The organism is Nonomuraea sp. NPDC050783, assembly GCF_040802095.1.
GTDB lineage: Bacteria > Actinomycetota > Actinomycetes > Streptosporangiales > Streptosporangiaceae > Nonomuraea.
Map to the genome: position 1 here is coordinate 355,925 of NZ_JBFAHK010000006.1, position 55,858 is coordinate 411,782.

A 55,858-nucleotide genomic window follows, 5' to 3' on the forward strand; every position below is an offset into this window, starting at 1 on the left:
TGGACGCGGGCCGGGCGTCCTGCCATCCGCCGGACGCGAGCCTGGCGCCCCGCCACCCGTCAGGCGACGGCCCGGCCCCCTGCCGCCCGCGGGAACCAGGAGCGGCACCCCTGCGACCACCGCCAGCAGCAGCACCGCCGGCGGCACCTGCGCCGGCGCGAACGGCGCCGCGCCGCCCGCGACGGCCGCCGTCACCGCCAGGACCAGCAGCAGACCGGTCCGCACCAGCGTGCGGGGGCCGACCCGGTCGGCCGAGCCGCCGAAGCAGCCGCACGGCACGTCCAGCCCGCGCCCGAGCGCCGTGCCCATCGCGGCCAGGAACGCCGCGAACAGCGCCGCCGCCAGCACCCCACCGGACGTCCGGGTCGAGGGGACGGAGAGCAGCCCGGCCGCGGCCACCTCGGCCGCGACCACCCCCCAGGTGGCCGGCACGGCCAGCCGGGGCGGCAGGAGCCGGTAACCGGCGACATCGGCGGCGAAGGCCCGCACGTCCCGCGCCTTCCCGGCCGCCGCCACCAGCAGCACCACAACCACCACCAGGTACGCCGCCCCGGCCAGGGCACTCATCGCGCGATCGCCTCCCGCGCCCGCTCGGCCGCCGTCCGTCGGGAGGGAGTGGGCGGGGTGGCGTTCCCGGCCGTTGTGTTCACGGTGTGATCGCCTCCTGTGCTCGCTTTCTGGTCATCGTCCGTTGGGAGGGGGTGGGTGGGGTGGCGTTCCCGGCCGTTGTGTTCACGGTGTGATCGCCTCCTGTGCGCGCCTTCTGGCCGCGGTCCGTTGGGGGGCGTTCCCGGTCGTCGTGCTCACCGCACGGCCGCCTCTCCCGCGCGCGCCTCTTGGTCGCCGTCCGTTGGGGCGGGGGGCGGGGCGTCGGGGTGGGGGCGGTAGGCGGCGGCCTGGAGGGTGTACAGCTCGGCGTACAGGCCGGCGTGGGCCATCAGCTCGGCGTGGCCGCCCTCCTCCACCACCCGCCCCTCCCGCAGGACGTAGATCCGGTCGGCGTAGCGGACGCTGGCCAGCCGGTGGGTGATCAGGACGATGGCGCGCCCGTCCGCGTGCCGCCGGATGCGTTCGAAGAGGGCGTGCTCGGCGCGGGCGTCCAGCGCCGAGGTGGGCTCGTCGAAGATGACCAGCTCGGCGTCTCGGTAGAAGCCCCGCGCCACCGCGACCCGCTGCCACTGCCCGCCCGACAGGTCGTGCCCGCCCCGGAAGCGGCGATCCAGCAGCGCGTCGTAACCGCCGGGCAGCGCGGCGACCACCTCGTCGGCCCCCGCCGCCGCCGTGGCCGCGGCCAGCCGCTCCTCCTCCAGGGGGCGGCCCATGAGGATGTTCTCGCGGACGGTCAGCGGCCAGCGCGTGTGGTCCTGGGCGATCACCGAGACGAGCCGGCGCAGGTCCAGGCCGTCCAGGTCGTGGCCGTCCCACCGGATAGTGCCCGACTGCGGCCGGTACAGGCCCGCCAGCAGCTTGGCCAGGGTGGTCTTGCCGGAGCCGTTCTCGCCGACGAGCGCGATGACCTCGCCGCGGCCGACCGTGACGCTGACCTCGCGCAACGCGGGCCGCGCCGCTCCGGGGTAGGTGAAGGTGACCCGGTCGGCGGCCAGCCGGGTGAGCGTGCCCGGCGCGGGGGCGCCGCCTCCGGTGAGGGGCGGGGCCGGGACGCGGGTCTCGGCCAGCTCGCGGAAGCCCAGGTAGTCGCCGAAGTAGAGCCCGGCCTCGTAGAGGCGGTTGAGCGTCTGGACCAGCGCGGCCAGCGACGACTGCCCGGCCCTGATCGCGAGCACGGCGGTCCCGGCGATCGCGAGCGGGATGACCCCGGCCGCCAGCAGCGCGGCCAGCGCGCCGTAGACGGCGAGCGTGGCCACGCCGGTCAGCAGGTCGCCGCCGGCCTTGACCGTGGTGCGCCGGCGCGCCACGTCGAGCTGGACGTCCTGCTCCAGGTCGGCGACCTTGGCGTACTCGCCGAGCAGGAACTCGCGCAGCCCGAACGCCCGTACCTCGGCGGCGGGCTGCCGCTCGGCCATGAGGTCCGAGAGCATGAACTTGCGCCGCCGCGCCGCCGACAGCCGGTGGAAGGCCTGGTAGCCGAGGCGCGCGGCGCGGACCGCCGCCCAGCCCGCGGGCACGGCCGTGACCAGCAGCAGCGGCATGAGCAGCGGGTGGAGCAGCCCCAGCGCGGCCGTCGCCGACAACACGCCGACCGCGCCGGTCAGGGCCGCGATCGTGGCCTCCACCACCGTCGCCGTGTCGGGCACGCCGCTGTCGCGAGCCCGGCGCATGGCGTTGTGGAAGTCCTCGTCGTCGAAGGCGGCCAGCTCGACCCGCGTGGTCAGCTCGAACAGCCGGGTCTCGGCCAGCCGTTCGACCTGGGGCGTGAGCCGGGCCTGCGCCCAGCCGGCGGCGGCGAGCAGCGCGCCGCGCAACCCGGTGGCCAGGGCGACGAGGGCCAGGGACGGCAGCGCCGCGCGTACCCGGTCCGGCGTGGGCCCGCCGGCGAACAGCGAGCCCAGCACGTCGGAGGTGGCCACCAGCCCGTACACGGTGAACACGCCGGCCAGGACGTTGCCGGCCAGGGCGATCGCGGTGTCGCGGGCGCTCGCCTGCCAGGCCAGGCGCAGCGCGGCGGCCACCAGGAAGGGCAGCCGGCGGGCGATCCTGCCGATGCTCGCCGTCAGCAGCTCCTCGTCGTGGCTCTGCCAGTACGCGACTGCGAGGCCCGACCGATCGGGGAGCGGGGGACGGGAAAGCGTGCGACGCCGGATATTCCAAAACCTCATGTCGCATGCGATGAACGGCGAATCACTCCGCCAATCTAGGACGGCGTTGCCGACCTGTAAAGGTCCGCCGCAAAGGTGATTATCCGGCTGCGGAGCTTGTTCTCGCTCAGTTATGGAAGCCTTGGTCAAGTATGCGAATAATGCCGCTGTTTGGCCGTGACTCTACATTTGAGTCGCGGTCAGGACGGAGGTGACGGCGCCGACCTGGCGTCGGGAGCCGACGTCCCCGACCCCGCGCAACGGCCGTCACCACGGCCAAGGAAGGAGTCATCATGTCCGTGCTCGCTCTGGAGCCCCGCGACGCAGGCGTCCTGGACCTGGAGAATCTCGACGTCGACTTCGACGGCGAGCTGACCGCTCTCCTGCACGGCCCCCAGGCTCGCGTCAACACCTGCAAGCGCACGATGTGCAGCAGCTTCCCCTGCTGCCCTTCCATCGTCTGACAGAACGCTGACCGCGTGCGGTTCCGCGAATGGCGTGGAACCGCGCGTTTCGCCTGCGCGCAGGAAAGAGCCGGGGAAACAGGGGTACGGAAATGACGCTCGCCGGTGAGGTGCCGGAAATTCTCGCGGAATTCGCCGCCACGCACAGCCGTGACCTTTACCAGGACGAAACGTGGATAAGCGTGCACGATCCGGCGGGAGAAATGCCGGCGCAGGGATGGAAGATCCATGTGTCGGCCCGCCCGGGAACGCTGAACGAGACCCTTGACCGCGCCCTGCCGGTGCTGCTGGCCCACGGATGCGACTTCAAGGTCGTCCGCTCGGCCGAGCTGCTGCGGCAGCTCAACTCCGGCGACCTCGACGCGGGCGCCGTGGGCAAGGCGATCACCGCCTACCCGGCGCGGGAGCGCGTCGTCGCGCTCGGGCACGACCTGGCCACCGCGCTCGCGGGGCTGTCCGCGCCGCGCATCGTCAGCGACCGCCGCGTACGCCCCGACGCGCCGGTCTACTACCGCTACGCCCCCTTCCTGCCCCAGTACCGGGTGGACGACAACGGCGACTTCGAGCTCGTCGTCGTGGGCCCGGACGGCGAGCGGCTGCCGGGCGCGGCCGGGCCCGAGTTCTCCTGCCCGCCCTGGGCCGCCGATCCCTTCCGGCCGCCCGCCGGGGAGCCCGCCGCCGCGCCCGGCGGGGAACCCCCGGGCGGGGAGGACGCCCCGAGGCCCGCGCGGCTCATCGGGAACCGGTACCAGGTCACCTCCGGCGTCGTACGCGGCCCGCGCGGCAACGTCTACCGCGCCACCGACCCTGGGGGCCGTCCCGTCATCGTCAAGGAGGCCCGCGCGTACGTCGGCGAGAACCCCGAGGGCTGGGACCTGCGCATGTACCTGCGCAACGAGCTGCGCGTGCTGCGCGCCCTGCGCGGGGTGCCCGGCGTGCCCAGGCCGCTCGACCACTTCCGGCACGGCGAGGACGAGTTCCTCGTCATGACGGACGCGGGCAGCCTCGACCTCAACCGCTACGTCGGCGAGATCGGCCTGTTCACCGAGGGTGCGTCCGCCGAGGGTGCGTCCCCCGAGGGCACGGGCGGCGAGGGCACGGGCGGCGAGGGCACGGGCGGCGAGGGCACGGGCGGCGGGCGGGACCTCTCCGGCCTCCCCCACCGCCCCCGCGCCCCGGGGCGCGCGGCACGGCACGACCGCCCGCCGCCCGGCGGCGCCCGCGATCCGCGGCACCGGTGACCTGCTGTCCCGCGTCCTGGATCACACCGCGCGCGACTGCGCCCGCTTCGCCGAGAGCCTGATGGACGTCCCCGACGACGCCCGCCGCTCCGCCCCGCCCGTCACCAACGTCTACGCCGGCTCGGCCGGCCTCGGCATGGAGCTGCTGCTGCACCCCGAGACGAAGGCGACCGCCGCCGACCTGGCCCGCTGGACCGCCCGCGTGCTGCCGCCCGTGCCCCTCCCGCCCGGCCTGTACTTCGGCCGCACCGGCACGTCGCTGTTCCTGGCCGCCGCCCGGCTCGCCGCCGTCCCCGAGCTGGACCGCCCGGGCCCCGTCGCGCTGGACGGCGACCAGCGCGCCGACCAGGCGCACGGCGTGGCCGGCATCGGCACCGGCCACCTGGCGCTGGCCGCGATCGACCCCGACCCCGGCCACCTGGCCGTCGCCGCGGAGTGCGCCAGGCGGCTGATCGCCGGCGAGGTCACCGCCTCCGAGGACGCCGTGGCGCCCGCCCAGCCGGGCACCGGCGTCGCCGTGGACACCGCCTACGCCCACGGCGAGGCGGGCTGCGCCGACTTCCTGCTCGCCTACCACGAGGCCACCGGCGACCCCGGGGCGGGGGAGGCGGCCCGCGAGCGCCTCGCCGCGCTGGCCGTCGCGGCCGAGGCGCTGCTGGCCGAGCTGGCCGGCCCGGACGCCCGCCCGATGGGCGCGTCCTGGTGCCAGGGCATGTCGGGGATGGCGAGCACGCTCGCGCACGCCGCCCGCGCCTACGACGACCACCGCTACCTCGACCTGGCCGAGCGCGGCGCGCGGGCCTGCCTCGCCCTGGCGCCGCAGGCGTGGGTGGTCTCGCAGTGCTGCGGCCTGGCGGGCATCGGCGAGGCCCTGGCGGACCTCGCCCTGGTGACCGGCGACGCCGCGTACTGGCGGGGCGCCGAGGAGGTCGCCGAGCTCATGCTGCTGCGCAGCGGCGGCGACCCCGCCGCTCCCGTCTTCCCCGGCAACGACCTGGACAAGCCCGGTCACACCTGGGGGACGGGCGTGGCGGGCGTGCTGTCGTTCCTGCGCCGCCTCGACCGCCGGACCGGTCCACGCCTGTGGACGGCGGCCGGCCCGCCGGCCACCTGACGAGGCTTGTGATCTACAATGTAAAGGCGTCGGGCGATGACAGCAACATGCGGCGCAGTGGCACCAACATGCGGCAAGGAGGCCCCGGCGGCGCTGGAAGCCATGGGCGGCGACCCGGGCAACGGGCTCGGCGGCGAGTCCGGCAGCTCCGGCGACGGGCCCGGCGGTGCCCCGGCCCCTGGCCGCCGCGTCATCACCTTCGCCTGAGCCCGGTCGCCGGTCGCCGGTCACCGGTCACCGGTCACCGGCCCCAGCCCCAGCCCCGTGCCGCGGTCAGATGCGGGTCAGGCGCGGGTCAGGCCGAGCACCGCCCAGGACTCGCCCGGGGCCAGCCCGGCCAGCTCGCGCCCGCACTCCGCGAGCACCTCAGGCCCTGAGGTGATGTGCGCGGCGCCGGCGTGCGCGTCCCGGAACAGCCGCTGGACCGGCCCGTCGCGCACCGCCGCCGTCCCGGCGGCGGCGTGGCAGAAGCGGGCGGTCTCGGTGAGCGTCGAGGTGATGTGGTTGAGCGCGAGGCGGACCATCGTCTCCTGCCGCACGTCGAGGCGGCGGCCCGCCTCCAGGGTGTGCTCGGCCTCCGCCCAGGTCTGCCGCACCAGGGCGGCGGCGGCGCGGTAGCCGGCCTCGGCGCGGGCGAACCCGGCGTGGAAGGCGTCGCTGCCGGCCAGCCGGCCCGGGCGCCCGCCGGGCGACGCCGCGGCCGCGTGGCGGGCCAGCTCGTCCAGCAGGCGGCGGCCGACGCCGAGCGCCCAGCCGCTGTGGCAGATCAGCGCCTGGTCGAGCAGGCCGAGCCGGTAGAGCGCGCCGCCGCGCAGCGGCTCGTCCAGGGTGAAGAGGTGCGTGTACGACTCCGGCACGAAGGCGCCCTCGATGGCGTAGTCCACGCTGCCGGTCGCGCGCAGCCCCAGGACGTCCCAGTTGCCGAGCAGCTTGGCGTCCTCGACGGGCGTGATGCAGATGCGGGCCTCGCCGGTGCCCTCGACGGCGCCGAGGCTGTGGGCGTACTGGGCGTGCAGCAGGCCGGAGGCGAAGCCCCACCGGCCGCTGAGGCGGAACCCGCCGTCCTCGGGGACCGCGGTGCCCGCCCGGGTGCCCTGGCCGGCGATCAGCGGCGCGCGGGGGTCGGCGAAGATCCGGTCCACGGCGTCGTCGCCCAGGTATGCGCCGCCGGTGCCGTTGGCGAGGGTGGTGGCCATGACGACCCAGCCGGTCGAGGGGTCGGCGTAGGAGAGCTCGGCGAGGACGGCGAGCAGCTCCGTGGGGGCCGACTCCGCGCCGCCCAGCGGCACGGGGATCCAGAGGGTGAAGATCCCGGCCTCGTGCAGGGCGTCCAGCACGGGGCCGGTGAGCCGGCTGGACGCCTCGGCGGCGGCCGCCTCGCGCTCGATCAGGGGGCGCAGCTCGCGGGCCCGCTCCAGCAGGGCGGGGCCGGCGCGGTGCAGCCGCGGTGTGTCGCTCATGTCCGGACGCTCCCGTTCGTGATGGCCGGCGTGGGGCAGGCGGGCCTCGGACTCAGGACGGTGCTGGTGGGAGACGGCTCAGGGAGGCGGTTGCGCCGGGGGCCGGTCGCCGGTGGCGCCCGCCAGGAGCGCCGTGCCCAGCGGGGTGCGGGTGTGCACGACCGCGGTGCCGTCGCGGCGGGTGTCGATCAGCCCGGCCTCGCGCAGGACGGTGGCGTGGCGGCTGGCCGTCGCGGGGGAGACGCGCAGCATGCGGGCGAGCTGGGTGGTGGTCGTGCCGTGGTCGAGGGCGTGCAGCACGGCGGAGCGGTTCGCGCCCATGAGCGCGGTCAGGTCGGTACGCCGGGCCGCCGCGGGCCGCCACCGGTGCCGCTGCTCGATCGGGTAGATCAACACCGGCGGCAGCCGGGGGTCGGCCAGCGACAGCGGCGCGCGCTGGCAGAAGTAGGACGGCACCAGCCGCAGGCCGCGCCCGCCCAGCACCAGGTCGTGGTCCACCGCGTAGCCGGTCTCCAGGACGGGGGGCCTCCAGCGGATCGGCGGCGCCATCCCGGCGAGCAGCCCTTCGACCCCGCCGCCGAGCAGGTCCCTGGCGCGGCACTCGCGGTCGGCGGCGAAGGCGGCGGCGACGGCCTGCTGGAACGGGGCGACCGCGGCGGCGTGGTAGTCGCGCAGGGCGCCGGCCAGCCCGCAGAGCGCGCCGGGGTCGCCTTCGGCGAGGGGCCGGGCCCAGCCGGGCAGCGGCCGGTGCCGGGAGAGCCGTTCCAGCTCGGCGGCCAGCCGCCGCTTCGGCGTGCCGAGCAGCGCCTCCAGCCCGTGGTCGAGGCCGCGCCGTCCCTCGTACGGGGTGAGGAAGTCGGGGAAGTACGGCCCGGCGGGGGCCAGCACGTCCAGCAGCAGGGCGCCCTGCCGCATGCGGGCCGTCCTGGCGGGCTCGGCGTGCAGCCCGGCGAACCAGTGCCGGAAGCTGAGCGGGCGCATCCGGTCCCGGAGGCGGAAGCGGGTGAAGATGACCTCCCACAGGGGGTCGGGCTGGTCGGCGAGGGTGACGCGTGCCAGGTCGTCGGCGGTGAAATGGATCCTTAAGGTACCCATTCAGTCCCTTATGGCCTTGACTGCCCCTGTCCTCCCGTACGACACCACGCAGGTCCCCGGCCGTCAACCCGAAATGCGGCTTTTGTCGTGTTTGCGGCTAGATGTAAAGGCTCTTCCGGCCGGCCCCTCCGCCGGACACCATCGATCGCGACGGAAGGGAGACGGCACCCCGTGAAGATCGCGCGCTCCGCCCGCCGCCTGGCGACCGCCCTGGCCGCCGCGTGCGGGCTGGTCCTGGCCCTGACGCCCCCGGCCACCGCCGGGCCCGCCCCCGCCACGATCGAGCCGCTGCCCGTGCGCGCGGTCGCGCCGATGGGCGCCACGGCCGCGGCGCGGACGGCCGAGGCCCGCGCCGGCAGGCCCCGCCCGGCCGCGCCCGCCATCGCGCGCCGGGCGGACCGGTCCGCGCCGTCGGCCGCCCGCCGCTTCCACGAGCTGCAGCTCAACCTCTGCAACAGCGGTCACGCGGGCTGCTACGCCGGGGGACAGGCCGTCTACGAGGGCGGCGACCTGATCTACTACCTGGCTCCCGACCTGGTGACGCTCAACGAGATCTGCGCCGGCGACCTGCCGGCATACCTGCAGCCGTCACTCGCCGAGGCGTGGCCGGACGACTGGACCTACTCCGTCTTCTACCCGGCCGTGAACAAGCAGTCCGGCGACCCGGTGACCTGCACGAACGGCGACAGCTTCGGCAACGCCGTCCTCGGCCGGGTGCCGGTGGCGCTGTGGCAGGGCGTCAACGGCTGGGCCGGCGAGTACGCGGCCCAGGACGCCACCAACGAGAAGCGCACCTTCGCCTGCGCGTACGCGATCGGCGACCACCTGTCGTGCGCCACCCACCTGAGCTCCTCCAGCGAGCCAGTCGCGCTGGCGCAGTGCCGGGCGCTGATGTTCAGCGCGGTGCCGGCCATCAGGTCGGCGGAGGGCATCTCGGGCAGGACCGTCGTCGGCGGCGACTTCAACCTGGAGTACGACACCTCGGACCCGGAGAACGCGCAGAACTGCGTACCGGCCGGCAACGTCCGCAAGGGCGACGGGGACGTGCAGCACGTGATTTTCACCGGTGACTTCGCGTTCGCCGGCACCGACACGTACGGCCTGACCTACACCGACCACGACGGCTTCCTGGTGCGCCTGACCAAGCCGTGACGCCGGGGGACGGCCCCCCTTCCCGGGGGTGTGCGTGAGCCCGGGGCATACTCGGCCGCATGCCCCGGGCTCCGCTCAGATCCGGCTCTCGGCCACCGGGACCGGGGCCGGCGACAGCGCGGCGGCCACCCCGCCCGGCGCGCCGTCGTCGGGCACGGAGGTCACAGAGGCCACGGGAGCCACAGCAGCCACGGAATCCACGGAAGCCGCGGAATCCAGGGAAGCCGCGGAAGGTACGGGAGTCTCCGGCGCCGCCGGGGACGCCGCGTGCCGCCCGTGCCGCGGCAGGACGTGATGGAGGGCCCGCCGCCCGATGCGGCGCGGGCGGGTGATCCTGGACCGGCGCGTCCGGTGGGACGGTCGCCGGTGCTGGGCACGGGGAGTGCTCGCGGGGGAGCCGGGGAGTCCCGCGTCCGTGGAGGCCGAAGCGCCGGCCCCGGTGGGGACGGGCTCGGTGGGGACGGGCTCGGCGGCGGCGAGCCCGGCGGGGACGAGCCCGGCGGGGACGGGCTCGGCCGGAGCGGGCTCCGCGGGGACGGGTTCGACGGGGACGGGTTGAGGGATGCGCGGGCCGGATGCCGGGGAGGAGGAGGGCAGCAGCGTCTCCTCCAGTACCTGCATGAGCATCAGGCCGACCAGGGCCATGATCGGGATGGCCAATGCCACGACGAGGATGATCTTCACCTCCCACGGGCCGTCGTGTCGCCGCCCGTCCTGCCGGCCGGGCGTCCTGCGGCCACTACCTCGCACGATCCCGGTTAAACCGTCTTCTTTCCGGCCCTTTTCCGAGGGCCGTCACCTCCGGCGTTTCGGCCGCCGTCATGGGGAAGTGAGGGACTCGTTCCACGACGAGGAAGGGGACCCCCGGCATGGCCGACCGCAATGACGTGATCTCGGTGCTGATGACCGACCACCGCGAGGTCGAGGAGATGTTCGTCGAACTCGAGGGCATGAAGGGCGCCATCGGCGAGCGGCCCAAGCTGCTGGCCGAGAAGGTGGTCATCGAGCTCGTCCGCCACTCCGTCGCCGAGGAGGAGCACCTGTATCCGGCCGTGCGCCGGCACGTGCCCGGCGGCGACAAGACGGCCGACCACGAGCTCGCCGAGCACGCCGAGGCCGAGCGGACGATGAAGGACCTGGAGAAGCTGGAGCCCGGGGACGCCGAGTTCTGGCCCACTCTGGAGCGGCTGATGAGCGAGATCCGCCACCACATCCGCGAGGAGGAGGACGACCTGTTCCCGCGGCTGCGGGAGGCGTGCACGCAGGAGGACCTGGAGGAGCTGGGCGCCAAGATCGAGCGGGCCAAGAAGACGGCGCCGACGCGCCCCCACCCCGCCGCGCCCGACACCCCGCCCGGCAACAAGCTGCTCGCGCCCGGCACCGGCCTGGTGGACCGCATCCGCGACGCCCTGACCGGCCGCGGCCGGCCCTGACCGGCTCCGCCGGCCGGCCGTCCACGCCGGCCGGAGCCAGGTGGACGGCGGCGTGGTCGTCCCGGAAGGCCACGTCGCCCGGCTCCTGACCCATACCCCGCCGCTTTGCCGGACCATGCCCCGGTACGGGCTGGATGCTGGTTTTCCGCACATCGGAGCCCGGGAACGGGACGGCTTGCGGCCCCCGACCGCGGCTCACGGACGGCGACCCACAGGCTGCGGCCCAGGGACGAGGCGGAGGCGGAGGCGGACCATGCCGAGCAAGGAGCAGGTGCTGCGGCTGCTGGCAGAGGGCCAGGGCTACGAGGAGGCGGCCCGGCGGCTGGGCATCCCGCCCGGGCGGGCGTACCTCATCGCGACCGGCGTCCCGGCCGACGGCAGCGAGACCGTCGTCGGACCGCGGCGGCGGGACCGGCCGGGCCTGCTGCCCACGCACCCGCAGCACCTGGTCAACCCGCGCACGGTCAGCCCGACCGGCCGCGAGGACGTGCGCGCCTGGGTTCGCGAGCGGGCGCGCGGCGAGCGCGCGGCGGCGGGGAAGGACCGGCGGTCGTGAGGCTGCGCTCGTGGCCGCTGCTGCGGCAGCTCACCGGCCCTGACCGGTCAGGGCGGGGCACGGCGGTGAGGTCCGCGCGCACCGACGGCCTGTCGGCCCGCACCGCCGACGCCGACCGCGTGGTCAAGTCGGTGTGCCCGTACTGCGCGGTGGGCTGCGCGCAGAACGTGTACGTCAAGGACGAGCGGGTCGTCCACGTCGAGGGCGACCCGGACTCCCCGATCAGCCGGGGCCGGCTGTGCCCCAAGGGCGCCGCCACGCTCCAGCTCACCACCGGCCCCAGCCGCCTGCACAAGGTCCTCTACCGGCCGCCGCACGCCGCCGACTGGCAGGAGCTGGACCTCGCCACCGCCATGGAGATGATCGCGGACCGGGTGATCGACACCCGCCGGGCGACCTGGGAGTGGGAGAACGACGGCCGGCGCACCGCCCGCACCATGGGCATCGCCAGCCTGGGCGGCGCCACGCTGGACAACGAGGAGAACTACCTCATCAAGAAGCTGCTGACGGCGCTCGGCGTGGTGCAGATCGAGAACCAGGCGCGGGTGTGCCACAGCTCCACCGTGGTCGGCCTCGGCACGTCGTTCGGGCGGGGCGGCGCCACCACGTTCCTGCAGGACCTGCAGCACTCCGACTGCATCGTCATCCAGGGCTCGAACTTCGCCGAGGCGCACCCGGTGGGCTTCCAGTGGGTGATGGAGGCCAAGGCGCGCGGCGCGGTGGTCATCCACGTCGATCCGCGCTTCACCCGCACCAGCGCGCTGGCCGACCTGCACGTGCCGATCCGCGCCGGCTCCGACGTGGCCTTCCTCGGCGGGATCGTCAACCACGTCCTGGAGAACGAGCTGTACTTCCGCGAGTTCGTCGTCAACTACACCAACGCCGCCACGCTGATCAGCGAGGACTACCGCGACACCGAGGACCTCGGCGGCCTGTTCTCCGGCTTCGACCCCGCGAAACGGCACTACAGCGACGACACCTGGCAGTACGCCGGCACGTCCGTCGTGGCCGCGGCCGGCGACCGCGACGGGGACCCGTCCCAGCGGGTGTCCGGCCGCTCCGAGACGCGCGGCGCGATGGCCCAGTCGATGGAGGGCACCCCGCAGCGCGACGAGACGCTGACCGATCCGCGCTGCGTGCTGCAGATCCTCAGGCGCCACTACGCCCGCTACACGCCGGAGCTGGTCGAGCGGACCTGCGGCGTCCCCCCGGACCTGTTCGCCGAGGTCTGCCGCCACCTGACCGAGAACTCCGGGCCCGAGCGCACCGCCGAGTTCGTCTACGCCGTCGGCTGGACCCAGCACAGCGACGGCTCCCAGTTCATCCGCACGGCCTGCATCCTGCAACTGCTGCTCGGCAACATGGGCCGCCCCGGCGGCGGCATCCAGGCGCTGCGCGGCCACGCCAGCATCCAGGGCTCCAGCGACATCCCGACCCTGTTCAACCTGCTGCCCGGCTACATCCCGATGCCGCACGCCAACCAGCACCGCACACTCGACGGCTTCTTGGGCACCGACGCGCCGCACAAGGGCTACTGGGCCGACATGCCCGCCTACCTGATCAGCCTGCTCAAGGCGTGGTGGGGCGCGGAGGCCGACGCCGGCAACGACTACCGCTTCGACTGGCTGCCCCGGCTCACCGGCAGCCACAGCACCTACGACACCGTCCTGGCCCAGCTCGACGGCACCTGCAAGGGCTACTTCCTGCTCGGCGAGAACCCGGCGGTCGGCTCGGCCAACGCCAAGATGCAGCGCCTGGGCATGGCCAACCTGGAGTGGCTGGTGGTGCGCGACTTCAACCTCATCGAGAGCGCGACCTGGTGGAAGGACGGCCCGGAGATCGAGACCGGCGAGCTGCGTACCGAGGACATCGGCACCGAGGTGTTCTTCCTGCCCGCCGCCGCCCACACCGAGAAGAGCGGCAGCTTCACCAACACCAACCGCATGCTCCAGTGGCACCACGCGGCCGTCGAGCCGGCCGGCGAGGCCCGCAGCGAGCTGTGGTTCATGTACCACCTGGGCCGGATCATCCGCGAGCGGCTGGCCGGCTCCACCGACCCGATGGACGCGCCCCTGCTCGGCCTCACCTGGGACTACCCGCTCGAAGGCGCCCACGACGAGCCGGTCGCCGAGGCCGTCCTCGCCGAGATCAACGGCTGGGACGAGCACGGCGAGCCGCTGCCGGGCTACGCCGCGCTCAGGGCGGACGGCTCCACCTCGTGCGGCTGCTGGATCTACTGCGGCGTCTACAAGGACGGCGTCAACCAGGCCGCCCGCCGCAAGCCCGCCGAGGAGCAGAACTGGATCGCCGCCGAGTGGGCCTGGGCCTGGCCCGACAACCGGCGGCTGATGTACAACCGGGCCTCGGCGCGTCCCGACGGCCGGCCGTGGAGCGAGCGCAAGAAGCTCGTCTGGTGGGACCCGGCCCAGGGCCGCTGGACCGGCTACGACGTGCCGGACTTCGAGGCGACCAAGGCGCCCGGCTACCGCCCGGCCGAGGGTGCGACCGGCGCCGACGCGCTGTCCGGCATCGACCCGTTCATCATGCAGGCCGACGGCAAGGGCTGGCTGTTCGCGCCCGCCGGGGTGATCGACGGGCCGCTGCCCACCCACTACGAGCCGCAGGACTCGCCGGTCCGGAATCCGCTCCACCCGCACCAGCAGCGCAGCCCGGCCCGGCTGCTCTACCCGCACGAGCACAACCGCGCCAACCCCAGCGGCGACGAGCCGGGCGCCGAGCTCTACCCGTACGTGGTGACCACCTACCGGCTGACCGAGCACTTCACCGCCGGCGGCATGAGCCGTACCGTGCCCTACCTGGCCGAGCTGCAGCCGGAGATGTTCTGCGAGGTCTCGCCCGAGCTGGCCGCCGAGCGCGGGTTGAGGCACGGCGACTGGGCCACGGTCATCACCGCCCGCAACGCCATCGAGGCCCGCGTGCTGGTGACCAGGCGGATCGCGCCGCTGCACCTCGACGGCAAGGTGGTGGAGCAGATCGGGCTGCCGTTCCACTGGGGGCCCAACGGCATGAGCCCGGGCGACGCCGCCAACGAGCTGTCGTCGATCACCCTCGACCCGAACTCCCACATCCAGGAGGTCAAGGCGTTCTCGGCCGACATCCGGCCCGGCCGCCGGCCGCGCGGGCCCGCCCTGCCCGCCCTCGTCCGCGACCGGCAGCGCCGCGCGGGCGTCACCGACGACACCGGCATGGAGGCATGAACATGACGCTCAGCGGCACGGCTCCCGGCGGCACGGCTTCCGGCGGCTCGGCTTCCGGCGGTACGGCCTTCGACCCGGCCACCGCCTCCGGCTACACCGACCATCCCGAGCGGATGGGCTTCTTCACCGACACCAGCATCTGCATCGGCTGCAAGGCGTGCGAGGTGGCCTGCAAGGAGTGGAACGCCGTCCCCGAGGACGGGCTGGACTTCACCGGCATGTCCTACGACAACACCAAGAGCCTGAGCGCCGACACCTGGCGGCACGTGGCCTTCATCGAGCAGCCGCGCCCGCTCGGCCACCAGGAGCCCGGCCTCGGCATGGACTTCCGCTGGCTGATGGCCTCCGACGTGTGCAAGCACTGCACCCACGCGGCCTGCCTGGACGTGTGCCCGACCGGCTCGCTGTTCCGCACCGAGTACGGGACCGTCGTCGTGCAGGACGACGTGTGCAACGGGTGCGGCTACTGCGTGCCGGCCTGCCCGTACGGGGTGATCGGCAAGCGGGAGAGCACCGGCGTCGCCGCCAAGTGCACCCTGTGCTACGACCGGCTCGGCGTCGGCCAGGAGCCGGCCTGCGCCAAGAGCTGCCCGACGGACTCCATCCAGTTCGGCGAGCTGACGGAGCTGCGCGAGCGCGCCGCGCGGCGGCTGGAGCAGGCGCGCGCCGCCGGCCTGGACTCCGCCCGCCTGTACGGCCACGACCCGGACGACGGCGTCGGCGGCACGGGCGCGTTCTTCCTGCTGCTGGACGAGCCCGAGGTCTACGGGCTGCCACCGGACCCGGTGGTGACGACGAGGGACCTGCCGTCGATGTGGCGGCGGGCGGGCGCCGCGGCCGTCGTGCTGCTGGCCGGGATCGCCGTGGCGACGTGGGGGAGCCGGACGTGAACAAGCACCGGACCAAGGGGCGCCGGCCGGCCGGGCGCCCGGCCGCCGGGGACGGCACGCCGTCCAGGACGGACGTCCGCATGGACGAGGACCCCGGGCTGCCTGCCGAGCGCGAGGCCACGGTGGGCTCGGCCGGCGGGCGCGCCCGGCACGCCGGGCAGCCGGGCGGGCGGCAGGGCGGGCAGCCGGGCGGGCAGCCAGGCGGGCGGGCGGCCGGGTCGCCGGGGGAGCCGGAGGCCGAGTCCCGCTCCTACTACGGGCTGCCGGTGCTCAACGAGCCCACCTGGAAGGACCACGACATCGCCGGCTACCTGTTCCTCGGCGGCCTGGCCGGCGCCTCCTCCATCCTGGCCGCGGCCGCGGACCTGACCGGCCGGCCGCACCTGGCCAGGGCCGGCAAGGCGGGTGCGCTGTGCGCGCTGGGCGGCTCGCTCTACGCGCTCATCCACGACCTGGGCAGGCCGGCCCGCTTCCTCAACATGCTGCGCGTGTTCAAGGTCACCTCGCCGATGAGCGTCGGCACCTGGATCCTCAGCGCGTACGGCCCGCAGGCCGGGCTGGCCGCCGCGACCGCCGTCACCGGCCGGTTCCCGCGCCTGGGCCGGGCCGCGTCCGCCGGGGCGGGGCTCGCCGGGGCCGCCGTCGCCACGTACACGGCGGTGCTCGTCTCCGACACCGCCGTGCCGTTCTGGCACGACGGGCACCGGGAGCTGCCGCTGCTGTTCGCCGGGTCGGCGATGGCCTCGGCCGGCGGGCTCGGCATGTTCGCCGCGCCGGTGGCCGAGGCGGGGCCGGCCCGCAACGCGGCCCTGCTGGGCACCGCGCTGGAGGTGGCCGCCGCCCAACGCATGGAGCGCCGCCTCGGTGTCGTCGCCGAGCCGCTCAGGCAGGGCAAGGGGCGGCTGGCCCGGCTCGGCGAGGGGCTGTCGGTCGCCGGGGCGCTGCTCGGCGCGACGGCGGGCCGCCGCAGCCGGGCCGCGGCCGTGGCCGCCGGTGCCGCGCTGCTGGCCGGCTCGGCCTGCACCCGGTTCGGGATCTTCCACGCCGGCCTGACCTCGGCCAGGGACCCCAGGTACACGGTGGAGCCGCAGCGTGCCCGCCTGGAGCGGGACCGGCGGGCCTGATCGCGCCTGACCGGGCCGGGCGCGGGCAGGAACAGCCGGTATGGACGCCGTCACCCTCATCGCCGTCGCCGCTCTCCTCGCCGGCATCCTGATCGCGCTCACGCAGAAGGTGTGGCCCGTCGCGCTGCTCTGCTTCGGCCTGCTGTTCTCCGTCCTCGCCGACGCCGGGCTCATCGTGGGCTGAACCCGTCCCGGAGGCGGGCACCGGGCACGGCCCCCGCGCCCCGGGCACGGCCCCCGTGCCTCGGGCGGCCGGTCGCCCTACCGGCGCCCGCGCCCGGGACGGCGTTCCCGGCGGGCGAGCGTGCGCCGGGCCAGGTGGAAGACGATCACGGCCAGCAGGAACCACTCCATCGGCTTGGCCAGCAGCCGCCAGGGCCGGCCGGGCGGCGGGTGGGCGGCGTGCGCGCCGTGGCGGGCGGCCGGCTCGCTCGGGTGCTCGGCATCGCTCATCGGGCCCGTCCCTCCCTCGTGGCACGCCCGGCGCGAACGCCCGTCCGCCCGCTGCCGCCCGCCTGCCTGTTTCCGCAGGTTAAGCCGACAATCCGGGCTTCGATCCGCCGCCACGCCAGCGACATGCGGAAACTTGCCGCCGCCCGCCGGGGGCGAGATCCCGGCCCGCGCGGACGCGGGCCGCCGGGAGGGGGTTCGGCGCGCGTTCAGGGTGGGGTGGCGGGAGAAGGGTCCTGGGCACGTTCAGGCGCGGGCCGCCGGGAGAGGGTCCCTGGGCGCGCTCGGGCGCGGGTGGCCGGGAGGGGAGCCCGGGCGCGTTCAGGCGCGGGTGGCCGTCCTGGACGCTTTCGTGCCGGCCATCAGTGCCGTGGCGGCGGCGACGTCCTCGGCGCAGGGGAAGTGCTTGTCGAGCCCCGTCACGAGCAGCAGCCGCGCCACCCGCGGGCGCAGCCCGCTGAGCACGAGCCGCCCGCCCGCCGCCTGCACCGTGCTGGAGGCCCGGATCAGCGCGTTCAGCCCCGAGGAGTCGCAGAACTCCACTCCCCGCAGGTCGACCACGACGAGCGGCGGCCGGACGTGCGAGATCGCCTCCGTCAGGCCGCGGCGGAACTCCTCGGCCGAGGCCATGTCCAGCTCGCCGGTCGCGCTGAGCACGGCGACGCCGTGGCGTTCGGCGACGATCCAGGAGAATTCGGATTCGCCCGCGTCCGCGTAGTTCATGACGCTCCTCCGTCTCTCGCCGTCGCCGACCGGCTTCACAGGGTATGTGGCAGTGATACCCATCTTTGCACAGTGCAATAAGGTCATCAGGGACATTTACTGTCGAGTTGCTACGACTTCGTCCGCGCCAGCTCGCTCAGCGCCTGCTCCAGCGTCGCCCGCAGCTCGACCCCGTCCGGTGGCGGCACCGGCTCGGGCCAGCCCACCACGATCAGCAGCCCGCCGGCCTCGCGGGCGTGCCGCCCGGCGCCCGTCACGACGAGCCCGACGTCGGGATCGAGGTCGCCGGCCCTGGTCGCGTCCAGGACCAGGAGCGGGATGCTGCGCCGGACCAGCGCCGTGGCCAGCTCCCGCCGCAGGACGCTCACGCCCGGCCCGCTCAGCGGGCCGACCAGGTCGAGGACGACGGCGGTGCCGCACAACCACTGCCGCACCCGCGAGAGGGCTTTCCCGTCGGCGGTGGGATCGGGTGTCATCTCGTGGTCCTTCGCCAGGCATGCCGCAACGATGCCGACCAGACTTCCCGGCGCACCCGCGGCCTACGCTAGCAGATCATTGCCTGGTGCAAGAGTCTGCTCCGGCCCGGCGGCGCCGCGACCACAATACGCGGCGGGCCGGCGCGGCGGCGGACAGCGCGGCCGCGGCGCCCAGCAGCGCGAGCCCGGCCGGCACCAGCGTCGCCCCCCACGGCCAGGCGCTGCCGCTCAGCCGCACGTCCCGCACCGGGTACTCCAGGGTCTTCGCCGTCCACCGGGCGGTCCGCACGTCATAGGTACGCGCCACGTCCAGCACCACCGCGTCGAACGGGAACCCCTCGCGGGCGTGCAGGTACTCCGGCCGCAACCCCCCGGTGGCCGCCGAGGGCGCGGTGCCCAGCACGTGCCGCCGCGCCGCGTCCAGGCCCGGCACCACCAGCCGGTCCAGGCCGCCCGCCGCGGCCGTGAGGCTCGCCCGCGGCACGAACGTCAGCCCGTGCCGCGACCGGACCGGCCCGTCGCCGACGGCCACCGTCCGCCCGATCATCGACTCCTCGGTGTAGGAGATGAACACCGACGCCAGCTCCAGCTCGCCGACGCCCTCGACCAGCGGCACGCCGATGCGCGACGGCTTCGTCTGGTAGGAGGCGTTGAGCGCGACCACCACGTCCGGCGGCTCCAGCCTGCTGGCGTGCAGCGGCGCGGCGGTGCCGGGGGAGTAGTGGCGCCAGCGCACCCGCTGGGCGGCCAGGCGGGCGGCGTCCTGGCCGGCGAGCCGCTCGACGATCCGCAGGGCGCCGTCGATGCCGGACAGCACGCCCGCCGTGGTGATCACGCCGCCGTCGTCCACGTACCGGTGGCCGGTGACCCAGCCGACCCGCGGGAAGTCCGCGCGCAGGCCGCTCATCCGCCACCAGTGGGAGGTCGCGGGGCGGCCGTCCAGCAGCCCGGTCCCGGCGAGCAGGCGGGCGCCGTTGCAGACGCTGACCGTCACCGCCCCGGCCGCGGACTGCCGGCGCAGCCAGGAGACGAGCCGCGCCGACTCGGCGGGGTCCGGCTGCTGGACGGCGGGGACCACCACGGCGTCCAGGCGGTCGCCGTGCCCGGCCAGCAGCCGGTCCAGCCCGTCGAAGGTGAGGTCGGGCAGCACGTCCAGGCCGCCGGTCAGCGGCGCCGTGCCGGGGCCGGCCGCGACGAGGTAGGCGTTGACCGCACCGCTGCTCTCCAGCACCTCGAACGGGCCGAGCAGGTCGGCCACGTTCGTGCCCGAGCCGCCGAGCAGCAGGGCGACGGTGGGCTTGGCGGGGTCGTGGGCGGCGGGGCGGTCCGACGGCGGGAGCGCCGCCGCCCCGGCCCGCACCGTGTAGAGGTCCTGGAACCTGCCCACCGTGTTGACCGCGGACACCGCGCCCGGCAGCAGCAGCGCGGACAGCACGACGGCCGCGACCTTGCCCCACTTGGCCGCCCGGGCCGTCCGGGCAGGCTGCCGCGGGGACCGGCCGGCCGGTCGTGCTCCGTCGCCTCGTGAGGTCACCGCTGTGCTCCTGACGTCGAATGCCCGTGATGTCGTCGATGTCAGGACGGTAGGGAGCGCGGCCCGGTCAGTGCAGCCGCCGGGCCCGAGGTCGTCCGGATTCCTGGGCGGTGGGTCCGTCCGGCTGGGCCGGGCGGTCGTTTTCGCACGTGCGGGAGGGGCAGGAGGGATCGGTGTGAGCGACGACGGGGTGAACGACGGGGTGACCGTGACGCCGTGCGAGGACGGGCCGCTGCTGGTGAGGGGCGCGTTCGAGCTGCTGACTCAGGACGGCGAGCCGATCGACCCGGGCCGGGCCACGGTGGCGCTGTGCCGGTGCGGGGCCTCCTCCACCAAGCCGTTCTGCGACGGCTCGCACAAGGCGATCGGCTTCCGCGCCGCCAGCGAGCCCGACCCGCCGCCCGGCACCTGACGCCGGGCCTGGCGGCGCAGCCGCCGCAGCGGGTGCGCGGCGACCCTGAGCCTGCGGCCCGCGTACGGGACCCCGCCGCGCAGCGCCGCGGCGACGGCGAGCCAGCTGCACACGGCCCGCTCCAGGATCCACACCGGGGCGAACAGCGGCGTGTCCGGCGGGAACACCCGGCTGCCCCCCGCGCGGCGCCGCCCGGCCTCCGCCAGCGCGACCGCCAGGACGGCCCCGGCGACCGGCGGCCCCGGCCTGCGCCGCAGCAGCGCGGCGGCGAGGGCGGGCAGGACCGCGAGGAAGAGGGCCAGCCGGGCCGGCTGCGCGAGGTCGTCATAAGCCTGGCGGACCCGCTGCGACCAGAAGCGGGACGGATCGGGCGGCAGGCGGCGCACGTACAGGCCGGGTGGGGCCGCCTCGACGCCGCCGTGGGCGCGGACGGTGCGGATCAGCTCCAGGTTCTCGAACAGCACGTCGCCGTCGTAGCCGCCCATCCGCTCGAAGAAGGAGCGGCGGACGCCGAACGTGCCGGGGTAGTCGGCGCCGAGACCGCGGTTCAGCAGGGTGCGGGCGGTGTCCCAGCGGGCGTGCCAGGGGAGCGGGGAGAAGTAGTTCTGCGGCCGTACCAGGTCGGCGCGGGCCAGCAGGCGGCGGACGGCGGCCAGCTCCGCCGGGTCGTAGCGGACGTCGTCGTCGGCGATCACCACGTGCTCGGCCCGGGCCAGCCGCAGGCCGGTGCGCACCCCGGCGACCTTGCCGTTGGCGCAGGCCGGCTCGGGATCGGGCGGCACGTGCGTGACCAGCCCGTGCCAGCGGCGGGCGTGGCGGGCGAACAGGGCGGGCGGGCTGCCGTCCACGACGATGATCCTGGCGTGGCGGGACAGGCGGCGCAGGTACGCGGTCAGCTCGCCCAGGCCCGCGTCGTCGTCCCAGCGCAGCGGCAGGACGTAGTCGAGCCCGTCCGGCATCCCGCGGGGGGCGGGAGGGGTGGTGCGGCGCGGCATCAGACCTCTCCGGGCAGGCGGTAGATGGTCACGTGGGCCCGGCTGTCGTCGGTGAACGGCGCGCCCGTCCAGTCGGCCCAGCGGTGCTCGCGCTCCATCCCCGCCAGCCGGGCCATCAGGTCCAGCTCGGCGGGCCAGGCGTAGCGGTGGTTGGCGGGCAGCAGGCGCAGCCCGTCCCCGGTCATCCTGACCTTGGTCGTGTACATCATCTGCTCGGCGGGCGCCAGCCGGGCGGCCTCGACGGTGACCACGTCGTCCGACAGCGCCAGCAGCCGCAGGTCGGTGCGGTCGCTGCGGAACGCCGCCGGGTCCGGCACCCAGGTCTCCACCACGAACCGGCCGCCGGGCCGCAGGTGCGCGGCCGCGTTCACGAAGCAGTCGATCTGGGCCTCCTGCGAGGGCAGCGCGAAGATCGTGTTGAAGGCGAGGACGACCAGCGCGAAGCTCCCCTCGACCCGGGCCGAGGCGAAGTCCCCGACCGCGACCGGGACGCGGTCGCCGCCGGGTTTGGCGCGCAGGGCCGCCACCATGTCCGGCGAGCCGTCCACGCCCGCCACGGTGAGGCCGCGCGCGGCCAGCGGCAGCGCCAGCCGTCCGGTGCCGATGCCGAACTCCAGCACCGGGCCGCCGCCCGCCAGCCGGTGCAGCTGCTCGACGGCGGCGTCGGTGGGCAGGTCGTGCACCGTTTCGTCGTAGATGTCGGCGATGCTTCTGCCGTATGCGGATGCGTCGAATTCTGGCACCGGCCATCCCCCCGTTCCCGGCCCTTGTCGCGATACCCGGTGCCCTGGGAGAAAACGCCCAAACGGCGCCGGCCCGGGAGCTTCCGGGCCGGCGCGCCGGTCAGCGCTCGCACACGACGCCGTCGCCGTCGCGGTCCTGGTACCAGGCGTACTCGGGGTCCTGGCCGCGGACGTAGGGGCCGAGGCCGTGGGCGTTGGCCTCGGCGCAGGTCCGGTAACGCGGATCGGTCCCGCCCCCGCCCCCGCCCCCGTTGCCGTTGCCGTTGCCGTTGCCGTTCCCGGCCGGCGTCCTGGACCTGGACGGGGTCGGCGTCGGGGTGGGCTGGGGCCGGCCGCCGCCGTCGCACGCGCCCGACCAGATGCGCAGCCGCTGCTTCCTGGCCTTGGCCTGCTCGGCGCGCATGAGCGCGATGTAACGGTCGTTGGGCTTGTACAGCACGGCCCTGGCGTAGCCGTAGCGGACCAGGTTGCGGTTGACGTGCACGCCCTTGGCGTTCCACACGTAATACAACCACCGCCCGTAACGGTCGCGGGGCTCCCGGTCGGCCAGCAGGTAGGCGGTCCTGCCCCGCGGAAGCAGCGCCGCGGTACGCGCGCCGGCCGCGCCGGACCAGCACTGGCCGCGCTCGGGGGTGTCCACCTCCAGCAGCCGGACCCGGTAACGCTTGCCCGCGCGCAGCACGTCGATGGTGTCCCCGTCCACGATCTTGACGACCTTGGCGGCGACGGCACCCTCCGGCACCCCGGCCGGGGCGGCGAAGGCCGGCGCGGCGGCGAGCGCCGGGACGAGCAGGGCGGCGGTGGCGGTGGCGGCCATACGAGCGGTCACATGCATGGTGTGACTCCTGGGACGGTTGATAACGACGGGAACTAGGACGCACCATCAACATTCCGGGTGTACCACTCCATTACCGCCATCCGGGCCCCCGCTACGAGCTGGTCCACCCCCCGGTGGCCGTCCAGGAGCGCCTGCCCGGGAACGCCGCGCGTGCCCCCACGCCACGCGTCGTCCAGGGAACGGCGGAGATCAACCGGCGGTGCCGGGGCCTGCTGGCGGACGTCCTCGCCCCCGAGGGGGACGTCGCGCTGGTCTGCTGGGCGCATCTGAGCCTGCGCCTGGTGGACTGGGCGATCCGGCACCTCGCGGCGTCCGACGTGGCCGCCTGGCTGGGCGTCGTGGCGCGGCTCGCCCCCCGGGGCGTCAGGGGGTGACGACCTCCAGGTCGCCCGAGTCGCTGGAGACGTCGATCGTGCGCGCCGCCGACGCGCTGGTGGCGGCCGTGACCTTCTTCTCGCCGGAGTCGGTCTCGGCCACCACCTTGTACGGCCCCGCCGGCACCCGGACCACGGTCCTGCCCGAGTCGTTCTTGGCCGTCACCTGGTGCGGCTGCCCGGTGAAGGCCAGGGTGACGTCCCCCGAGTCGGACGCCGCCGAGACCCGGTCGCCGGCCAGCCCGCCGGCCTGGATCGCGCCGGAGTCGGTGCGGGCGCTCACCTCGCCGGACAGGCCCGTGAGCGTGATGTCCCCGGAGTCGGTGCTCGCCTCGACCCGCAGCCCCCGGGGGACCTCCACCCGGTAGCTCACCTCGCACTCGGTCCCGACGGCCCCGATCCCGAACGTCACCGGGCACCGGAACCCCAGGTCCAGCGTGCCGTTCCGCACGTCGTGGCGGGTCTCCGGCTTGTTCTTGTGCCAGACCAGCCGCTCGGTCACGCGTACGGCCCGCCGGTCGGACTCCACGAGCTCGACGGCGCCGGAGTCGGCCTCCACCCGCAGCGCCGTCACCTCGCCGGGCACCTCGTACGAGGAGGTCGCCTTGCTGGCCGCACCCCCGGCACCGCATCCCGTCGCCACCGCGGCCAGCCCCAGCACACCTGCGATCACGGTCATCGTCTTCATGGTCATGACGCTCGATTCTGGTTCAACGGGGCCATCAGGACATCACTGACCTTAGGGAGGGAGCATCCGGCCCGGCATTGCCGCCGCCACCCACATGCGGGGTGGGGCCAGCCCTACCCCCTCGCCCGCCGGCCGCCGGTGGCCCTTAAAGTGATCGGATGACCGGAAGGAGCCTCCCCGTCATGCCGACCGCCACGCCGGCCGTCTGGGCCGCGCACCTCAACGGCCGCCCGGCCACCGCCGCCGACCTCGCGCCGCTCGCCTTCGCCGGGTACGCCCACTTCACCGCCATGCAGGTCCGCGACCGCCGGGTCCGGGGCCTCGACCTCCACCTGGAACGGCTGCGGAACGCCTGCGCCGAGCTGTTCGGCCTGCCCCTGTCCGTCGACCGGGTGCGGGCGTTCCTGCGGGCGGCGATCGAGGACGGCCCGGCCGACCTGTCGCTGACCGCCACGCTGTGGCCCGGCGCGCGTCCCGACGAGCCGGAGGTGCTGATCCGCACCGGGCCGCCCGCCGCCGTCCCCGAGGGCCCGCTGGCGCTCGCCGCCGTCGAGCACGAGCGTTTCCTCCCGGCCGTCAAGCAGACCGGCGAGGCCGCCAAGATCTACCACCGGCGCCGCGCCTCCGAGGCGGGCTTCGACGACGCCGCCTTCGTCGACCGCCGGGGCCGGCTGAGCGAGGCCACCATCTGGAACCTCGCCTTCTGGGACGGCTCCGCCGTGGTGTGGCCGGTGGCCGGCCGGCTGGAGGGCGTCACCACGGCGATCCTGCGCCGCAGGCTCGCCGCGCTCGACGTCCCCCAGCACGACCGCGAGGTCACCCTCGCCGATCTGGCCGGGCTGTCCGGGGCCGTGGTCATGAACTCCTGGACGCCCGCCGTGCCCGTCCGCCGCATCGGCGAAGCCGAGCTTCCCGGGGCCCCGGAGTTCGTGGCGTTGCTGCACCGGGCGTACCAGGACGAGCCGCCCGTCAGCCCGTGACGGGCGGCGATGAGTTTTCGTCGCCGTCGGGGTCCATACTGCGTAACGACGTGAATGACGTGAACGGCGTGAAGGAGTGGACGATGCGAGAGTTCAAGACCCACACCCTTGAAGTGCCCGGCGCGGTCCTGCACTACGAGGTGCGCGAGGGGGAGGGCGGCGCGGACCGGCCCGTGCTGCTGCTGGTCGGCTCGCCGATGGGCGCCGTCGGGTTCGTCGCCCTGGCGGAGCGGCTGCCCGAGCGCACGATCGTCACCTACGACCCGCGCGGGGTCGGCGAAAGCCGCAAGACCGGCGAGCCCGGCCCGTCCACGCCCGAGCAGCACGCCGACGACCTGCACCGGCTGATCGACGCGCTCGGCGGCGGGCCGGTCGACGTCTTCGGCAGCAGCGGCGGCGCGGTCAACGCCCTGGTGCTGGTGGCCCGGCACCCCGGGCAGGTGCGCACGCTCGTCGCGCACGAGCCGCCCGCCGCCCAGGTCCTGCCGGACCGCGAGCAGGCGCTGGCCGCCATCGCCGCGATCCGCGACACCTACGAGCGTGACGGGTTCGGGCCGGCGATGGCGCGGTTCATCGCGATCACCGGCCTGCGGGGCGAGATCCCGGCGGGCCTCGCCGAGCAGCCGGCCCCCGATCCGGCCACGTTCGGGCTGCCGGCGCAGGACGACGGCTCCCGCGACGACGCGCTGCTCGGCCAGAACCTCATCAGCTGCACCCACCACGAGCACGACTTCGCGGCGCTGCGGGCCGCGCCGACCCGGATCGTGGTCGGCGTCGGGGCCGAGTCGGAGGGGGAGATGGCCCACCGGGCGGGCGTGGCGGTCGCCGGGCGGCTCGGCGTCGAGCCGGTCGTCTTCCCGAGCAACCACGGCGGGTTCCTGGACGACACGTTCGGCATGCCGGGCGACCCCGACGGCTTCGCGGTGCGGCTGCGCGAGGTCCTGGAGGGCTGAGCCGGCCCCGGACGATCAGGAGGCGGCGGCGCCGGGGACGGCCGAACCGGGAGCGGCCGGGTCCGGGGCGCTGGGATCAGGAACGGCCGGGCCGGGAGCGGCCGGGCCGGGAGCGGCCGGGCCGGGAGCGGCCGGGCCGGGAGCGGTCGGGCCGGGAACGACCGGGCCGGGGACGGTCGGGTCAGGGGCGGTGCCGCGGGTGACCGCGCGGAACGTGGCCGGCGTCATGCCGGTGCGCCGCCGGAAGAACGCCCCGAACGCCGTCGCGTGCGCGAACCCCACCCTCTCGCCCACCGCCGACGCCGCCAGGTCGGTGTGCACCAGCAGCCGCTTGGCCTCCAGCAGCACGCGGTCGTCGACGAACCGCTTGGCCCCGCGCCCGGCCGCCGCGTGGGCGGCCCGGGTGAGGGTGCGCACGCTGTAGCCCAGCCGCGCCGCGTAGTCGGCCACCTTGTGGGTGCGGGCGAAGTCCCGCTCCACCGCCTCCTGGAAGCGGCGGAACGCCTCGCTGTCGCCGTCCTCGCCGCCCGGCCCGCCGCGCAGGTGGGCCAGGCGCAGCAGCAGGACGGCCAGCAGATGCCGCATGACGTCGATGTGCGCCTCCAGCGGCAGGTCGGCCAGCCGGGCGTACTCGCCGCGCAGCAGCTCCAGCACCTGCTCCACGGCGACGCGCTGCTCGCCCGCCGGGGTCGGCGGCTGCCGGCCCGCACCGGTCGCCGCCACCGCGGCCGGGCCGGGGAAGCCCGCGGCGAACAGGATCACGGTGCCCTCGGCGCCCGACAGGTCCTCCAGGAACTGGCAGACCTGCCCCGGCCGGATCCACAGCCAGCTCCCCGGCCCCGCCTCGTGCGGCGTCCAGTCGGCCGCGCAGCGGACCGTGCCCGCGCGCACGGCGACCAGCTCGTGGAAGCCGATCCGCCACGGCCGGTAGGGATCGGCGCCCTGGGCGCGCAGGCGCGCGACGAGCCGCGGGAGGTCCAGCACCTCGACGCCGGGCGGGGCGCCGGGGGCGGGCCGGTAGGGCAGCTCCGGGACGTTCGCCGGGCGGTGTCCGTTTTTCTTCATGATATGTCGCCAGTGTACGACTTTCCCGGCTTGGCCTGGAGTTAGCGTGTGACGTGGCGGAAGCGTCCTGACCGAAAAGCGCGGGGTAACGTCGTCGTACCGCCTGACCAGCCCTTTTCCCGGATTCCCGGAGGTCCACGTGACGATCGAGTACGCCACCCGGTACCGTGCCCGCTCCCGCATCCCCGCCGAGCCGGGCGTGCCGTACTTCGTCGACAAGGGCATGGGCGACCGCGCCCACCTGTTCGGCGACCTGTTCACCGTCTACGCCGGCGGCGAGCAGACCGAGAACACCTTCAACTTCTTCACCTGCCAGGGCCCCAAGGGCGAGACCATCCCCGCCCACGCCCACCCCGGCACCTACGAGGTCTTCTTCGTCACGCAGGGCGCGGTGCGGGTGTTCGTCGAGGACCTGCGCGGCGAGCAGCAGGAGAGGCTGCTGACCTCGGGCGACTTCGGCTTCGTGCCGAAGGGCTGCCCGCACGCCTACCGCATCGAACGCCACGACAGCATGATCGTCGGCGTGGCGGCCGGTCCCGGCGGCACGTTCGAGCGCTTCTTCGAGTCCCTCGGCGCGCCCACCGACGAGCTCACCCTGCCGCGCGAGCCGGTCGTGCCGGAGGGGAGCAGGTTCGCCACCGTCCCCCAGCGCTACGACGTGCGCTTCCTGCCCGGCCACCAGTGGCGGACCGGCGAGGGGGCCGCCCGATGACGCCGTCCGGCTTCCCGGCCGACCTGCTCGCGCCCCCGGACCCGATCGCGCTGCCGCTGCCGCCGCCCGCCTACCCGGAGGGCCCCGACGTGCGGGTGCTGCGCGGCGCCGTGTACGCCCTCCGCGACGGCACCCGCCCGCTGGAGCTCGACCTGTGGCTGCCGCCGGAGGGCGGGCCGGAGCCCGCGCCGCTCGTGGTGCTCCTGCACGGCGGCGGATGGCGCAAGGGCATGCGCGGCGACCTGGGACCGCGCCTGCGCGGCGGGCGGCCGGGCCCGCCCGCCCGCCTGGCCCGGGCCGGTCTGGCCGTGGCCTGCCCGGCCTACCGGCTGTCCGGCGAGGCCGTCCACCCCGCCCAGCTCGACGATGTCACCGCCGCGCTGGCCTGGCTGCGCGCCCGCGCGCCCGAGCTGGGCGTGGACCCGGGCCGCACGGTGCTGTGGGGCGAGTCGGCCGGCGGTCACCTGGCCGCGCTGGCCGCGCTCACGGTGCCCGGCACGCGCGGCTGCGTCACCTGGTATGCCCCCACCGACCTGGCCGCGCTCGCCGCCGACCACGCGCCGGGCCGCTACGACCCGGCGGACCCGGGCACGTTCGAGGCCCTGATGCTCGGCGCCCCGCCGGCCGAGGCCCCGGAGCGGGCCCGCGCGGCCAGCCCGGTGGCGCACGTGACCCCGTCGGCGCCGCCGTTCCTCATCATGCACGGCACCGCCGACACCCGCGTCCCCGCCGCCCAGGGCAGGCGGCTGGCCGAGGCGCTGCGCGCCGCCGGGGTCCGGGCGGACCTGCGTCCGGTGGAGGGCGCCGACCACCTGTGGGCGGGCATCGCCGACGAGGCCGTGGAGGAGTGCTTCACCACCTCCCTCGCCTTCGTCCAGGAGGTCGTCGCGCTCTGGACGCGCCCGCCCGGCCTCCTCTAACTTACTAAGTACTTAGTAAGTTAGAGGAGGAGTCCCGTGACCAGCGCATCCCCCGACGCCTTCAGCCGCGCGGTCGACTCCGTCCGCGCGGGCGGCGACCCCTTCGAGGCGGCCCGCGGCCTGTACGCCCTGCTCACCGAGGACGAGCGCCTCGGCCTCCTGGACGGCGACCTCCCGTTCTGGGAGGGGATGACCGAGATGACCACCGAGGGCTACAACCACCGCCCGTACCCGCACGGCGCGGTGGACCGCCTCGGCATCCCCGGCATCCGGTTCGTGGACGGCCCGCGCGGCTGCGTGGCGGGCAACGGCACCGCCTTCCCGGTGTCGATGGCCCGCGGCGCCACCTGGGACCTCGACCTGGAGGAACGGGTCGGCGACGTCATCGGCCGGGAGATCCGGGCCCAGGGCGGCAACTTCTTCGGCGGCGTCTGCGTCAACCTGCCCCGCCATCCGGCGTGGGGCCGCATCCAGGAGACCTACGGCGACGAGCCGTACCATCTGGGCGAGTTCGGCGCGGCGCTGACCCGCGGCGCGCAGCGGCACGTGATGGCCTGCGTCAAGCACTTCGCGCTCAACTCGATGGAGAACGCCCGCTTCTCCGTGGACGTCCGGGTGAGCGAGGACGTCCTGCACGACATCTACCTGCCGCACTTCAAGCGCGTCATCGACGAGGGCGTCGCGGCGGTGATGAGCGCCTACAACTCGGTCAACGGCGAGTGGGCGGGCCAGAACCGCCACCTGCTCACCGGGGTGCTGCGCGAGCAGTGGGGCTGGGACGGCATCACCGTCTCCGACTTCATCTGGGGCCTGCGCGACGCGGCCGCCTCCCTGAACGCCGGCCTGGACCTGGAGGAGCCGTTCGCCCAGCAGCGCGCCGCCTGGCTGCGCGACGCGCTCGCCAAGGGCGAGACCTCCTGGGAGGCGGCCGAGCGCTCGGGCGTGCGGCTGCTGGCCGCCCAGCTCCGCTCCTACGCCGGGCGCTCCGCCGGCGAGCCGGGCCCCGAGGTCATGGCCGCCGCCGGATCGCGGGCGCTGGCCCGCGCGGTCGCCGCCCGCGGCATGGTCCTGCTCAGGAACGAGCCCGTCGAGGGCGCTCCCGTGCTCCCGCTCGACCCGGCGCGGATCACCTCGATCGCGCTGGTCGGCCGGCTGGCCACCGCGCCGAACATGGGCGACCTCGGATCCTCCGCCGTCCGCCCGCCGGCGCACGCCACCCCGCTGGACGGCCTCACCGCCGCCTTCCCCGGCGCGGAGATCACCCTGGTCACCGCCGACGACCCGGCCGAGGCCGCCGCCGCGGCGGCCGGCGCGCAGGTCGCAATCGTCGTCGCCGGGTACGACCACCGCGACGAGGGCGAGTACGTCGACATGAGCGCGATGACCACCCCGGAGCTGCTGGCCCTGCTGCCTCCGAGCCCGGACGATGCGGGCGACCCGGGCGGCGCGGGCGGCACGGGCGACCCGGGCGGCCCGGGCGGCTCGGGCGGCTCGGGCGGCGCGGCCGGAGCGTGGCTCGCGAGCGCCACGGACGAGGGTGCGGGCGCCGTGATGACCGCCGGCTACGGCGGCGACCGCGCGTCGCTGACGCTGCGCCCCGTGGACGAGGAGATCATCCGCGCGGTCGCCGCCGCCAACCCGCGCACCGTGGTCGCGATCGTCGCCGGCGGCGCGGTGATCACCGAGGCGTGGCGGCACGAGACCCCCGCGATCGTCATGATGTGGTACGCGGGCATGGAGGGCGGCCACGCCCTGGCCGACGTGCTCACCGGCGCCCAGAACCCGGCCGGCCGGCTGCCGTTCTCCATCCCCGTCTCCGCCGGCCACCTGCCCTTCTACGACCGCGACGCGACCGGCATCGACTACGGCCGCCTGCACGGCCAGCGCCTGCTGGACGACCTCGGCGTCGCCCCCGCCTACCCGCACGGCTTCGGCCTGTCCTACACCTCCTACGCCGTCGAGGAGGCGGCTTTCGCCGACGGCGCCGTCACCGCGCGGGTGGCCAACACCGGCGGCCGGGCGGGCCGCCACGTGGTCCAGGTGTACGGGCGCCGCGCGGCGGGCGGCGAGCGGTTCCTCGTCGGCTTCGCCGGGGTGGAGGTCGAGCCGGGCACGGCGGCGGCGGTGCGCGTGCCGGTGTCGTTCCTGCCGCTCGCCCGCTGGGACGCCGCCCGCGGGCACCGCGTCCGTGAGGCGGGGGAGATCGTGCTTGAAGTAGGCTCGCACGCGGGCGATCCGCAGGCGCTCGTCCTGCGCGTCCGGCCCTGACCCCGCCCCGCGGAGCCGACCCTGGAGAGCCCTCGCAGCATGCCGAGCGAACCGACCGCCCCGCAGCAGCGCATGCGCTCGGCCGAGCGCCGCCGCCAGATCCTCGACGCCGCGATCGAGATCGTGGGGCGGCGCGGCTACTACGGCTTCAGCGTCCAGGAGGTCGCCGCGCGCTGCGGGCTGACCGTGGCCGGCGTGCTCCACCACGTGGGCACCAAGGACCAGCTCCTGCTCGCCCTGCTGGACGAGCGCGACCGGCGCGACGCCGAGGCCGTGCCCGGCCTGCTCGCATCCGAGGAGGGGGAGCGGCCGGGCCTGGCCCGGCTGCGCGCGCTGGTCGCCCGCAACAGCACCCAGCCGGAGCTGGTGCGCCTGTACTCGATGCTGCGCACCGAGTCGCTGTACGAGGAGCATCCGGCCCACGGCTACTTCCTGGCGCGCGAGCGACGGGTGCTGGCGCTGTTCGCCCGCTGCGTGGCGGGGGAGGTGGGCGAGGAGGAGGCCGGGCCGGTCGCCCGGCAGCTCCTCGCGCTCATGGGCGGCCTGGAGGAGCAGTGGCTGCGCTCGGGCCGCTCGTTCGACCTGGTGGAGCAGTGGGACCTCGCGGTGGCCCGGCTCCTGCCCGCCGCCGGACGGTGACCGCGCCCCGCCGGGGCGGTCACTCCTTGCCGGGGCGGACCCGGACGCCGCGCTCGTGCGTCAGCGCGATCTGCCGGTCGATGACCTCGGCCCGGTCCTGCTCGGTCTTCAGATCCTTGATCCAGTTGTCCCACTGGGCGGTCGAGCGGAAGGCGTCCCACCGGACGGCCGGCCCGGCCGGCCGGTCTCCGGCTCCGGCACGTCGATCGCGCACGTGGCGGCGAAGTCCTCGGACCGAAGAAGCGAGAAAGGGTGGGGCTTGTCGCCCGGGTTCTCTATCGTGGGCCTGGTTTGACCATGTTCCCCCCTTCAAAGGAGACCTTCGCGTGAACAAGCTTCGCGCCCCGCGAACCGGCCTCATCGCCGCCGTCGCGCTGACCGGCGCCCTGGTGGCGGCCACCCCGGCGAGCGCCCAGACGGCCGGCGCGCAGACGGTGAGCACCCAGACGGTGAGCACCCAGACCGCGAGCACCCAGACGGCGAGCGCGCAGGCCGCGCCGCAGTCGGCGCTCGCCGCCCGCCCGCGCAACGGCGCCATCCTCTACGACCGCATCAGCGGCGGCCGCGGCGTCCTCAAGATCAGGAACGGCCTGTCCCGTGACGGCGTCGTCATCCTGGTCCGGGGCAGGACCAAGGCCATCAGCATCTACGTCCGCGCCGGGTCCACCGCCAGCATCAAGGACGTGCGCGACGGCACCTACCGGATCTACTTCACCACCGGCACCCGCTACAGCACCTCCCGGCACCGCTTCACCCGCAACGCCACCTACCAGCGCTTCGACGACCGGCTGCGCTACTCCACTGTGCGCACCTCGACGCAGATCCGCTTCAAGATCTACACCCTGACCCTCAACCCGGTCCGGGGCGGCAACGCCCGCACCAGCGGCGTCAACCCCAAGGACTTCCCGAGCTGATCTCACGCTCGCCGTTCCCGCCGCCCGACCGGGCGGGGACAGCCGGGACCCCGGCGGCATCCGGGCGCGGGCCGACGCGCCCGGCGGCCCGCCGGTGACACGCCCGGCCCCGCGACGGCCGGACCCCTGACGTTCCCCGGAGGTCACGGGCCATATGCTCGCGCCTGGGTGCGGCGTTCCGGCCGCGCCGGGACGAGGGGGGAAGGACCGTCGTGACTGACATGCTGGCCGCCCGGCTGCACGTGCCCACCCACGAGCTGCGCATGGAGCGCGTGCCGGTGCCCGAGCCCGGCCCCGGGCAGGTACGGATCGCGGTGCGCGCCGCCGGCGTCTGCCTGTCCGACGTCCACCTGCTCGACGGCACCCTGCGCCCCATGTGGCTGCCCGGCGAGGAGGTCACGCTGGGCCACGAGGTGGCGGGCGTGATCGACGCCCTCGGCCCCGGCGTGGACGTCTGGGAGCCGGGGCAGCGGGTGCTCCTCCAGGCCGGCGAGCCGGACCTGCGCGGCACCGTGCTGACCCGCGGCGTCGACTACGACGGCGGCTACGCCGAGTACGCCCTGGCCTCCGCCCGCACCGTGGTGCCGATCCCCGACGGGCTGCCGTTCGAGCAGGCGTGCATCATCCCCGACGCCGTCTCCACGCCATGGGCGGCCGTGACCGCCACCGCCGCCACCCGGCCCGGCGACGCGGCCGCCGTGTGGGGCGCCGGCGGGCTCGGCGCGCACGCCGTGCAGCTCCTGCGCCTGGTCGGGGCGGCCCCGGTGATCGCCGTCGATCCGCTGCCCGCCGCCCGCGAGCGGGCCCTCGCGCTCGGCGCCGACACCGCGCTCGACCCGGCCGACCCCGCCTTCCGCGACACCGTCATGGACCTCACCGGCGGCCTGGGCCTGGACGTCGCCTTCGACTTCGCCGGCGTCGCCCCGGTACGCGAGCAGGCGCTGCGGGTGCTCGGCCCCGGCGGCCGGCTGGTCGTCGTGGGCCTGGCCGGCCAGCCGGTCACCATCCCCAACGACATCGGCCTGGCCTACTTCCGCCAGTCCGTGCACGGCCACTACGGCTCCGCGCCGGAGGACGTCCCGCGCCTGGTGACGCTGGCCGGCCGGGGGCGGCTGGACCTGAGCGCGTCCGTCAGCGGCGTGCTGCCGCTGGCCGAGGCCCCGGCCGCCCTCGACCGGCTGGCCCGCAAGGAGGGCAACCCGATCCGCCTCGTCCTGGTGCCCTGACCCCGGTCAGGGCACCAGCGCGCCCCGCTCCCCGGCGGGGCGCGGCACCCGCACGGCGCCGGCCATCGGGACGTCCTCGTCCAGGCTGCGCACCAGCAGGTCCTCCACGGCGAGCAGCATGGCCCGCGCCGTCTCGCGCCCCAGGTAGGCCGTGTCGGCGATGAGGCTCAGCTCGCCGGTGTCCAGGGCGGTGCCCAGCGTGAAGAACGCCTTGAAGCGCACGCCCGGCCAGGCGTCGCGCACGTACGTCCTGGTCGGGGAGTCCGCGGCGGGCAGGCCCGGCCAGCCGCCCGAGCCCCGGCGGTCGTTGAAGAAGGCGTCCAGGTCCGGCTCCCGGCCGCGGCGGCGGCCGACCTCCTCGCGCATGGCCCGCATGGCGCCGGGGTCGTAGCAGGCGTTGCGGTAGGCGGTCAGGGCGTTACGGTGGGCGGCCAGGCAGGTGCCGGCGAAGGTGCCCGCGCCGAGGTCGAGGACGAACAGCGCGTCCTGGCCCACGGTGGCGACCAGCTCCCGGGTACGGGGATCGCGCCGGTTGCTGTGCACGAGCTGCATGACCGCCCGGTCCCGGCCGCTCACCGCGCCCAGGACGGTGGCGCAGGCGGCCAGCAGCACGCTCGTGGTGCTGACCGCCCACCGCCCGGCCAGCTCGGTGGCCGCCCTGGCCAGCGCCACCGACTCCATGCCGACCTCGATGAACCGGGGGTCCTCCGGCTCGCCCGGCGCGTGGTCGAACACCTCCAGCGGCACCTCCTCCAGCACCGGCCGCCAGTACGCGATCGACCGGGCCGAGCGCGCCTGGAAGGCCGCCGAGCGCTCCAGCTCCACCTGGTCGGCCGGCTGCCAGGCGGGCGGCGGCAGGCTCTCGCCCCGCAGCAGGGCCTTCCACTCGGCGGCGAGCAGGGACAGCGCCTGGTAGTCCACGGCCAGGTGGGAGAAGGCGAGCGCCAGCGCCCGGGGCCGGCCGCCGGCCAGCACGACCGCGCAGCGCAGCGGCGGGCCGGCGGCGTGGTCGAAGGGGATCCGGCCGAGGTCGGCGGCGACGCGCCCGGCCGCCGCCAGCGCGCGCTCGCCCGGCTCCGGCGCGGCCAGGGACACCTCCAGCTCGCCGGTCGCGGCCACCCGCTGGCGCGGGCCGTCCGGCGTGTCGGCGAACGTGGCGCGCAGGCTGTCGTGCCGCTCGATCAGCACGCGCAGCGCGTCCAGGACGGCGCCGAGGTCACGGCGGCCGTAGACGGGCAGCACCCACGGGCAGTTGAGGAACGACCGGCTCTCGCCCATCAGGCTGTCCGCCCGCCACATGAGCCGCTGCCCCCACGTCAGCGGCCACTCGCCCGCCCGCGCCGCCGCGAAGGCGACGCTCTCCCGCGCCGGGTTCACGACGCCTGCCGCCGTTTCAGCAGCGGGGCCACGGCGGCGGCGAGGTCGCCGACGTGCTCGGCGGTGGACAGGTCGGCGCCGGGCCCGGCGCCCAGGTCCACGTCCACGCCGAAGACGTCCTCGATGGCGTCCACCAGCCGGATGCGGGCCAGGGAGGTGAGCCCGAGCGCCGACAGGCTGTGCTCGCCGGCCAGCGCCGCCTCGGCGCTCACCGCGCCCTCGGACGCCTCGGCGACCAGCTCGGCCAGCCTGCGCTCCAGCCCGCCGCTCACCGGGCCCGTCCCGTGCGGTCGAGGGGCCGGGCTCCGTCGGTGCTCATGTCATCTCCTCCAGGGGTCGGTGTCGGGCCGGGGACGCCGAGCGCGCGCAGGCCGACGAGGTCGTCGGCGACGGCGTCGGGCACCTCCGCGTCGAAGCGGGCCAGCGCCGGCACGCGCGTCGCGACCAGCGCGATCGCCATGATGGCCAGGCCGCACAGGACGTACATGAAGCCGATGCCGCGTCCCGGGCCGGTGCCGATGAGCGCGCCCACGGTCGGGGCCAGCGGGCCGCCGTCCATCAGCAGCGGGTCGAGCGTCGCGGCGGCGTACGGGGCGACCAGGCCGAAGCCGATCGGCAGCGTGGACCAGGCGATGAGCGTGTTCATCGCGAACACCCGGCCGTGGAAGCGCTGCGGCACCTTGACCTGGACGATGGTGGTGTAGATGCCGTTGAGCAGCGTGACCCAGGCCGTCATCCCGCACGCCCCGGCCGCGATGACCGCCAGGTCGGCGCGCAGCCCGGTGATCGCGCAGCAGCAGCCGAGCGCCAGCGCGCACAGCAGCATCCCGCGCAGCCGCAGCCGCCGCGGCCCGCCCCACACGATCATGACGAGCGCGCCGGCCAGCGTCCCCGCGCCCGCCAGGAACGCCACCCGCCCCACCTCGGCCAGCCCCGCGAACGACAGCACCAGCGGCGAGAACATCAGCAGCAGCGGCGCCAGGAAGACGTTCAGCACGACGAAGAACAGCAGCATCGCGACGAACCCGCGGTTGCCGAGCGAGTACCGCAGCCCGCCCAGGATCTCGTCCTTGACCGACTCGCGCCGCCGCCACGGCAGCGTGCGCGGGAAGCGCACCACCAGCAGCACGACGATGGCGACCGCGTAGCTGGCCACGTCCAGGACGAGGATGCCGTCCAGGCCGACCGCCGCCATCAGCCCGACGGCGAACAGCGGCACCAGCAGCTGCGCGGTGCCCGTGCTGAGCTGCAGCACGCCGTTGGCGTGCCCCAGGTAGAGCTTGGGGACGAGCTGCGGCACGGCCGAGAAGTACGCGATGCGCTGGAACGTCAGCGCCACCGACAGGCAGCCGAGCAGCGGGTAGATCAGGCCGGGGGACAGGTTGTCCGTCCAGAGCAGGATCCCGAACGTGAGCTGGATCGCGAACGCCGCCACGTCGCCCGCCAGCATCACCAGCCGCCGGTCGGCGCGGTCGACGACGGCTCCGGCGAGCGGCGCGGCCAGCAGCCCCGGCACCAGCCCGGCGACCGCCATCAGCGCGAAGCTCACCACCGAGCCGGTCGTGGTGTAGATCCACAGCGGCACCGCGAACTCGGTCAGCGCCGAGCCGGTCACCGAGACGAGCTGGCTCGCGGCGACGGTCAGGAACCGGGCGAGGCTGGGCCGCGGCCCGGCCCCCTGACCGGGCGCCGATCCGGACACCGGTCCGGATCCCTGACCGGCCCTCTGGCCAGGCGCCGGTCCGGGCGCCGCGGCGGCGTCCGGGGGCGTGCTGGGGGCGGGGCCGCCGTCGCGGGACACGCCGTGCAGCCACCAGGTGTCGCCGTCCCGCCGCCCGGTGACCGGGGCGTCGAGCCGCCGGTGGACGGTGGTGACGATCTCGGCCAGCTCCCGCGCCCGATATTTCAGGAAGAAATGCCCGGCCTCGGCGAGCACCACCACGGCCGACGTCCCGGACAGGAAGTGCCACTCCCGGTACCGCTCCTGGTAGTAGTCCGTCGCCGGGTCCTCGGTCCCGACGACGCTGATCACCGGCGCGCGCAGCCGCTCCACCCCGGACGCCAGCAGCCGCGTGTAGTACTCCTCGGCCTCCCGCGAGTCGCGGCGCATGTTGCGCACGATCCGGCGGGCCTGCGCGGGGTCGATCCCGCCCATGTCCAGCCCCATGGAGATCAGCCAGTTGACGTAGCGCTGGTCGCCGCGCAGCCGCTCGGCCTCCGCCAGCCGGGTCAGGCGCGACAGCAGCGCCCCGCGCGGCCGGGCGAAGGGGAAGATCCCGCCGATGTGGACGGCCACCAGCTCCCGTCCGGCGGCCTCCAGGCGGCGGGCCAGCTCGACGGCCAGCGCCGAGCCGACCCCGCAGTGCCCGTACACCACGATCGGCCCGTCCACCTTCTCCAGGATCTCGGCGACGCACCCGGCCGCCAGCTCCTCGAACGGCAGCCGCTCCTCCTCCACGCCCACGTCGTGGCCGGGGATCGCCACCGACCACAGCGCGTAGCCGTCCGGGAGGGCGTCGGCGAGGGGCTGGTAGACGACGGCGCTGCCGCCGCCGTAGGGCACGCAGACGTACGACAACGTGGCGGCCCCGGACTGCGGGGCGATCCCGCCCGCCGGGGTGAGCCGGTGCAGCAGGGCGCGCGGGCCGCGCCGGTCGGCGGGGGTGTCGGCGAGCGCCGCCAGCTCCCGGATCGTGCGGTGCTGGAAGACGTCCATCACGGCGACCGCCGCGCCGCTCAGCCGCCGCAGCCGGGCCACCACCTGCGTGGCCAGCAGCGAGTGGCCGCCCAGGTCGAAGAAGTCGTCGTCCACGCCCACCTCGGCCAGGCCCAGCAGCTCCCGCCAGATGCCGGCCAGCGCCTCCTCGGTGGGGGTCGAGGGGGCGGCCAGGGCCACCCCCGCGTCGCGGGCGGCGACCGGGGCGGGCAGGCGGCGGCGGTCGAGCTTGCCGCTGGGGCCGAGCGGCAGCGCGTCCAGCACGACCCAGGCGCCCGGCACCATGTAGTCGGGCAGGGTCTTCTTCAGCGCGGCCCGCAGCTCGGCCGGGACCGGCTCGGGCGTCCCGTCCCCCTCGGGGGTGACGTAGGCGACCAGCCGGTCCTCGCGGACGATCACGGCCGCGTCGCGCACGCCGGGCCGGGCGCGCAGGGCCGCCTCGATCTCGCCCGGCTCGATGCGCAGGCCGCGCAGCTTGACCTGCTCGTCCAGGCGGCCGAGGAAGTCCAGCGTGCCGTCCGGCCGCCACCGGGCCAGGTCGCCGGTGCGGTAGAGGCGCGCGCCCGGCGGCCCGTACGGGTCCGGCACGAACCGCTCGGCGGTCAGCGCTGGCCGGTTCAGGTAACCGGTGGCCGGCGCGGCGCCGCCGATGTGCAGCTCGCCGGGCACCCCGACGGGCACCGGAGCCAGGGCGGCGTCCAGGACGTACAGGCGGACGTTGGCGATCGGGCCGCCGATCGGCACCCGGGCGAGCCCGGCGAGCGCGTCCGGGCGGCAGTGCCAGGCCGAGACGTCCACCGCCGCCTCCGTCGGGCCGTACAGGTTGTGCAGCTCGGCGGCGGGCAGCGCGGCGACGCAGCGGCGGGCCAGGTCGGCGGGCAGCTCCTCGCCGGAGCAGACCACCCGCCGCAGGGTGCCGCAGCCCGCCGCGCCGTCCTCGGCCAGGAAGATCGCGAGCATGGACGGCACGAAGTGCGCCGTGGTGACGCCCTCGGCGGCGATCAGCTCCCGCAGGTACGCCGCGTCCTTGTGCCCGCCCGGCGCGGCCAGCGCCAGCCGCGCCCCGCACCGCAGCGGCCAGAACAGCTCCCACACCGACACGTCGAAGCTCAGCGGCGTCTTCTGCAGCACCACGTCGCCCGCGTCCAGCCCGAAGCGCTCCTGCATCCAGTCCAGGCGGTTGGCGATGGCGCCGTGGGTGTTCGGCACGCCCTTCGGGCGGCCGGTGGAGCCCGAGGTGTAGATGACGTAGGCGACGTCGCCGGGCCCGGCCTGCGGCAGCGGGCCGTCGTCCCCGTCCCCGTCCCCGTCACCGCCGCCGGTCCAGGCGTCCGGGTCGTCCAGGTCGAGGACGAGCGTCGCGGCCGGCGGCTGCTCCGGGCGCAGGCGGCGCTGGGTGAGCAGCGCGGCCGGCGCGGCGTCGGCCAACATGAACGCCACCCGCTCCGCCGGGTACTCCGGATCCACCGGCAGGTACGCGGCCCCCGCCTTGAGCACGCCCAGCAGGCCGGGCAGCAGCTCCGGCGACCGCTCGGCGCACACCGCGACCACCGACCCCGGGCCCACGCCGTGGCCGCGCAGCGTCCGCGCGATCCGGCCCGCCGCCGCGTCCAGCTCCGCGTACGTCAGCGAGCGCCCCTCGAACCGCACCGCCACCGCGTCCGGGGTGCGGGCGGCCTGGGCCTCGATCCGCCCGTGCAGGGTGGCGGGGCCGGGATAGGCGGTGGCGGTGTCGTTCCAGGTCTCCACGACCAGGCGGCGCTCGCCGGCCGACATGAGGTCGACGCGCGACAGCGGCACGTCCGGCCGGGCGGCCACCCGCTCCAGCAGCGCGCACAGGTGCCCGGCCAGGCGTTCCACCGTGGCCCGGTCGAACAGGTCGGTGTTGTAGACGAACATGCCGCCGGCGCCGTCGCCGGCGTACAGCTCCAGGTCGTAGCGGGTCGCCCAGGAGTCCACGGGGAAGTCGGCGGCGCTCAGCCCGGCCGGCGCGCCGAGGGCGCCGTCGCGGTAGTTCTGCATCGCCAGGATCACGCTGAACAGCGGCGGCCTGGACACCTCGCGCGGCAGGTCCAGCTCCGCGACGAGCTGCTCGAACGGCAGGTCCTGGTGGGTGAAGGCGTCCAGGGCGACCGCCCGCACCCGCTCCAGCAGCACGCCGAACGAGGGGTCGCCCGACAGGTCCACCCGCATGGTCAGCATGTTCACGAAGCAGCCGACCACCCGGTCCAGCTCGGGCACCGGACGGCCGGCGACGGGGGAGCCGACGGCGACGTCGGACGTGCCCGCGTACCGGCCGAGCAGCGCGGTGAACGCCGCCAGCAGCACCATGTACGGCGTCGCCCGGCGCTCGCGCGCCAGCCGCGCCAGGCCCGCCACCGCCTCCTCGGACAGCTCGAACGAGCAGGCCGCGCCGGCGTAGGTGCGCACCGGCGGGCGGGGGCGATCGGTGGGCACCTCCAGGGGCTCCAGCCCGGCCAGCCGGTCGCGCCAGAACTCCAGGTCCCCGCCGGCCGGCGGCCGGGCGCGCTGCCAGGCCGCGTAGTCGCCGTACGTCACCTCGGGCGGCGGCGGCGCCTCGCCGTCGTAGCGCGCGTACAGCTCGCGCAGCAGCAGGTCGGCCGACCAGCCGTCGGCGGCGATGTGGTGCACCGCGAGCGCCAGCACGTGATCGGCGGGGGCCAGCCGCACCAGCAGCGCCCGCGCCACCGGGCCCCCCGCCAGGTCGAACGGGGCCGCCAGGAACTCCTCCACCAGCGCGCGGGCGGCGTCCTCGCCCGGCGCGTCCCGCACGTCCAGCGCCAGCCCCGCCGTCTCCGCCACCGCCACCTGGGGCTTGCCGTCCCAGGTGGGCGGGAAGCGCATGCGCAGGGCGTCGTGGGCGTCCGCCGTGGCCGCCAGTGCGGCGGCCAGCCGGTCGGCGTCCAGGGGGCCGCGCAGGCGGACCCGGATCGGGACGGTGAGCTGGGCGGTGCCCGGCGCGAACTGCTCCAGGAACCACAGCCGCTCCTGCGCGTGCGACAGCGGCGGCGCCTCCCCGCCACCCCGCACCGGCACCGTCCGCCGCCCCGCCGCCCCGGTCGTCACCTGGGCCGCCTGGGCCGCCTGGGCCGCCTGGGCCGCCTGGGCCGCCTGGGCCGCCTGGGCCGCTTGGTCCGCCTGGGCCGCTTGGTCCGCCTGGGCCGCTTGGTCCGTCTGGGTCGTCGCGGCGGCGCCTTCCCTGAGCCGCCGCGCCAGCAGGGCCCGCTTCGCCTCCGACAGCGCCCGCGGCCCGCTCGCCGCCGGCGCGCTCTCCTCCGCGCCGGTGCGTTCCGTGCCGGTCATCGGGGGGCCTCCGCGTCCAGCAGGCGGGCCGCCTCCGCGTCGGACAGGTCCGAGAGCTGCTCGACCAGCAGGTCCTCGACGGCCTCTGCGAGCCCGGCGACGGTCGGCCGGTCGAAGACGGTCCGGATCGGCACGTCCACCTCGACCGCGTTCCCGACCAGGGCCGCCACCCTGGTGGCCAGCAACGAGTGCCCGCCCAGGGCGAAGAAGTCGTCCAGCGCCCCGATCCGCTCGCCGTCCAGCCCCAGCACCCGCGCCCACACCCCGGCCACCAGCGCTTCGGCGTCGGTGCGGGGCGGCACGTGCCGGGCGGCCGGTTCCGGCTGGGGCGGCGGCAGCGCCGCGGTGTCCACCTTGCCGGCGACCGTCAGCGGCAGCGCGTCCAGCCGTACCCACGCCGACGGCACCAGATGGGCGGGCAGGACGTCGGCCAGGCCGCGGCGCAGCTCGTCCGGCCGCTCCGGCCCGCCGACGACGTAGGCGACCAGGCGCTCGCCGTCCGCGACGACCGCCGCCTGCCGCACCCCGGGGCGGGCCAGCAGCGCCGCCTCCACCTCGCCCGGCTCCACCCGGAAGCCGCGCACCTTGACCTGGCCGTCCAGCCGCCCCAGGAACTCCAGCGTGCCGTCCGCCCGCCACCGCACCCGGTCACCGGTTCGGTACAGGCGCGTGCCCGGCGGCCCGTACGGGTCCGGCACGAACCGCTCGGCGGTGAGCGCGGGCCGGTTCAGGTAGCCGCGCGCCAGCCCCGCCCCGCCCAGCCACAGCTCGCCGGGGAAGCCCGGCGGCACCGGCTCGCCGTACGGGCCGAGGACGCGGGCGACCGTGCCCGCGATCGGACGCCCGATGGACGGCCTGCGGACGGCGTCCTGCGCGCCGAGCGTCGCCGCCGTGGCGATGACCGTGGCCTCGGTCGGCCCGTAGGTGTTGACCAGCCGCACCCGGTCCCCGAACCGCTCCCGCCACCGCGCGACCGCCGCCGCGTGCGCCTGCTCCCCGCCGATGATCATCAGCCGCAGCGCCTCCGGCCAGGTCACGTCGTCCAGCGCCTCGGTGAGGCGGTGCCAGTACGCGGTGGGCAGGTCGAGCACGCTCACCTCCCGCCCGGCCGGGGTGCGCAGGGCGTCCGGCAGGCTCGCCGCCCCGTCGGGCAGCAGCAGCACCGACGCCCCGGACGCCAGCGCCGGGTACAGCTCCTCGGCGTGGGCGTCGAAGCCGAGCGAGGCGAACTGCGCCACCCGGTCGCCGGGCCCCAGCCCGTACGCCTGCCGCATCCACGCCACCCGCGCCGCCAGCGCGCCGTGCTCGACCAGCACCCCCTTCGGCCGGCCCGTCGAGCCGGAGGTGTAGATCACGTACGCGGGGTCGTCCGGCTCGGTCTCGGCCCACCCGCCGAGCCACCGCTCGTCGTCGCTGCCCGACCGCTCGGCGGGCACCAGCACGACCGTGTCCGCCGGCAGGCGGGCGGCCAGCGCCGCGTCCGTCACCACCAGCCGGGCGGCGCTGTCGGCGATGAGGAACGCCAGCCGCTCGTCCGGGTACGCGGGATCGAGCGGCAGGTACGCGCCCCCGGCCCGCCACACGGCGAGCAGCGCCACGATCGCCTCCACCGACCGGCCCAGGCACACTCCCACCACGCACCCGTCGGCCACGCCGCGCCGCCGCAGCGCCGCCGCCAGCCGCGCCACCCGCCGATCCAGCTCGGCGTAGCCGACCCGCTCCGCCCCGCACACCAGCGCCGCCGCGGCGGGCCGGTCGGCCACGACCCGCTGGAACAACACGGGCACCAACTCCGCGTGGCGACCGGCCTCCGGCTCGGCGTCGCGACCGGCCTCCGGCTCCGCGTGGCGGCCGGGCCCCGGCTCGGCGTCGCGACCGGCCGCCGGGTCCGCGTGGCGGCCGGGCCCCGGCTCGGCAGTGCCGCCCGGCGCCAGGCCGGTGCCGCCGGGACGCGGGTCCCCCCACGCCAGAGCCGCCTCGTCGGCGGCGGTGAGCAGCGGCAACCGGGACAGCGGCCGGTCCGGATCGTCCGCGATGCCCTCCAGCAGCACCGCGAACCGGGCCGCCAGCCCTTCGGCCGTGGCCGCCGCGTAGCGGGTGGCGTCGTAGCCGAGGACCGCGCGCAGCCCCTGCGCGTCCCGCCAGCCCTCGATCGCCAGGTCGAACTTGGCCTGCCGGTACCCGCCGTCGAACAGCCGCACCCGCAGCTCGCCCATCCGCTCGGGCGGGGTGCCGTCACCGGCCTGGCTGTGCAGGATGACCATGGTGGACAGCAGCGGGTTGCGGCGCAGGTCGCGCGGCACGCCCAGCTCGCCGATCAGCCGCTCGAACGGGACCGTCCGGTGCGCGTGCGCCTCCAGGACCGTCCGCCGGGTGGCGGCCAGCAGGTCGCGGAAGGCGGGGTCGCCCGCGAGGTCGCCGCGCAGGACCAGGGTGTCGGTCAGGTAGCCGATGACCGGCTCCAGCTCCACCCGGTCCCGCGCCGCCCACGGCGTGCCGACCAGCACGTCCGTCTGCCCGGTGTGCCGGGCCAGCAGCACCTGGTACGCCGCCGCCAGCACCATGAACAGCGACGCCCCCTGCTCCTGCGCCAGCCGCTCCAGCCGCTCCACCACCCGCTCGGGGACGCGGAACGGGTGGAAGGCCCCCACAGGACGCCCCTCACCCGCCGGCCCGTCGGAAAGCCCGGCGGGCAGCTCCAGCGCGGGCGGGTCCGCCAGGCGCCGCCGCCAGTACGCCAGCGCCTCCTCGGCCGCCGGGCCCGAGTCGCGCTCGCGCTGCCACAGCGCGATGTCGCCGTACTGGACCGGCAGCGGCGGCAGCCCGGCCTCCCGCCCCTCGACCCGGGCCAGGTAGAGGGCGAACAGGTCGTCGAACAGGACGCCGAGCGAGGCCCCGTCGGCGATGATGTGGTGCAGGACGAAGCACAGCACGTGGTCGTCCCGGCCGAGGGTGATCAGGCTCATCCGCAGCGGCGGCCCCGCGCCCAGGTCGAAGGGCGCGTTCACCCGCTCGGCCACGAGCAGCCGGGCCCGCTCCTCGGGGTCGGGCGCGGCGGCCGCGTCCAGCCGCTCCACCCGCACCGGCCCCGGCGGGCGGACGATCGCGACCGGCTCGCCGTCCGCGTCGCCGAACGCCGTGCGCAGGCTCTCGTGCCGCGCCACCACCGCCTCCAGCGCGGCCAGGAGGGCACCGACGTCCAGCGTCCCGCCCAGCCGCAGCACCAGGTACATGTTGTAGGAGGCGTCGCCCGGGTCGAAGCGCTGCAGGAACCACAGGCGCTCCTGCGCGAACGACAGCGGCGGGTCCACGCCGGCGGGCCGGGGCCGCACGCCGTCCGCCGGCTCCGACGCGCCGCCCGCGCGCGGCGCGTCGCGCAGCCGCTCGGCCTCCGCCGCCACGCCGGCGATGGTGGGGTCGTCGAAGAAGGCGTCCAGGGAGACCTCGACGCCGACGCGCTCCCTGATCCTGGCCGTGATCTGGGCGATGGTGAGGGAGTGCCCGCCGAGGTCGAACAGGTCGTCGTCCAGGCCGATCTCGTCCTCCTCGGGCAGCTCCAGCACCTCCCGCCAGATCCGCCGCACCTCCTCGGCCACCTCCAGGGCGGGGGAGGGGGCGGAGGCCGGGGCGAGGGGGGCGTCGGGGAGGGCGGCCCGGTCGAGCTTGCCGACCGGGTTCAGGGGGAGGGCGTCCAGGGTCACGTACGCGGCCGGCAACATCGCCGAGGGCAGCGTCGCGGCCAGGTGGGCGGTCAGCTCGGCGGGCCGGGGCGCCGCGCCCGGCGCGGGGACGAGGCAGGCCACCAGGCGCTCGTCCCGCAGCGCGACGGCGGCCTCCGCCACCCCGGGGTGCTCCTGCAGGCGGGCCTCGATCTCGCCGAGCTCGATGCGGTGGCCGAGCAGCTTGACCTGGGCGTCGCGGCGGCCGAGGAACTCCAGCGTGCCGTCCGGCCGCCACCGGGCCAGGTCGCCGGTCCGGTACAGCCGCGACCCCGGCGGGCCCCACGGGTCGGGCACGAACCGCTCGGCCGTGAGCCCGGGGCGTCCCCGGTAGCCGCGCGCCACCCCGTCGCCCGCCAGGCACAGCTCGCCCGCCACGCCCTGCGGGACTGGGCGCAGCGCCTCGTCGAGCAGGTGGACGCGGGTGTTGGCCAGCGGGCGGCCGATCGTGACCGCCTCCGCGCCGACCTCCTCGTACGTGCTCCAGATCGTCGTCTCCGTCGGCCCGTACACGTTGACCACCCGGGGGCAGCGCCCGCGCAGCTCGGCCGCGAGCGCCGGCGGCAGCGCCTCGCCGCCCGCCAGCGCGGTCACCCCGCCGATGCCGCCCGGCAGCAGCAGCCGCCACACCGACGGCGTGGCCTGCACGTGCGTCACGCCCCGCGCGGCGACCAGGGCGGCCACCTCGCCGGGCGCGCGCACGGCCCCCGGCGGAGCGACGACCACCCGGCCCCCGACGGCCAGCGGGAGGTACAGCTCCAGGGCGGAGATGTCGAACGCGGGGGAGGTCAGCGCCAGCCAGGCGTCGGCCGGCCCCGACCCCAGGCGGTCGCGCATCGCCAGCAGCAGGTTCGCCAGGCCGCGGTGCTCCACCTCGACGCCCTTGGGGCGGCCCGTGGAGCCCGAGGTGTAGATCACGTACGCGAGGTCGCCGGGCCGCGGGCCGTCGCCGGGCGGGAGCGCGGGCCCGTCCCCGGCGGGCTCGCCGTCCACCAGCAGCACCGGGCCGGGCAGCCCGGCGGGCGGCTCGTCCCGCGACAGGACCAGCCGGGGACGGGCGTCCTCGACGATCATGGCGAGCCGCCCGGCCGGGTGGTCCGGGTCGAGCGGCAAGTACGCGGCCCCCGCCTTGAGCACCGCCAGCAGGCAGACCGGCAGCGCCGCCGACCGGCGCACGTGCACGGCCACCAGGTCCCCGCGCGCCACCCCCGCCGCGCGCAGCCGGCCCGCGAGCCGGTCGGCGGCGGCGTCCAGCTCGGCGTAGGTCAGCCGGTCCTCCCCCGAGATCACGGCGACCGCGTCCGGCCGGGCCCCGACCTGGGCCGCGAACAGCGCGGGCAGCGTCACGCCCGCCGGGTACGCCACCGCCGTGTCGTTCCACGCGGCCAGCCGCCGCCGCTCCGCCTCCCCGCGCACGTCCAGCTCGGCCAGGCGGACGCCGGGGTCGCGCGAGGCGTGGCGCAGCAGGGCGCGCAGCCCGCCGGCGAAGCGGTCCACGACGTCGCCGTCCACCGCCTCCGGGTCGTGGCGCAGGCACAGGGCGAGCCCGCCGGGGCCGTCCACGGCCTGCAGGTGCAGCGGGTTGCGCACGCCGCCGCCGAACATCATCCGGTCCACCGTGACCTCCAGGCCCGGCCACACCGGCTCCGGCCCGCCCGCCGTCCTGCGGTAGCTGAGCGTCACGGGCACGGCGGCGCCGCGCGGCAGGCCGAGCGCCCGCGCCACCGGCACCTCCCGGAACCGGTACAGCTCCCGCAGCTCGGCGCGGACCTCCCGGACCAGCTCGCGGAACTCCTGCCCGCCCTCGGGACGGGCGAAGACGGGCAGCTCGTTGACGAACGGCCCGACGTGCCCGGCCAGGGACTCCTCGCGCGTGGTCACGTCGATGCCCACCACGGTCCGCGGCGCGGCCTCCGGCCCGCCGTAGCGGTGCAGCAGCGCGTGCACGGCGGCCAGCAGCACCTCGAACGTCGTCGCGCCCGCCGCCCGCGCCACCGCCGCCGCGTCCTCGCCCAGCTCCCGGTCGACGCCGCCGCCGAGCTGGACGCCGGGCCCGTACCGGCGGGCGGTGCGCCGCTGGCCGGGCAGCACCAGCTCGGCCGGCTCGGCCCACCGCCGGGCCCAGAACGCGCGGGCGGCCGGCAGGGCGGCCTCGGCCCGCTCGCGCTCGGCGGCGACGGCCGGAGCGGACGGCAGCGGCGCGACCGGGCCCCGCGCGCCGGTCGCGTAGCAGCGGGCCAGGTCACGTACCAGGACGTCCTTGGACATCCCATCGAAGACCAGGTGGTGCGCGACGAACAGCAGCAGGTGCCGTCCCGGTGCCACCGGCACCAGCGTGAAGCGGGCGAGCGGTCCCTCGTCCAGGTCGAAGGGCCGGGCGATCTCGTCCCGCACCAGCCGGTCCAGGTCGTCGGGCGGCCCGGCGAGCGTCACGGCCGGCTCCCCGGCCGCGACCTGCCGTAACCCGCGCCCGCGCTCGGCGACGGTGCCGGCCAGCGCCGGATGGCGGGCGGTCACGGCCGCGCACGCCGCCAGCAGCGCGTCCACGTCCAGCTCGCCGTCCAGCCACAGGGCCAGCGGCAGGTGGTACGCCGTGCCCGCGCCCATGCGCGCGGCCGTCCACATCCCTTCCTGGGCGAACGAGGCGGGTAACGAGGCGGGTAACGAGGCGGGTAACGAGGGAGATGACGAGTCGGGCGAGGAGGAGGGCGCCGGATCGGAGGAGTCTTCCTGGCGGTGGTGCGTCATGAGCGTTCTTCCTGTGCGAGCAGGTCGAGGAGGCGGGGTTTGACCACCTTCCCGAGGTGGTTCCTGGGCAGTTCGGGGACGAACAGCAGGCGGCTCGGCAGCTCGTGCAGGGCGAGCCGATCGAGCAGGAACGCGCGCAGGTCGGCGGCGCTGACCGGCTCCCGGGCGACGACGGCGGCCCCCGGCACCCGGCCGAGCACCGGATGCGGCAGGCCGACCACGGCGGCCTCGGCGACCGCCGGATGCTCGTACAGCGCCGCCTCCACCTGGAGGGTGGACACCTTGAACGCGCCGGACTTGATGACGTCGCCCTCCCGGTCCACCAGGTAGAGGTAGCCGTCCCGGTCCAGGTAGCCGAGGTCGCCCATGCGCACCCAGCCGTCGCGGAACACCTGGCCGGTCAGCCGCCCGTCGCCGTAGTAGGCACGCGGCCCCGCGGGGGAGCGGAGCCACACCTCGCCCTGCTCGCCGGGTCCGGCCGGCCCCCCGTCCGGCCGGACGATCTTGAGATCGCCGCCCGCGGCGGGCCGCCCGACCGAGGCCGGCCGGGCCGGGTCCACGATCATCACGGTCTGCGCCGGGGCCGCCTCGGTCGAGGTGTAGTAGTTGACGATCGTGGCCTTCGGGAACGCCTCGGCCAGGCCCGCGGCCACGGCGGGCGGCAGCCCTGCGGCGGTGGAGCCCAGCAGCCGCACGGAGCTCAGGTCGAAGCGCTCGTGGACCCGCGCGTTGAGCAGCTCGATCGCCATGGCCGGCACCACGAACACGGTCCCGGCCCGGTACGACTCGATGAGCCGGGCGAAGCGGCCCGGCGTGAAGCGGGGGAGGGTGAGGGCGGCCGGGCGGGCGTCCAGGGCGTTGACCAGCATGGTCTGCCCGGCGTTGCTGCCGATCGGGAAGGCGTGCAGGAAGTGCCGCGAGTGGGCCAGCTTGCGGCGGCGCGGGCCCGGGTCCACGCCGTGGGCCAGGTTGGCGTGGGTCGCGCCGACCCCCTTGGCCCGCCCGGTCGTGCCGGAGGTGTAGATGATCTGCGCCAGCTCCCCGGGCCGCGCCTCGCGCGACCCGCCGCCCCCGCCGTCCGGGTCCCCGTCTGCGCCCCCGTTTGAGCCCCCGTCCGGGCCGCCGTCCGGGCCCCCGTGCAGGTCGGCCTCAAGGCCGCCGGGCGTGACCCGCCAGGCGCCCACGTCCGGCGGGTCCAGCCCCGCCCCGTGCAGGACGGCGCTCACCGAGCAGTCCGTGAAGGCGTGCCGCACCTCGGCCGGCGCCAGCCGGTCCGACAGCGGCACCGCCACGCAGCCGGCCCGCAGCACCCCGGCCCAGGCCACGGCGTAGTCGATCCAGTCCCGCTCGCCGAACAGCAACCCGACCCGGCTCCCGGCCGGCAGCCCCCGTCCGGCCAGCGCCCGCGCGATCCTCCCGGCCCGCGCGTCCCACTCCCCGAACGTGAGCGCGCCCACCCCGGCCACCTCCAAGGCGGTCCGCCCGGCCTCCTCCCGCGCGCGGAGCGAGAGCAGGCCGGGCAACGTGAGCGGGGGACCGCCCGCTACCACTGCACGTAACCGAAATGTTTCGACAGCATGGCCCACCTCGTCACCTGTTCCGTAGGGGGAAGAATAGGCAAAGGTGCGGGCAAAATACCAGGGAAATTTTTTAGATTTGTCCCGAAACTTTCGGGGAGACTCTACTGATCGTCCACCGGCGTCAGCAGGTCCTGCTCCAGGACCGCGTCGAGCTGGAGCTCGCGGTAACCGGCCTCCTCGAACAGCACCGTCAGCCGGTCCTCGCCCCGCTGGATCACCTGCCCGGGGCCCCACATCCGGTGCTCCACACGCGCGTGCAGGGGGAACGGGCCCTCCGCCACGGGCTCGCCGGGGCGCTCCGCCGTGCCGGCCCGGCAGGTGTCGCAGTTGCCGCACGGCTCGGGCAGGTGCTCACCGAAGTAGCCGAGCAGGAACCGGCGGCGGCAGTCCAGGGTCTCGGCGTAGCGGCGCATCATCTCCAGGCGGGTGCGCTCGACCTCGCGGCGCCGCTCGGCCAGCTCGCGGGCCAGCTCCGCCGCCTGCTCCGGCTCGGGGCCGCCGGGCACCGGCTCGGCCCGGCGGGTGCCCAGCCGCACCGCGCCGACCCGTTCCAGCAGGTCGAGCAGGCCCGTCAGCCGGCGCGGCGAGAGCCCCGTACGCTCCCGCAGCTCCTTGCGCCCGGCGCCGGGAGCGGCCGCCGCGACCGCCGCGGCCAGCTCGGCCAGCGTCCCCGCGTCCGGCACGCCGCCCGTGAAGTACCGCTGGAGCCCCAGGTCCTCGGGCCGGTAGAACAGCACCGCCGAGGCCGGCTCGCCGTCCCGTCCGGCCCGGCCGATCTCCTGGTAGTAGGCGTCCGGCGACCCCGGCGCCTCGGCGTGGACGACGAAGCGCACGTCCGGCTTGTCGATGCCCATGCCGAAGGCGTTGGTCGCCACCACGACCTCCAGGTCCCCGCTCATGAACCGGTCGTGCACCTCGTCCCGCTCCGCGCGGCGCATCCCGGCGTGGTAGGCCGCCGCCCGCACGCCCGCCTCGGCGAGCAGGCCGCTCAGCCGGCCGGTCTGCCGCCGCGTCGTGGTGTAGACGATGCCGGGCCCCTCCCGCCCGGCCACCGTGGCGACGAGCTCCGGAGCCGGGTCGTCCAGCATCCGGCGCACCTCCAGCGAGATGTTCGGCCGGTCGAACCCCCGGACGATCTCCGCCGGGTCGCGCATGCGCAGCCGCTCGACGATCTCCGCGCGCACCGGCGGGGCGGCCGTCGCCGTCAGCGCCGCGATCACCGGGCGGCCCAGCGCCTCGGCCACCGAGCCGAGCCGCAGGTAGTCGGGGCGGAAGTCGTGCCCCCACGACGACACGCAGTGGGCCTCGTCCACCACCATCAGCGACGGGGCGGCGGCCTTGAGCTCGCGCACCACGTCGGGACGGGCGAGCTGCTCGGGCGCGCAGAACAGGAACTCCGTCTCGTGGGTCCGCAACGCCTCGAACGTGGCCGACCGCTCCCGCGCGGAGGTCCGCGCGTCCAGGCGGGCGGCGTCCTCGTCGCGCTCGCGCAGCGCCTCCACCTGGTCGCGCTGCAACGCGATGAGCGGCGACACCACCAGCGTCGGGCCCTTCAGCAGCAGCGCGGGCACCTGGTAGATCGCCGACTTGCCGCTGCCTGTCGGCATCACCACCAGCGCGTCACGGCCCTCGGCCAGCGCCGTCATGGCCGCGAGCTGGCCGGGACGCAGCTCCTCCAGTCCGAGAGCCTCCCGCGCCACCCGCTCGCACTCCGCACCGGCCCCGCTCATCCGCCCACTCCGTTCATCCCGTTCGCCCGTCCATCCCGTCCGTCCGCCCACTCCGTTCGTCCGCCCATCCCGTTCGTCCGCCCACCCCGTTCGTCCGGTCGTCTCGTTCGCCTCGTCGCCCGGCGGACCGTCCTTCCTGCCCAGGCCGCCGTCCGGCATGTGCGCGTTAACTGATCGGCCCGCCGGGGAAGCAGTAGGGACGTGACACTGCGCATGCCGTGGGGAGAACGCCCCGCGAGCCCCCCGGAGTCCGGGGAATGAACCTGTCCGTGCGTCTCCTGCCCGCCACCGGCACCACCGTCGTGGTCACCGTGTCCGGCGCGCTGACCGCCCGCACCTGGCCGTTGCTGCGCGAGCTGCTGCGCCCGTTGCAGGTGCGCTACGTTGTGCTGGCCGCCGCCGACCTCAGCGCCTGCGACCACGTCGCCCGCGCCGGGCTGGCCGCCACCCACGACCTGCTCGCCGCCCGGGGCGGCCGCCTGCTCATCGCGGACGCCCGCGCGGCGATGGCCGACGTCCAGCGGCTGATCGACGAGAGCCGCATGTCCCCGTCCCAGGTCTGCGCCAGCGCGCACGAGGCGCTGCTGGCCACCGACGTCACCCTGGACGGCTTCCTGCTGCCGGACCTGCCCCTCCCGCCCGTTCCGGCCCGCCGGCACCTGCGGCTCGTGTGACGGGTTCGGCGGCGGACGGCCGGGGTAGCGGGTGCCTCATGAGCACTCCTGATGAGAACAAGGCCAAGACCGATACCGATCCGCTGCTGGACGCCGCCCGCGAGCCCGCCGAGCGTGGCGGCCAGCCGCGGCCCGCCGGTCAGGCCGCCCTGGAGGACGCGCTGGAGCAGTCCGGCCGCCGTCCCGAGGACCTGACCACCGGCTCGGACGACACCGGCGAGACCGACTGAGCGGCGAGACCGGCTGACGGCGGCCGGTTGACCGGCCGGTTGACCGGCCCGGCCGGCGAGGGGCGGCGGGTCTTCGCGCGCGGCCCCTCGCCGCCCCTCGCCGCCCCTCGCCGCGCCCGGCCGTCAGCCGCGCCGCTGCGGAGCGGCCTGGGAGGGCGGGTCCGCGCCCGCGCCCGGGTCCGGTCGCAGGGCCGGCAGCAGGGCGTTGAGCGCCTCGTGCGTCTCCTGGCAGACCTGGGAGCAGATCCGGCAGTGCTCGTGCGTGCCGGCGTGCTCGCCGCAGGAGTCGCCGCAGGTCCTCGTGGCCTGGATCGCGGCCTGGACCTGGGCGCGGGTCAGGTTGGCGTCGTACCCGGTGTGCCGGGACAGCACCGCCGCCGTCGTCGCGCAGATCGCCGCGCAGTCCAGGTCGTCGCGGATGCAGCGGGTCAGCATCGGCAGGTGCTCGGCCTTCTCCGACAGGCAGGCGTCGGCGCAGGACGTGCAGACCTGCGCGCACGTCGTCAGCGCGTCGATGACCGCGGCCAGGTGCTTGCGGTCCAGGTTGATCTCGCCCGGGTAGGCGTCCAGCATCTGCTGGGTGTAGGTCATGGCGGCCTCCTTGTCGGCGACGCTCTTCACGCGCTCTTCTCCGCCTGCGCCTACCCCGACGCGAGCCGGTATGCGGGGGAGGGCATGATCGGCACGAGGCGTGACCGGCACGGACGGCGCCAGGCGAGGGCCGGGGGACTCCCGGCGTGGAGGTGTGGTGAGATGCCCGTATGGCTGCAGGCGGGGCTCTGGGGAGCCCTGGCCGGGGGAGCGCTGCTCATCGGCGCCGCGATCGCGTGGTTCCGCACCGTGCCGCCCCGGCTGATCGCCGCGATCATGGCCTTCGGCGCCGGCGTGCTGATCGCGGCCCTGTCCTTCGAGCTGCTGGACGAGGCCGAGCGCACCGGCGGGCTGGCCGCGACCGCGGCCGGTTTCCTCGCCGGCGCGTGCGCGTACGTGGCGGCCAACGCCCTGCTCGCCCGGCGCGGCGCCCGCCACCGCAAGCGCTCGGGCGGCCGGCAGCCGAGCGAGGACGAGGTCCAGGGCAGCGGCGCCGCGATCGCCGTCGGCGCCCTCCTCGACGGCGTGCCCGAGTCCGTGGTGCTCGGCGTGTCGCTGCTCGGCGGCGGTGACGTCGGCATCGCCGTGGTGGCCGCGGTCTTCATCTCGAACGTCCCCGAAGGGCTCTCCAGCGTCGCCGGCATGAAACGGGCCGGCCGCGGCCCCGGCTACGTCTTCGGCATCTGGGGCGGCATCGCCCTGGCCAGCGGCCTGGCCGCGCTGATCGGCAACCTCACGATGGCCTCGGCCTCCCCGGCCGCCACCGCCGTCATCATGGGCGTCGCGGCCGGCGCGATCCTGGCGATGGTGGCCGACACCATGATCCCCGAGGCGTTCGAGGACGCGCACGTCCTGACCGGCCTCATCACCACTGTCGGCTTCCTGTCCGCCTTCGCCATCGAGCGCCTGGCCGGCTGACCGGCCCCGGACAGGCGAACGGCGCCGGGCGGGAGCCCGGCGCCGTCGTCGTCCGCGCGAGGTCAGGGGGTGACGTGGGTGCGCCGCCGGGACAGCAGGAACCCGAGGGCGATCATCCCGATGCCGAGGAGCAGGTGCAGCCAGTTGTCGGCGTTGTTCAGCGGGACGAAGTTGGCGGGGGAGTCGTGCCCGACCAGCAGGCCGTAGATCCACAGCACGAGGTAGATCACGCCGCCGCCGATGAGGAAGTTGCGGGCCCCGGACCACGTCCTGGCCAGCAGGATGCCGGCGATCCCGAACAGGAGGTGCACGATGTTGTGCAGGATCGAGACCTGGAACACGTTGAGCAGCATCGCGTCCGACTCGTGACCGGCGAACCCCAGGTCGTCGTAGTTGGTGGTGATGCCGGGGACGAAGCCGAGAATGCCGACCAGCAGGAACACCGCGCCTACGACGAGCGCGGCGAGCTGCACGGGCGTGCGGCCGGCCGCGGTGCGAGGGCTGTCCATGGGAATCTCCTTTGACGTCCGGTTAATCCGGTTAAGGAGCCCTGCGTCTACCCCGTCCGTCGGGGGCCAGTCACCCGTCCAGGTCACCTGATTGTAACGGACCGGAAGAGGAACGTGATGTCCCGGCAACGCCCTCCGGGAGCTGCTATTCTTCCTTTGGATCATCGAGCCTTTCCGGCCGGCTGGGCACCCAGCCGCCATCGGGAAGGCTTTTTTCGTGCCCGGACGCGGCCGCCCGAGAGCCGCCTCCGGCCCCCACCGTCACCGTTGTGAGGACCTGCCATGCCCATCGACCGGAATCCGAACTCCCCGCACGCGGGCGCCGCGGGCGTCTGGAAGCTCGGCGGCGACCTGCCCGTCAACCGCATCGGCCTCGGCGCCATGCGACTGACCGGCCGCGCCGCCTTCACCACCACGGCCACCGCCGACCGCGACCGCTCGATCGGCGTGCTGCGCCGCGCGGTCGAGCTGGGCGTCAACCACATCGACACCGCCGCCTTCTACTTCTCGCCCCTCCTGTCGGCCAACGAGCTGATCAACCGGGCCCTGGCGCCCTACCCGGACGACCTGGTCATCGCCACCAAGGTCTGGCCGGCCCGCGACCCGTCCGGCGAGTGGTGGTGGGCCGCCCCCGAGCAGCTGCGCGGCCAGGTCGAGGAGAACCTGCGCCAGCTCGGCCGCGACCACCTCGACCTGGTCAACCTCCGCGTCCCGCCGAGCCGCGCGGACGACTCGGTCGCCGAGCACTTCGGCGCCCTGGCCGAGCTGCGCGAGGTCGGGCTCGTCCGCCACCTCGGGATCTCCAACGCCACGGCGGCGCAGCTGGCCGAGGCGCGGGCCGTCGCCCCGGTCGCCTGCGTCCAGAACGCGTTCGGCCTCGGCGCCCCGGCCGCCGAGCGCGAGCTGCTGCGCGCGTGCGGCGAGCTGGGCATCGCGTACGTGCCGTTCTTCTCGATCGCCGGCGCCGGCCGCGAGGCGGGCACGGCCACCCGCCAGGGCACGGCCACCCGTCAGGGCGACGCCGGGCACCGGGGGGACGCCGGGGATCGGGACGACCCCGTGCTCGACGTCGCCCGGGCGCACGGGGCGACCCCCGCGCAGGTCCGGCTGGCCTGGACGCTGGCCCAGGGCCCGCACGTGCTGGCCATCCCGGGCACCGGCGACCCCGCCCACCTCGCCGAGAACGTGGCCGCGGGCACGCTGCGGCTCACCCCGGACGAGCTGGCCCGCCTCGGATAGGGCGGGGGCGAGGCGCGGGGCTCACCGCGCGCCGAGCGCCTCCTCCAGGTAGGCCATCGCGTCCGCCGGCTCCTCGGCGAAGAACACCAGCTCCGACAGGGGACGCGGCAGGAACCCCTCCTCCTCCATGCGGCGGAACTGCTCCTTCAGCCCGTCGTAGAAGCCCGCCGTGTTCAGCAGCACGACCGGCAGGCCGGTGTGACCGTGCTTCTTCAGCTCCAGGATCTCAGTCGCCTCGTCCAGCGTCCCGGTGCCGCCCACCATGATGACCACCGCGTCCGCCTTCTCCAGCAGCAGCCGCTTGCGCTCGGCCAGGTCCGCCGCGACCACCATGTCGTCCACGCCGCGGCGGACCTTGTCCACCAGGAAGGTCACCGACACGCCCATGAGCCGGCCGCCCGACTCGTGCACCCCGTCGGCCACGACCTTCATCAGCCCGACGTCGGAGCCGCCCCACACCAGCGTGTGCCCGCCCTTCCCGATCAGCTCGGCGAGCCGGCGGGCCGGGCGGGTGTAGGTGTCGGACAGCTCGGCGGCGGACAGGAAGACGCAGATGTTCATGGCCACCACGATAGGGTCCGCCGGTCAGGACGCGCGGCGGGCCAGCACGAGGTCGGTGGCGAAGGTCATCTCCACGCCGTCGCCGAGCAGCGCGCCCACCTCCGCCAGCAGCTCCGCGCGGACCTCCGGCGGCAGGACGCGGTAGGCGGAGACCGATCCGACCAGGTCCAGGTAGCGGGCGGCGGGGTAGTGGGCGGCGTGCCGGTAGCGGCGCTGGTCCAGGTCGGTGAAGCGCGGGTCGCCCGCCAGCGGGTGCTCCTCCGGCAGGGGCCGCGCCGGGATCTCGCGGTGCAGGCTCGACGTGGACACCCCGTGGCGCTCGTCCACCGCGGCGAGCGCCGCCAGCGCCGCCGGGTCGGCGATGCCGTAGTGGTTGCGGAACACCGCCACCGCGCCGCCGGGCGCCAGCGCCGCCCGCGCCAGGTCCCAGCGCCGCCGCTCGTCCACCCAGTGCCACGCCTGCGCCGCGTACAGCAGGGCGAACGCGCGGCCCGGCGGGTAGTCCTCGAACGTGGTGACCTCGACGCGC

Annotated in this window: 49 protein-coding genes and 1 pseudogene (1 of these 50 only partly in view); 25 read left to right on the plus strand and 25 right to left on the minus strand. The window is 75.7% G+C overall.

Features of this window, described 5'->3' with window-relative positions:
• The coding region (locus tag AB0H75_RS19145) for a MauE/DoxX family redox-associated membrane protein (RefSeq protein ID WP_367797791.1) at nt 1–567 on the minus strand (567 nt) is incomplete at its 3' end.
• A 236-nt stretch (nt 568–803) separates the two neighbouring features.
• Nucleotides 804–2,777 (minus strand): ABC transporter ATP-binding protein, encoded by a 1,974-nt coding sequence (locus tag AB0H75_RS19150; RefSeq protein WP_367797793.1) that lies wholly within the window; start codon nt 2,775–2,777, stop codon nt 804–806.
• Between the two features lie 272 nt (nt 2,778–3,049).
• Between AB0H75_RS19150 and AB0H75_RS19155 the strand changes: the two genes are divergently transcribed.
• The 4 genes from AB0H75_RS19155 (at nt 3,050) to AB0H75_RS19170 (ending at nt 5,782) form a co-directional block, all read left to right on the plus strand.
• Nucleotides 3,050–3,220: a hypothetical protein gene (locus AB0H75_RS19155; RefSeq protein WP_367797795.1), complete on the plus strand. Its 171-nt coding sequence runs from the start codon at nt 3,050–3,052 to the stop codon at nt 3,218–3,220.
• Nucleotides 3,221–3,423: 203 nt separating this feature from the next.
• Nucleotides 3,424–4,461 (plus strand): hypothetical protein, encoded by a 1,038-nt coding sequence (locus AB0H75_RS19160; protein ID WP_367797797.1) that lies wholly within the window; start codon nt 3,424–3,426, stop codon nt 4,459–4,461.
• Nucleotides 4,462–4,522: 61 nt separating this feature from the next.
• The gene (locus tag AB0H75_RS19165) at nt 4,523–5,575 is read left to right on the plus strand and encodes a lanthionine synthetase C family protein (protein WP_367797799.1); all 1,053 of its coding nucleotides are present in this window, start codon (nt 4,523–4,525) and stop codon (nt 5,573–5,575) included.
• A 57-nt stretch (nt 5,576–5,632) separates the two neighbouring features.
• Nucleotides 5,633–5,782 (plus strand): hypothetical protein, encoded by a 150-nt coding sequence (locus AB0H75_RS19170; RefSeq protein ID WP_367797801.1) that lies wholly within the window; start codon nt 5,633–5,635, stop codon nt 5,780–5,782.
• Nucleotides 5,783–5,859: 77 nt separating this feature from the next.
• Here the strand turns inward: AB0H75_RS19170 and AB0H75_RS19175 are convergent, their stop codons facing one another.
• Together AB0H75_RS19175 and AB0H75_RS19180 are read right to left on the minus strand one after the other, a co-directional pair.
• Entirely contained in the window at nt 5,860–7,035 is a 1,176-nt protein-coding gene (locus AB0H75_RS19175; RefSeq protein ID WP_367797803.1) for an acyl-CoA dehydrogenase family protein, read from the minus strand.
• A 78-nt stretch (nt 7,036–7,113) separates the two neighbouring features.
• Nucleotides 7,114–8,130, minus strand: coding sequence for an ArsR/SmtB family transcription factor (locus AB0H75_RS19180; RefSeq protein WP_367797805.1), 1,017 nt, complete (start codon nt 8,128–8,130; stop codon nt 7,114–7,116).
• Between the two features lie 171 nt (nt 8,131–8,301).
• Here AB0H75_RS19180 and AB0H75_RS19185 point away from each other — a divergent pair, with 171 nt between their 5' ends.
• Nucleotides 8,302–9,282: a hypothetical protein gene (locus tag AB0H75_RS19185; protein ID WP_367797807.1), complete on the plus strand. Its 981-nt coding sequence runs from the start codon at nt 8,302–8,304 to the stop codon at nt 9,280–9,282.
• Nucleotides 9,283–9,357: 75 nt separating this feature from the next.
• Here AB0H75_RS19185 and AB0H75_RS19190 read toward each other — a convergent pair whose 3' ends face one another.
• A complete protein-coding gene (locus AB0H75_RS19190; protein ID WP_367797809.1) occupies nt 9,358–9,948 on the minus strand; it encodes a hypothetical protein in 591 nt (196 codons plus the stop codon).
• Between the two features lie 203 nt (nt 9,949–10,151).
• Between AB0H75_RS19190 and AB0H75_RS19195 the strand changes: the two genes are divergently transcribed.
• The 6 genes from AB0H75_RS19195 (at nt 10,152) to AB0H75_RS19220 (ending at nt 16,687) form a co-directional block, all read left to right on the plus strand.
• Nucleotides 10,152–10,715 (plus strand): hemerythrin domain-containing protein, encoded by a 564-nt coding sequence (locus AB0H75_RS19195; RefSeq protein ID WP_367797811.1) that lies wholly within the window; start codon nt 10,152–10,154, stop codon nt 10,713–10,715.
• 253 nt (nt 10,716–10,968) lie between these two features.
• Nucleotides 10,969–11,271 carry a hypothetical protein gene (locus AB0H75_RS19200; RefSeq protein WP_367797813.1) on the plus strand — a complete coding sequence of 101 codons (303 nt, stop codon included), beginning with the start codon at nt 10,969–10,971 and terminating at the stop codon, nt 11,269–11,271.
• Nucleotides 11,268–14,489 carry a formate dehydrogenase gene (gene fdh / locus AB0H75_RS19205; protein WP_367797815.1) on the plus strand — a complete coding sequence of 1,074 codons (3,222 nt, stop codon included), beginning with the start codon at nt 11,268–11,270 and terminating at the stop codon, nt 14,487–14,489. The genes AB0H75_RS19200 and fdh overlap by 4 nt, the downstream gene beginning before the upstream one ends.
• 113 nt (nt 14,490–14,602) lie before the next feature.
• The gene (locus tag AB0H75_RS19210) at nt 14,603–15,379 is read left to right on the plus strand and encodes a 4Fe-4S dicluster domain-containing protein (protein WP_367798192.1); all 777 of its coding nucleotides are present in this window, start codon (nt 14,603–14,605) and stop codon (nt 15,377–15,379) included.
• Nucleotides 15,376–16,503, plus strand: coding sequence for an NrfD/PsrC family molybdoenzyme membrane anchor subunit (nrfD, locus tag AB0H75_RS19215; protein WP_367797817.1), 1,128 nt, complete (start codon nt 15,376–15,378; stop codon nt 16,501–16,503). The genes AB0H75_RS19210 and nrfD overlap by 4 nt, the downstream gene beginning before the upstream one ends.
• Before the next feature lie 40 nt (nt 16,504–16,543).
• Nucleotides 16,544–16,687, plus strand: a complete 144-nt coding sequence (locus AB0H75_RS19220) for a hypothetical protein (protein ID WP_367797819.1) — start codon at nt 16,544–16,546, stop codon at nt 16,685–16,687.
• A gap of 77 nt (nt 16,688–16,764) precedes the next feature.
• Here the strand turns inward: AB0H75_RS19220 and AB0H75_RS19225 are convergent, their stop codons facing one another.
• The 4 genes from AB0H75_RS19225 to AB0H75_RS19240 all read right to left on the minus strand — a co-directional run bounded on the left by AB0H75_RS19225 (nt 16,765) and on the right by AB0H75_RS19240 (nt 19,686).
• Nucleotides 16,765–16,956 carry a hypothetical protein gene (locus AB0H75_RS19225; protein ID WP_367797821.1) on the minus strand — a complete coding sequence of 64 codons (192 nt, stop codon included), beginning with the start codon at nt 16,954–16,956 and terminating at the stop codon, nt 16,765–16,767.
• Between the two features lie 318 nt (nt 16,957–17,274).
• Nucleotides 17,275–17,676: an STAS domain-containing protein gene (locus tag AB0H75_RS19230; protein WP_367797823.1), complete on the minus strand. Its 402-nt coding sequence runs from the start codon at nt 17,674–17,676 to the stop codon at nt 17,275–17,277.
• Between the two features lie 110 nt (nt 17,677–17,786).
• Nucleotides 17,787–18,152 carry a hypothetical protein gene (locus tag AB0H75_RS19235; protein ID WP_367797825.1) on the minus strand — a complete coding sequence of 122 codons (366 nt, stop codon included), beginning with the start codon at nt 18,150–18,152 and terminating at the stop codon, nt 17,787–17,789.
• A 76-nt stretch (nt 18,153–18,228) separates the two neighbouring features.
• Nucleotides 18,229–19,686: a DJ-1/PfpI family protein gene (locus AB0H75_RS19240; protein ID WP_367797827.1), complete on the minus strand. Its 1,458-nt coding sequence runs from the start codon at nt 19,684–19,686 to the stop codon at nt 18,229–18,231.
• 208 nt (nt 19,687–19,894) lie between these two features.
• On the opposite strand from AB0H75_RS19240, the pseudogene AB0H75_RS19245 reads away from it, so the two are divergent.
• Nucleotides 19,895–19,987, plus strand: a pseudogene (locus tag AB0H75_RS19245) (hypothetical protein); the annotation flags it as partial.
• Here the strand turns inward: AB0H75_RS19245 and AB0H75_RS19250 are convergent.
• The 3 genes from AB0H75_RS19250 to AB0H75_RS19260 form a co-directional block, all read right to left on the minus strand.
• Complete coding sequence (locus tag AB0H75_RS19250; RefSeq protein WP_367797829.1) at nt 19,951–21,093, minus strand: glycosyltransferase family 2 protein; 1,143 nt, start codon at nt 21,091–21,093, stop codon at nt 19,951–19,953. The pseudogene AB0H75_RS19245 and the gene AB0H75_RS19250 overlap by 37 nt on opposite strands.
• A complete protein-coding gene (locus AB0H75_RS19255; protein WP_367797831.1) occupies nt 21,093–21,836 on the minus strand; it encodes a class I SAM-dependent methyltransferase in 744 nt (247 codons plus the stop codon). The genes AB0H75_RS19250 and AB0H75_RS19255 overlap by 1 nt, the downstream gene beginning before the upstream one ends.
• A 100-nt stretch (nt 21,837–21,936) precedes the next feature.
• The gene (locus tag AB0H75_RS19260) at nt 21,937–22,665 is read right to left on the minus strand and encodes a thermonuclease family protein (RefSeq protein ID WP_367797833.1); all 729 of its coding nucleotides are present in this window, start codon (nt 22,663–22,665) and stop codon (nt 21,937–21,939) included.
• 122 nt (nt 22,666–22,787) lie between these two features.
• On the opposite strand from AB0H75_RS19260, the gene AB0H75_RS19265 reads away from it, so the two are divergent.
• Complete coding sequence (locus tag AB0H75_RS19265; protein WP_367797835.1) at nt 22,788–23,048, plus strand: hypothetical protein; 261 nt, start codon at nt 22,788–22,790, stop codon at nt 23,046–23,048.
• On the opposite strand, the gene AB0H75_RS19270 is transcribed toward AB0H75_RS19265, so the two are convergent.
• Nucleotides 23,038–23,742, minus strand: coding sequence for a DUF4097 family beta strand repeat-containing protein (locus tag AB0H75_RS19270; RefSeq protein ID WP_367797837.1), 705 nt, complete (start codon nt 23,740–23,742; stop codon nt 23,038–23,040). The two genes, AB0H75_RS19265 and AB0H75_RS19270, sit on opposite strands and share 11 nt — an antisense overlap.
• Nucleotides 23,743–23,894: 152 nt before the next feature.
• Between AB0H75_RS19270 and AB0H75_RS19275 the strand changes: the two genes are divergently transcribed.
• Together AB0H75_RS19275 and AB0H75_RS19280 are read left to right on the plus strand one after the other, a co-directional pair.
• A complete protein-coding gene (locus tag AB0H75_RS19275; protein WP_367797839.1) occupies nt 23,895–24,716 on the plus strand; it encodes an aminotransferase class IV family protein in 822 nt (273 codons plus the stop codon).
• 83 nt (nt 24,717–24,799) lie between these two features.
• Nucleotides 24,800–25,669: an alpha/beta fold hydrolase gene (locus tag AB0H75_RS19280; protein ID WP_367797841.1), complete on the plus strand. Its 870-nt coding sequence runs from the start codon at nt 24,800–24,802 to the stop codon at nt 25,667–25,669.
• A gap of 15 nt (nt 25,670–25,684) precedes the next feature.
• Here AB0H75_RS19280 and AB0H75_RS19285 read toward each other — a convergent pair whose 3' ends face one another.
• Entirely contained in the window at nt 25,685–26,734 is a 1,050-nt protein-coding gene (locus AB0H75_RS19285; protein ID WP_367797843.1) for a helix-turn-helix domain-containing protein, read from the minus strand.
• Nucleotides 26,735–26,873: 139 nt separating this feature from the next.
• Here AB0H75_RS19285 and AB0H75_RS19290 point away from each other — a divergent pair, with 139 nt between their 5' ends.
• Genes AB0H75_RS19290 through AB0H75_RS19305 form a run of 4 tightly spaced genes read left to right on the plus strand, consistent with a single transcriptional unit; the run spans nt 26,874 to nt 31,273 of the window.
• Entirely contained in the window at nt 26,874–27,446 is a 573-nt protein-coding gene (locus AB0H75_RS19290; protein ID WP_367797845.1) for a quercetin 2,3-dioxygenase, read from the plus strand.
• Nucleotides 27,443–28,366 (plus strand): alpha/beta hydrolase fold domain-containing protein, encoded by a 924-nt coding sequence (locus tag AB0H75_RS19295; RefSeq protein ID WP_367797847.1) that lies wholly within the window; start codon nt 27,443–27,445, stop codon nt 28,364–28,366. Before AB0H75_RS19290 ends, AB0H75_RS19295 begins: the two co-directional genes overlap by 4 nt.
• 36 nt (nt 28,367–28,402) lie before the next feature.
• Nucleotides 28,403–30,634, plus strand: coding sequence for a beta-glucosidase (locus tag AB0H75_RS19300; protein WP_367797849.1), 2,232 nt, complete (start codon nt 28,403–28,405; stop codon nt 30,632–30,634).
• Nucleotides 30,635–30,673: 39 nt separating this feature from the next.
• Nucleotides 30,674–31,273 (plus strand): TetR/AcrR family transcriptional regulator, encoded by a 600-nt coding sequence (locus AB0H75_RS19305; protein ID WP_367797851.1) that lies wholly within the window; start codon nt 30,674–30,676, stop codon nt 31,271–31,273.
• Nucleotides 31,274–31,292: 19 nt separating this feature from the next.
• On the opposite strand, the gene AB0H75_RS19310 is transcribed toward AB0H75_RS19305, so the two are convergent.
• Nucleotides 31,293–31,487: a hypothetical protein gene (locus AB0H75_RS19310; RefSeq protein WP_367797853.1), complete on the minus strand. Its 195-nt coding sequence runs from the start codon at nt 31,485–31,487 to the stop codon at nt 31,293–31,295.
• 112 nt (nt 31,488–31,599) lie between these two features.
• Here AB0H75_RS19310 and AB0H75_RS19315 point away from each other — a divergent pair, with 112 nt between their 5' ends.
• Together AB0H75_RS19315 and AB0H75_RS19320 are read left to right on the plus strand one after the other, a co-directional pair.
• Entirely contained in the window at nt 31,600–32,187 is a 588-nt protein-coding gene (locus AB0H75_RS19315; RefSeq protein ID WP_367797855.1) for a hypothetical protein, read from the plus strand.
• 221 nt (nt 32,188–32,408) lie between these two features.
• Nucleotides 32,409–33,413 carry a zinc-binding dehydrogenase gene (locus tag AB0H75_RS19320; RefSeq protein ID WP_367798193.1) on the plus strand — a complete coding sequence of 335 codons (1,005 nt, stop codon included), beginning with the start codon at nt 32,409–32,411 and terminating at the stop codon, nt 33,411–33,413.
• A gap of 6 nt (nt 33,414–33,419) precedes the next feature.
• On the opposite strand, the gene AB0H75_RS19325 is transcribed toward AB0H75_RS19320, so the two are convergent.
• The 6 genes from AB0H75_RS19325 to AB0H75_RS19350 form a co-directional block, all read right to left on the minus strand.
• Complete coding sequence (locus tag AB0H75_RS19325; protein WP_367797856.1) at nt 33,420–34,790, minus strand: condensation domain-containing protein; 1,371 nt, start codon at nt 34,788–34,790, stop codon at nt 33,420–33,422.
• Nucleotides 34,787–35,062, minus strand: a complete 276-nt coding sequence (locus AB0H75_RS19330) for an acyl carrier protein (protein WP_367797857.1) — start codon at nt 35,060–35,062, stop codon at nt 34,787–34,789. The genes AB0H75_RS19325 and AB0H75_RS19330 overlap by 4 nt, the downstream gene beginning before the upstream one ends.
• Nucleotides 35,059–40,830, minus strand: coding sequence for an amino acid adenylation domain-containing protein (locus AB0H75_RS19335; RefSeq protein ID WP_367797859.1), 5,772 nt, complete (start codon nt 40,828–40,830; stop codon nt 35,059–35,061). Before AB0H75_RS19335 ends, AB0H75_RS19330 begins: the two co-directional genes overlap by 4 nt.
• A complete protein-coding gene (locus AB0H75_RS19340; RefSeq protein ID WP_367797861.1) occupies nt 40,827–47,297 on the minus strand; it encodes an amino acid adenylation domain-containing protein in 6,471 nt (2,156 codons plus the stop codon). Before AB0H75_RS19340 ends, AB0H75_RS19335 begins: the two co-directional genes overlap by 4 nt.
• Nucleotides 47,294–48,847, minus strand: coding sequence for a class I adenylate-forming enzyme family protein (locus AB0H75_RS19345; protein WP_367797863.1), 1,554 nt, complete (start codon nt 48,845–48,847; stop codon nt 47,294–47,296). The genes AB0H75_RS19340 and AB0H75_RS19345 overlap by 4 nt, the downstream gene beginning before the upstream one ends.
• 131 nt (nt 48,848–48,978) lie before the next feature.
• Nucleotides 48,979–50,607 carry an ATP-dependent DNA helicase RecQ gene (locus AB0H75_RS19350; RefSeq protein ID WP_367797865.1) on the minus strand — a complete coding sequence of 543 codons (1,629 nt, stop codon included), beginning with the start codon at nt 50,605–50,607 and terminating at the stop codon, nt 48,979–48,981.
• Nucleotides 50,608–50,876: 269 nt separating this feature from the next.
• Here AB0H75_RS19350 and AB0H75_RS19355 point away from each other — a divergent pair, with 269 nt between their 5' ends.
• Both AB0H75_RS19355 and AB0H75_RS19360 read left to right on the plus strand, forming a co-directional pair.
• On the plus strand, nt 50,877–51,281 hold the full coding sequence (locus tag AB0H75_RS19355; RefSeq protein ID WP_367797867.1) for a hypothetical protein: 405 nt from the start codon (nt 50,877–50,879) through the stop codon (nt 51,279–51,281).
• Nucleotides 51,282–51,319: 38 nt separating this feature from the next.
• Nucleotides 51,320–51,511 carry a hypothetical protein gene (locus AB0H75_RS19360; protein WP_367797869.1) on the plus strand — a complete coding sequence of 64 codons (192 nt, stop codon included), beginning with the start codon at nt 51,320–51,322 and terminating at the stop codon, nt 51,509–51,511.
• A 123-nt stretch (nt 51,512–51,634) separates the two neighbouring features.
• Here the strand turns inward: AB0H75_RS19360 and AB0H75_RS19365 are convergent, their stop codons facing one another.
• Nucleotides 51,635–52,132, minus strand: coding sequence for a four-helix bundle copper-binding protein (locus AB0H75_RS19365; RefSeq protein ID WP_367797871.1), 498 nt, complete (start codon nt 52,130–52,132; stop codon nt 51,635–51,637).
• 132 nt (nt 52,133–52,264) lie between these two features.
• Here AB0H75_RS19365 and AB0H75_RS19370 point away from each other — a divergent pair, with 132 nt between their 5' ends.
• A complete protein-coding gene (locus AB0H75_RS19370; protein ID WP_367797873.1) occupies nt 52,265–53,020 on the plus strand; it encodes a ZIP family metal transporter in 756 nt (251 codons plus the stop codon).
• A 62-nt stretch (nt 53,021–53,082) separates the two neighbouring features.
• On the opposite strand, the gene AB0H75_RS19375 is transcribed toward AB0H75_RS19370, so the two are convergent.
• The gene (locus AB0H75_RS19375) at nt 53,083–53,529 is read right to left on the minus strand and encodes a DUF4383 domain-containing protein (protein WP_367797875.1); all 447 of its coding nucleotides are present in this window, start codon (nt 53,527–53,529) and stop codon (nt 53,083–53,085) included.
• Nucleotides 53,530–53,811: 282 nt separating this feature from the next.
• Between AB0H75_RS19375 and AB0H75_RS19380 the strand changes: the two genes are divergently transcribed.
• Nucleotides 53,812–54,768 (plus strand): aldo/keto reductase, encoded by a 957-nt coding sequence (locus AB0H75_RS19380; protein ID WP_367797877.1) that lies wholly within the window; start codon nt 53,812–53,814, stop codon nt 54,766–54,768.
• A gap of 21 nt (nt 54,769–54,789) precedes the next feature.
• Here AB0H75_RS19380 and AB0H75_RS19385 read toward each other — a convergent pair whose 3' ends face one another.
• Together AB0H75_RS19385 and AB0H75_RS19390 are read right to left on the minus strand one after the other, a co-directional pair.
• Nucleotides 54,790–55,329, minus strand: coding sequence for a TIGR00730 family Rossman fold protein (locus tag AB0H75_RS19385; protein ID WP_367797879.1), 540 nt, complete (start codon nt 55,327–55,329; stop codon nt 54,790–54,792).
• Between the two features lie 24 nt (nt 55,330–55,353).
• On the minus strand, nt 55,354–55,858 hold the 3' portion of the coding sequence (locus AB0H75_RS19390; RefSeq protein WP_367797881.1) for a trans-aconitate 2-methyltransferase. 245 nt of this gene lie beyond the right edge of the window; 505 of the gene's 750 nt are visible here — the last part of the coding sequence; its start codon lies off the right edge, out of view; its stop codon occupies nt 55,354–55,356.

Bases quoted from the DNA above. Each gene is read 5' to 3' on its own strand.
- AB0H75_RS19150 (WP_367797793.1), bottom strand. From the start codon at position 2,777: ATGAGGTTTTGGAATATCCGGCGTCGCACGCTTTCCCGTCCCCCGCTC.
- AB0H75_RS19155 (WP_367797795.1), top strand. From the start codon at position 3,050: ATGTCCGTGCTCGCTCTGGAGCCCCGCGACGCAGGCGTCCTGGACCTG.
- AB0H75_RS19160 (WP_367797797.1), top strand. From the start codon at position 3,424: ATGCCGGCGCAGGGATGGAAGATCCATGTGTCGGCCCGCCCGGGAACG.
- AB0H75_RS19165 (WP_367797799.1), top strand. From the start codon at position 4,523: ATGGACGTCCCCGACGACGCCCGCCGCTCCGCCCCGCCCGTCACCAAC.
- AB0H75_RS19175 (WP_367797803.1), bottom strand. From the start codon at position 7,035: ATGAGCGACACACCGCGGCTGCACCGCGCCGGCCCCGCCCTGCTGGAG.
- AB0H75_RS19180 (WP_367797805.1), bottom strand. From the start codon at position 8,130: ATGGGTACCTTAAGGATCCATTTCACCGCCGACGACCTGGCACGCGTC.
- AB0H75_RS19195 (WP_367797811.1), top strand. From the start codon at position 10,152: ATGGCCGACCGCAATGACGTGATCTCGGTGCTGATGACCGACCACCGC.
- AB0H75_RS19200 (WP_367797813.1), top strand. From the start codon at position 10,969: ATGCCGAGCAAGGAGCAGGTGCTGCGGCTGCTGGCAGAGGGCCAGGGC.
- AB0H75_RS19210 (WP_367798192.1), top strand. From the start codon at position 14,603: ATGGGCTTCTTCACCGACACCAGCATCTGCATCGGCTGCAAGGCGTGC.
- AB0H75_RS19220 (WP_367797819.1), top strand. From the start codon at position 16,544: ATGGACGCCGTCACCCTCATCGCCGTCGCCGCTCTCCTCGCCGGCATC.
- AB0H75_RS19225 (WP_367797821.1), bottom strand. From the start codon at position 16,956: ATGAGCGATGCCGAGCACCCGAGCGAGCCGGCCGCCCGCCACGGCGCG.
- AB0H75_RS19230 (WP_367797823.1), bottom strand. From the start codon at position 17,676: ATGAACTACGCGGACGCGGGCGAATCCGAATTCTCCTGGATCGTCGCC.
- AB0H75_RS19235 (WP_367797825.1), bottom strand. From the start codon at position 18,152: ATGACACCCGATCCCACCGCCGACGGGAAAGCCCTCTCGCGGGTGCGG.
- AB0H75_RS19250 (WP_367797829.1), bottom strand. From the start codon at position 21,093: ATGCCGCGCCGCACCACCCCTCCCGCCCCCCGCGGGATGCCGGACGGG.
- AB0H75_RS19270 (WP_367797837.1), bottom strand. From the start codon at position 23,742: ATGACCATGAAGACGATGACCGTGATCGCAGGTGTGCTGGGGCTGGCC.
- AB0H75_RS19275 (WP_367797839.1), top strand. From the start codon at position 23,895: ATGACCGGAAGGAGCCTCCCCGTCATGCCGACCGCCACGCCGGCCGTC.
- AB0H75_RS19280 (WP_367797841.1), top strand. From the start codon at position 24,800: ATGCGAGAGTTCAAGACCCACACCCTTGAAGTGCCCGGCGCGGTCCTG.
- AB0H75_RS19285 (WP_367797843.1), bottom strand. From the start codon at position 26,734: ATGAAGAAAAACGGACACCGCCCGGCGAACGTCCCGGAGCTGCCCTAC.
- AB0H75_RS19295 (WP_367797847.1), top strand. From the start codon at position 27,443: ATGACGCCGTCCGGCTTCCCGGCCGACCTGCTCGCGCCCCCGGACCCG.
- AB0H75_RS19305 (WP_367797851.1), top strand. From the start codon at position 30,674: ATGCCGAGCGAACCGACCGCCCCGCAGCAGCGCATGCGCTCGGCCGAG.
- AB0H75_RS19320 (WP_367798193.1), top strand. From the start codon at position 32,409: ATGCTGGCCGCCCGGCTGCACGTGCCCACCCACGAGCTGCGCATGGAG.
- AB0H75_RS19335 (WP_367797859.1), bottom strand. From the start codon at position 40,830: ATGACCGGCACGGAACGCACCGGCGCGGAGGAGAGCGCGCCGGCGGCG.
- AB0H75_RS19340 (WP_367797861.1), bottom strand. From the start codon at position 47,297: ATGACGCACCACCGCCAGGAAGACTCCTCCGATCCGGCGCCCTCCTCC.
- AB0H75_RS19350 (WP_367797865.1), bottom strand. From the start codon at position 50,607: ATGAGCGGGGCCGGTGCGGAGTGCGAGCGGGTGGCGCGGGAGGCTCTC.
- AB0H75_RS19360 (WP_367797869.1), top strand. From the start codon at position 51,320: ATGAGCACTCCTGATGAGAACAAGGCCAAGACCGATACCGATCCGCTG.
- AB0H75_RS19370 (WP_367797873.1), top strand. From the start codon at position 52,265: ATGCCCGTATGGCTGCAGGCGGGGCTCTGGGGAGCCCTGGCCGGGGGA.
- AB0H75_RS19375 (WP_367797875.1), bottom strand. From the start codon at position 53,529: ATGGACAGCCCTCGCACCGCGGCCGGCCGCACGCCCGTGCAGCTCGCC.
- AB0H75_RS19380 (WP_367797877.1), top strand. From the start codon at position 53,812: ATGCCCATCGACCGGAATCCGAACTCCCCGCACGCGGGCGCCGCGGGC.
- AB0H75_RS19385 (WP_367797879.1), bottom strand. From the start codon at position 55,329: ATGAACATCTGCGTCTTCCTGTCCGCCGCCGAGCTGTCCGACACCTAC.